At 32.4% G+C, this 57,671-nt stretch carries 55 protein-coding genes, 8 tRNA genes and 1 pseudogene (2 of these 64 only partly in view); 29 read left to right on the forward strand and 35 right to left on the reverse strand.

The genetic code is table 11. The features are described from left to right. Positions 1–92: the 3' portion of a CinA family protein gene (locus CVIC12175_RS05350; protein WP_086256893.1), read on the forward strand. 997 nt of this gene lie to the left of the window's left edge; only the last 92 of its 1,089 coding nucleotides appear in the window; its start codon lies off the left edge, out of view; its stop codon occupies positions 90–92. Here CVIC12175_RS05350 and hemH read toward each other — a convergent pair whose 3' ends face one another. Next, positions 93–1,025: a ferrochelatase gene (gene hemH, locus CVIC12175_RS05355; RefSeq protein WP_086256892.1), complete on the reverse strand. Its 933-nt coding sequence runs from the start codon at positions 1,023–1,025 to the stop codon at positions 93–95. A 54-nt stretch (positions 1,026–1,079) separates the two neighbouring features. Continuing rightward, positions 1,080–3,116 carry a hypothetical protein gene (locus CVIC12175_RS05360; RefSeq protein ID WP_086256891.1) on the reverse strand — a complete coding sequence of 679 codons (2,037 nt, stop codon included), beginning with the start codon at positions 3,114–3,116 and terminating at the stop codon, positions 1,080–1,082. Between the two features lie 137 nt (positions 3,117–3,253). Here CVIC12175_RS05360 and CVIC12175_RS05365 point away from each other — a divergent pair, with 137 nt between their 5' ends. Both CVIC12175_RS05365 and bamE read left to right on the forward strand, forming a co-directional pair. After that, on the forward strand, positions 3,254–3,448 hold the full coding sequence (locus CVIC12175_RS05365; RefSeq protein WP_086247120.1) for a YqaE/Pmp3 family membrane protein: 195 nt from the start codon (positions 3,254–3,256) through the stop codon (positions 3,446–3,448). Between the two features lie 9 nt (positions 3,449–3,457). Further along, positions 3,458–3,781: an outer membrane protein assembly factor BamE domain-containing protein gene (bamE, locus tag CVIC12175_RS05370; RefSeq protein WP_086256186.1), complete on the forward strand. Its 324-nt coding sequence runs from the start codon at positions 3,458–3,460 to the stop codon at positions 3,779–3,781. A 127-nt stretch (positions 3,782–3,908) separates the two neighbouring features. On the opposite strand, the gene CVIC12175_RS05375 is transcribed toward bamE, so the two are convergent. The 4 genes from CVIC12175_RS05375 to CVIC12175_RS05390 all read right to left on the reverse strand — a co-directional run bounded on the left by CVIC12175_RS05375 (position 3,909) and on the right by CVIC12175_RS05390 (position 7,224). Continuing rightward, positions 3,909–3,994: transfer RNA gene (locus CVIC12175_RS05375), tRNA-Leu, on the reverse strand. 42 nt (positions 3,995–4,036) lie between these two features. Further along, on the reverse strand, positions 4,037–4,339 hold the full coding sequence (locus CVIC12175_RS05380; protein ID WP_086247118.1) for a F0F1 ATP synthase subunit C: 303 nt from the start codon (positions 4,337–4,339) through the stop codon (positions 4,037–4,039). Between the two features lie 100 nt (positions 4,340–4,439). Next, on the reverse strand, positions 4,440–6,254 hold the full coding sequence (gene ciaB / locus CVIC12175_RS05385; protein WP_086302772.1) for an invasion protein CiaB: 1,815 nt from the start codon (positions 6,252–6,254) through the stop codon (positions 4,440–4,442). 673 nt (positions 6,255–6,927) lie between these two features. Further along, positions 6,928–7,224: a TFIIB-type zinc ribbon-containing protein gene (locus CVIC12175_RS05390; protein ID WP_086256889.1), complete on the reverse strand. Its 297-nt coding sequence runs from the start codon at positions 7,222–7,224 to the stop codon at positions 6,928–6,930. 175 nt (positions 7,225–7,399) lie between these two features. On the opposite strand from CVIC12175_RS05390, the gene CVIC12175_RS05395 reads away from it, so the two are divergent. The 4 genes from CVIC12175_RS05395 to argH all read left to right on the forward strand — a co-directional run bounded on the left by CVIC12175_RS05395 (position 7,400) and on the right by argH (position 13,766). After that, a complete protein-coding gene (locus CVIC12175_RS05395; protein WP_086256888.1) occupies positions 7,400–8,773 on the forward strand; it encodes a sodium-dependent transporter in 1,374 nt (457 codons plus the stop codon). A gap of 13 nt (positions 8,774–8,786) precedes the next feature. Further along, positions 8,787–10,592, forward strand: coding sequence for a biotin/lipoyl-containing protein (locus CVIC12175_RS05400; protein WP_086256887.1), 1,806 nt, complete (start codon positions 8,787–8,789; stop codon positions 10,590–10,592). Positions 10,593–10,733: 141 nt separating this feature from the next. Continuing rightward, positions 10,734–12,308 carry a phosphoenolpyruvate carboxykinase (ATP) gene (gene pckA / locus CVIC12175_RS05405; protein ID WP_086256912.1) on the forward strand — a complete coding sequence of 525 codons (1,575 nt, stop codon included), beginning with the start codon at positions 10,734–10,736 and terminating at the stop codon, positions 12,306–12,308. Between the two features lie 66 nt (positions 12,309–12,374). Further along, complete coding sequence (gene argH, locus CVIC12175_RS05410; protein WP_086256886.1) at positions 12,375–13,766, forward strand: argininosuccinate lyase; 1,392 nt, start codon at positions 12,375–12,377, stop codon at positions 13,764–13,766. A 68-nt stretch (positions 13,767–13,834) separates the two neighbouring features. Here the strand turns inward: argH and CVIC12175_RS05415 are convergent, their stop codons facing one another. Next, positions 13,835–14,044, reverse strand: coding sequence for a transcriptional regulator (locus tag CVIC12175_RS05415; protein WP_086256180.1), 210 nt, complete (start codon positions 14,042–14,044; stop codon positions 13,835–13,837). Positions 14,045–14,206: 162 nt separating this feature from the next. Between CVIC12175_RS05415 and CVIC12175_RS05420 the strand changes: the two genes are divergently transcribed. The 4 genes from CVIC12175_RS05420 to CVIC12175_RS05435 are packed head-to-tail and all read left to right on the forward strand — an operon-like array spanning position 14,207 to position 15,589. Next, positions 14,207–14,638: a hypothetical protein gene (locus tag CVIC12175_RS05420; protein WP_086256885.1), complete on the forward strand. Its 432-nt coding sequence runs from the start codon at positions 14,207–14,209 to the stop codon at positions 14,636–14,638. Positions 14,639–14,659: 21 nt separating this feature from the next. Further along, positions 14,660–14,917, forward strand: a complete 258-nt coding sequence (locus tag CVIC12175_RS05425; protein ID WP_086256884.1) for a hypothetical protein — start codon at positions 14,660–14,662, stop codon at positions 14,915–14,917. 6 nt (positions 14,918–14,923) lie between these two features. Then, entirely contained in the window at positions 14,924–15,217 is a 294-nt protein-coding gene (locus tag CVIC12175_RS05430; RefSeq protein ID WP_086256883.1) for a hypothetical protein, read from the forward strand. Between the two features lie 12 nt (positions 15,218–15,229). After that, the gene (locus tag CVIC12175_RS05435; protein ID WP_086302774.1) at positions 15,230–15,589 is read left to right on the forward strand and encodes a hypothetical protein; all 360 of its coding nucleotides are present in this window, start codon (positions 15,230–15,232) and stop codon (positions 15,587–15,589) included. 659 nt (positions 15,590–16,248) lie between these two features. Here the strand turns inward: CVIC12175_RS05435 and CVIC12175_RS05445 are convergent. From CVIC12175_RS05445 to CVIC12175_RS05485, 9 genes are all read right to left on the reverse strand, one after another. After that, a tRNA-Asp gene (locus tag CVIC12175_RS05445) sits at positions 16,249–16,325 on the reverse strand. A 20-nt stretch (positions 16,326–16,345) separates the two neighbouring features. Next, a tRNA-Val gene (locus tag CVIC12175_RS05450) sits at positions 16,346–16,421 on the reverse strand. Positions 16,422–16,426: 5 nt separating this feature from the next. Next, positions 16,427–16,503 (reverse strand) — tRNA-Glu (locus CVIC12175_RS05455). 10 nt (positions 16,504–16,513) lie between these two features. Further along, positions 16,514–16,589: transfer RNA gene (locus CVIC12175_RS05460), tRNA-Lys, on the reverse strand. A gap of 6 nt (positions 16,590–16,595) precedes the next feature. Next, positions 16,596–16,672, reverse strand: a tRNA-Asp gene (locus CVIC12175_RS05465). Positions 16,673–16,693: 21 nt separating this feature from the next. Then, positions 16,694–16,769, reverse strand: a tRNA-Val gene (locus CVIC12175_RS05470). 4 nt (positions 16,770–16,773) lie between these two features. Further along, positions 16,774–16,849 (reverse strand) — tRNA-Lys (locus CVIC12175_RS05475). A 156-nt stretch (positions 16,850–17,005) separates the two neighbouring features. After that, positions 17,006–17,332 (reverse strand): ComEA family DNA-binding protein, encoded by a 327-nt coding sequence (locus CVIC12175_RS05480; RefSeq protein ID WP_180380678.1) that lies wholly within the window; start codon positions 17,330–17,332, stop codon positions 17,006–17,008. A 142-nt stretch (positions 17,333–17,474) separates the two neighbouring features. Continuing rightward, positions 17,475–18,395 carry a hypothetical protein gene (locus CVIC12175_RS05485; protein ID WP_086254533.1) on the reverse strand — a complete coding sequence of 307 codons (921 nt, stop codon included), beginning with the start codon at positions 18,393–18,395 and terminating at the stop codon, positions 17,475–17,477. 243 nt (positions 18,396–18,638) lie between these two features. On the opposite strand from CVIC12175_RS05485, the pseudogene CVIC12175_RS05490 reads away from it, so the two are divergent. From CVIC12175_RS05490 to CVIC12175_RS05550, 13 genes and pseudogenes are all read left to right on the forward strand, one after another. After that, positions 18,639–20,545, forward strand: a pseudogene (locus CVIC12175_RS05490) (propionyl-CoA synthetase); the annotation flags it as partial. Then, positions 20,546–21,430 (forward strand): methylisocitrate lyase, encoded by an 885-nt coding sequence (prpB, locus tag CVIC12175_RS05495; RefSeq protein WP_086256944.1) that lies wholly within the window; start codon positions 20,546–20,548, stop codon positions 21,428–21,430. It abuts the pseudogene before it with no gap. Next, a complete protein-coding gene (locus tag CVIC12175_RS05500) occupies positions 21,427–22,554 on the forward strand; it encodes a citrate/2-methylcitrate synthase (RefSeq protein WP_086248832.1) in 1,128 nt (375 codons plus the stop codon). The genes prpB and CVIC12175_RS05500 overlap by 4 nt, the downstream gene beginning before the upstream one ends. 10 nt (positions 22,555–22,564) lie before the next feature. Then, entirely contained in the window at positions 22,565–24,019 is a 1,455-nt protein-coding gene (prpD, locus tag CVIC12175_RS05505) for a 2-methylcitrate dehydratase (RefSeq protein WP_086256286.1), read from the forward strand. Between the two features lie 219 nt (positions 24,020–24,238). Further along, positions 24,239–26,095 (forward strand): RNA polymerase sigma factor RpoD, encoded by a 1,857-nt coding sequence (rpoD, locus tag CVIC12175_RS05510; protein ID WP_086256943.1) that lies wholly within the window; start codon positions 24,239–24,241, stop codon positions 26,093–26,095. Positions 26,096–26,186: 91 nt separating this feature from the next. Further along, positions 26,187–27,659: an amino acid adenylation domain-containing protein gene (locus tag CVIC12175_RS05515; protein WP_086256942.1), complete on the forward strand. Its 1,473-nt coding sequence runs from the start codon at positions 26,187–26,189 to the stop codon at positions 27,657–27,659. After that, positions 27,652–27,879, forward strand: a complete 228-nt coding sequence (locus tag CVIC12175_RS05520) for a hypothetical protein (RefSeq protein ID WP_086247100.1) — start codon at positions 27,652–27,654, stop codon at positions 27,877–27,879. The genes CVIC12175_RS05515 and CVIC12175_RS05520 overlap by 8 nt, the downstream gene beginning before the upstream one ends. Position 27,880: 1 nt before the next feature. Next, positions 27,881–28,606: a hypothetical protein gene (locus CVIC12175_RS05525; RefSeq protein ID WP_086256941.1), complete on the forward strand. Its 726-nt coding sequence runs from the start codon at positions 27,881–27,883 to the stop codon at positions 28,604–28,606. Beyond that, positions 28,603–29,289 (forward strand): CDP-alcohol phosphatidyltransferase family protein, encoded by a 687-nt coding sequence (locus CVIC12175_RS05530; protein ID WP_086315899.1) that lies wholly within the window; start codon positions 28,603–28,605, stop codon positions 29,287–29,289. Before CVIC12175_RS05525 ends, CVIC12175_RS05530 begins: the two co-directional genes overlap by 4 nt. Then, positions 29,279–30,037, forward strand: a complete 759-nt coding sequence (locus tag CVIC12175_RS05535; protein ID WP_086302778.1) for an SDR family NAD(P)-dependent oxidoreductase — start codon at positions 29,279–29,281, stop codon at positions 30,035–30,037. The genes CVIC12175_RS05530 and CVIC12175_RS05535 overlap by 11 nt, the downstream gene beginning before the upstream one ends. Continuing rightward, positions 30,038–31,003, forward strand: coding sequence for a ketoacyl-ACP synthase III (locus tag CVIC12175_RS05540; RefSeq protein WP_086256938.1), 966 nt, complete (start codon positions 30,038–30,040; stop codon positions 31,001–31,003). A gap of 9 nt (positions 31,004–31,012) precedes the next feature. Then, on the forward strand, positions 31,013–31,225 hold the full coding sequence (locus CVIC12175_RS05545; RefSeq protein WP_086256937.1) for a hypothetical protein: 213 nt from the start codon (positions 31,013–31,015) through the stop codon (positions 31,223–31,225). Continuing rightward, positions 31,218–31,757 (forward strand): GNAT family N-acetyltransferase, encoded by a 540-nt coding sequence (locus CVIC12175_RS05550; RefSeq protein ID WP_086256278.1) that lies wholly within the window; start codon positions 31,218–31,220, stop codon positions 31,755–31,757. The genes CVIC12175_RS05545 and CVIC12175_RS05550 overlap by 8 nt, the downstream gene beginning before the upstream one ends. A 251-nt stretch (positions 31,758–32,008) precedes the next feature. Here the strand turns inward: CVIC12175_RS05550 and groL are convergent, their stop codons facing one another. Continuing rightward, positions 32,009–33,646, reverse strand: a complete 1,638-nt coding sequence (gene groL / locus CVIC12175_RS05555; protein WP_086315900.1) for a chaperonin GroEL — start codon at positions 33,644–33,646, stop codon at positions 32,009–32,011. A gap of 14 nt (positions 33,647–33,660) precedes the next feature. Further along, entirely contained in the window at positions 33,661–33,924 is a 264-nt protein-coding gene (gene groES, locus CVIC12175_RS05560; RefSeq protein ID WP_086247092.1) for a co-chaperone GroES, read from the reverse strand. Between the two features lie 241 nt (positions 33,925–34,165). Between groES and CVIC12175_RS05565 the strand changes: the two genes are divergently transcribed. After that, a complete protein-coding gene (locus CVIC12175_RS05565) occupies positions 34,166–36,733 on the forward strand; it encodes an AsmA family protein (protein WP_086315901.1) in 2,568 nt (855 codons plus the stop codon). 10 nt (positions 36,734–36,743) lie between these two features. On the opposite strand, the gene CVIC12175_RS05570 is transcribed toward CVIC12175_RS05565, so the two are convergent. From CVIC12175_RS05570 to CVIC12175_RS05605, 8 genes are all read right to left on the reverse strand, one after another. Next, the gene (locus CVIC12175_RS05570) at positions 36,744–38,018 is read right to left on the reverse strand and encodes an aminotransferase class V-fold PLP-dependent enzyme (RefSeq protein ID WP_086256275.1); all 1,275 of its coding nucleotides are present in this window, start codon (positions 38,016–38,018) and stop codon (positions 36,744–36,746) included. Between the two features lie 36 nt (positions 38,019–38,054). Further along, positions 38,055–39,854, reverse strand: coding sequence for an ATP-dependent DNA helicase RecG (gene recG, locus CVIC12175_RS05575; protein WP_086256274.1), 1,800 nt, complete (start codon positions 39,852–39,854; stop codon positions 38,055–38,057). Continuing rightward, positions 39,841–41,067, reverse strand: coding sequence for a M16 family metallopeptidase (locus CVIC12175_RS05580; protein WP_086256273.1), 1,227 nt, complete (start codon positions 41,065–41,067; stop codon positions 39,841–39,843). The genes recG and CVIC12175_RS05580 overlap by 14 nt, the downstream gene beginning before the upstream one ends. Beyond that, complete coding sequence (gene pyk / locus CVIC12175_RS05585) at positions 41,067–42,509, reverse strand: pyruvate kinase (protein ID WP_086256272.1); 1,443 nt, start codon at positions 42,507–42,509, stop codon at positions 41,067–41,069. Before pyk ends, CVIC12175_RS05580 begins: the two co-directional genes overlap by 1 nt. Positions 42,510–42,610: 101 nt before the next feature. Continuing rightward, positions 42,611–43,957, reverse strand: coding sequence for an FAD-dependent oxidoreductase (locus tag CVIC12175_RS05590; protein WP_086256271.1), 1,347 nt, complete (start codon positions 43,955–43,957; stop codon positions 42,611–42,613). 122 nt (positions 43,958–44,079) lie between these two features. Further along, positions 44,080–45,048 carry an asparaginase gene (locus CVIC12175_RS05595; protein WP_236861057.1) on the reverse strand — a complete coding sequence of 323 codons (969 nt, stop codon included), beginning with the start codon at positions 45,046–45,048 and terminating at the stop codon, positions 44,080–44,082. After that, the gene (locus tag CVIC12175_RS05600; RefSeq protein WP_086302784.1) at positions 45,045–46,349 is read right to left on the reverse strand and encodes a DNA recombination protein RmuC; all 1,305 of its coding nucleotides are present in this window, start codon (positions 46,347–46,349) and stop codon (positions 45,045–45,047) included. The genes CVIC12175_RS05595 and CVIC12175_RS05600 overlap by 4 nt, the downstream gene beginning before the upstream one ends. 59 nt (positions 46,350–46,408) lie before the next feature. Then, complete coding sequence (locus tag CVIC12175_RS05605; protein ID WP_086302786.1) at positions 46,409–46,618, reverse strand: alkylphosphonate utilization protein; 210 nt, start codon at positions 46,616–46,618, stop codon at positions 46,409–46,411. A 147-nt stretch (positions 46,619–46,765) separates the two neighbouring features. On the opposite strand from CVIC12175_RS05605, the gene alaS reads away from it, so the two are divergent. Genes alaS through CVIC12175_RS05625 form a run of 4 tightly spaced genes read left to right on the forward strand, consistent with a single transcriptional unit; the run spans position 46,766 to position 52,273 of the window. Continuing rightward, a complete protein-coding gene (alaS, locus tag CVIC12175_RS05610; protein ID WP_086302787.1) occupies positions 46,766–49,300 on the forward strand; it encodes an alanine--tRNA ligase in 2,535 nt (844 codons plus the stop codon). Then, positions 49,297–49,794 (forward strand): hypothetical protein, encoded by a 498-nt coding sequence (locus tag CVIC12175_RS05615; RefSeq protein WP_086247082.1) that lies wholly within the window; start codon positions 49,297–49,299, stop codon positions 49,792–49,794. The genes alaS and CVIC12175_RS05615 overlap by 4 nt, the downstream gene beginning before the upstream one ends. Beyond that, entirely contained in the window at positions 49,791–50,336 is a 546-nt protein-coding gene (gene maf / locus CVIC12175_RS05620) for a septum formation inhibitor Maf (protein ID WP_086315902.1), read from the forward strand. The genes CVIC12175_RS05615 and maf overlap by 4 nt, the downstream gene beginning before the upstream one ends. Then, on the forward strand, positions 50,333–52,273 hold the full coding sequence (locus CVIC12175_RS05625; RefSeq protein WP_086315903.1) for a transglycosylase domain-containing protein: 1,941 nt from the start codon (positions 50,333–50,335) through the stop codon (positions 52,271–52,273). The genes maf and CVIC12175_RS05625 overlap by 4 nt, the downstream gene beginning before the upstream one ends. Before the next feature lie 40 nt (positions 52,274–52,313). Here the strand turns inward: CVIC12175_RS05625 and CVIC12175_RS05630 are convergent, their stop codons facing one another. From CVIC12175_RS05630 to CVIC12175_RS05670, 9 genes are all read right to left on the reverse strand, one after another. Then, entirely contained in the window at positions 52,314–52,646 is a 333-nt protein-coding gene (locus CVIC12175_RS05630; protein ID WP_086256264.1) for a cupin domain-containing protein, read from the reverse strand. An 81-nt stretch (positions 52,647–52,727) separates the two neighbouring features. Beyond that, a complete protein-coding gene (rplS, locus tag CVIC12175_RS05635; protein WP_086224039.1) occupies positions 52,728–53,084 on the reverse strand; it encodes a 50S ribosomal protein L19 in 357 nt (118 codons plus the stop codon). A gap of 9 nt (positions 53,085–53,093) precedes the next feature. Then, a complete protein-coding gene (gene trmD / locus CVIC12175_RS05640) occupies positions 53,094–53,777 on the reverse strand; it encodes a tRNA (guanosine(37)-N1)-methyltransferase TrmD (protein ID WP_086302793.1) in 684 nt (227 codons plus the stop codon). A gap of 8 nt (positions 53,778–53,785) precedes the next feature. After that, positions 53,786–54,316 carry a ribosome maturation factor RimM gene (gene rimM / locus CVIC12175_RS05645; protein ID WP_086248806.1) on the reverse strand — a complete coding sequence of 177 codons (531 nt, stop codon included), beginning with the start codon at positions 54,314–54,316 and terminating at the stop codon, positions 53,786–53,788. Beyond that, the gene (locus CVIC12175_RS05650) at positions 54,306–54,551 is read right to left on the reverse strand and encodes a KH domain-containing protein (RefSeq protein ID WP_086247076.1); all 246 of its coding nucleotides are present in this window, start codon (positions 54,549–54,551) and stop codon (positions 54,306–54,308) included. Before CVIC12175_RS05650 ends, rimM begins: the two co-directional genes overlap by 11 nt. After that, complete coding sequence (rpsP, locus tag CVIC12175_RS05655) at positions 54,551–54,778, reverse strand: 30S ribosomal protein S16 (RefSeq protein ID WP_086247075.1); 228 nt, start codon at positions 54,776–54,778, stop codon at positions 54,551–54,553. Before rpsP ends, CVIC12175_RS05650 begins: the two co-directional genes overlap by 1 nt. 69 nt (positions 54,779–54,847) lie before the next feature. Further along, a complete protein-coding gene (locus CVIC12175_RS05660) occupies positions 54,848–56,194 on the reverse strand; it encodes a signal recognition particle protein (RefSeq protein ID WP_086302795.1) in 1,347 nt (448 codons plus the stop codon). A 67-nt stretch (positions 56,195–56,261) separates the two neighbouring features. Next, entirely contained in the window at positions 56,262–57,191 is a 930-nt protein-coding gene (locus CVIC12175_RS05665; RefSeq protein WP_236861058.1) for an SLAC1 anion channel family protein, read from the reverse strand. After that, positions 57,184–57,671, reverse strand: partial view of a cytochrome b/b6 domain-containing protein gene (locus CVIC12175_RS05670; protein ID WP_086302799.1) — the 3' portion only. Its footprint extends 190 nt past the window's final position; the window shows 488 of its 678 coding nt (coding positions 191–678); its start codon lies off the right edge, out of view; its stop codon occupies positions 57,184–57,186. The genes CVIC12175_RS05665 and CVIC12175_RS05670 overlap by 8 nt, the downstream gene beginning before the upstream one ends.

Consider the following 57,671-nt stretch of genomic DNA (forward strand, 5'->3'; position numbering starts at 1 on the left):
TATTAAGCGGAGATAGAGATTACATAAGAACCCAAAGTATTTTACACGCTTATACTTTACTACTTCGCAGCCATCCAGAACTGTGCAAGTAGCTATATATTTTGGGCGATGAATGAGATAAATTCATCGCTATCATTTAGTGCTTTAACTACCTTATAATAGCTAAATTTATTATCATCAGCAATATGCTTATACTCAATTGCAAGCTCAAAATCTGTCTCAGAATTATCAATACAAAAACTAATTGGATATATCATAGCTCTTTTACTACTCAAACTTGGCAAAACTTCACTTAAATTTGGCCCTAGCCATTTAACAGGTCCAAGACGCGATTGATAGGCTAAGCTTACGCTATTAAACCTCAAGCCGCAATTATTTAAATTTGATTTTAAAATCTCTAAATGTTCATTTAGATGCTTCTCATATAAATCACCGCTATCAATTACCTTTTGAGGCAATGAATGCGCTGAAAATATTAGATCAATTTTACTAGCGTCATCATCACCTAAACTCTTAGCGATATGACTAACTATAATATCATTAAATTTACTATTTTTATAAAAATAATCCACTACTTTTATCTTTGCCTTAATGTCAAGATTGCCAATAGCTCTTTTAGCTGAGTCTAAACTTGAAGTAATCGTAGTGACTGAGTGGTGCGGATATAGTGGAAATAAAACTATTTCATCAGCATCTTTATATTTTGCAAGAGTATCAGATGCAAATGGAGGTGTATAGTTCATAGCATAATCAAAGATTAAATTATCAAAACCGAATTTGGAATTTAGTTTCGCTACCAAAGAGCGTGTGATATCGCCTAGAGCTGACTTTCCTCCTAATTGGATATAGTTTTGCGTAGCTGGCTTTAACCTCATCATCGTTATCATCCACGCTACAAAAGCTCTTAAATGTCTATTTTTAATTCCTAAAATATATGGATCATTAAACATATTGGTTAAAAACACTCTAACTTGACTTAGATTATCTACTCCGCCCATATTTAGCAATATAACTACCCTTTTCATTATCTACCTTTTAGCTAAATTTGATTAATTATATTTAAAAAATCTTAATACTTTCTACCACTCAATAGTACGATTATAGCGAATATTTTGATTGCCCTCTACACCCATAACCTTACCATATTCACCTACTCCACTCCAAAACTCATCTTTAAACAATCTAACCCAAACAAAATCCCTACCAACAAAATGAGGATTTTTAATCTTAAACTCACCCTTTTGCTCACTATCTATCTTTATACTCATCACTCCATTTACTACACTACTTGGCAAATTTGATATATTTTCAAACTCAACTATATCATTTGAAGCATTAAAATCCTTAAATACGAAATAGTCTTTTAGCTCATCTACTGCACTCATATTTTTATCTAAAATAGGAGCAAATTCATCACTATTTTTAGCTATATCTTGGCATTTACTATCACAATATATAGCAAAGTAAATTTGTGCAAAATATGGAAAATTATCAGTTTGTGCTAGCTTTTGACCATATGCATTAGCATAGTATATATAGCTATAATTTGGCGTAGTATTTTGAGTTAAATTTGATCTTTGTGTAAGATTAATATCAAGATCATTTGTAGTGATTTTTAGTGGATTTTGTGGTTTATCTTTTGGCATTGAGAGCTTTACAAATGCCTTACCAATGCCATTTTTAAAACTATTTTGGCTCATAGTATATATATTTTGACCACTTTGATATATATAATTTTTATCATTTGGTTCTCCGATGGCATGTATGATTAGATTGCTAGTATTGCTAAAACTTACATCACTTGCATAACAATTAGCACTAAAAAGCTTAGCTACTGTATCATCAACCAATCTAGCCTCAAGTTCTATACTTGCTACAACTCCTATAAAATCATCATATGCTTTTTGGCTTAGATTGCCATCAATTGTGCCAAATAATCCAAATTTAGACTCAAATTTGCTTTTAGTATGTATGATTTTATCATAATCAAAGTATCCAATTTCAGTAACAATTCCAGCATCACAACCAATTCTACCCTGCTCGTCTGCGATATTTTCAAAACTATTTAAAATGCATAAATTTCTAATTTTATCACTATTTTGCCCATCTCTAAACTCAATTTTAGCTACTCCGATATCTGGGTAGATAAACCCTTTATTATCTGTGCTAATTACTCCAACTCCATTTTTAAATTCTATAATCTCATTAGAGATATTTGCTTGACAATCTAGCAAGGTATGCCTAATATAATCGCCATTAAAAACAGCATTATATCCAGCAACTACTACACCATTATAATCAAGTGCAATTAGCCTAATATCCTTATATCTTTCTCCGCCTTTTAAATTTTTGGGGATATTTTCTAGTTTAAACTCAGCTGGCCTAGCAGTAAAAATTTGCGATTTTATCTCTTTTTTTATACCTTTATTATCTTTAAATTTAGCTATAAAATATAAATTTTTATAATTCAAACTATCCAAATTTGGGATAATTGCACGAATTTTACCACCATTAAAACTAGTAGCTTTATAGATTTGATAATTATTGTTTAGAGTGATTTCAAGATCGCTTATTATCTGGTTAGTTATAAAATTTAACTCAAACTCTCGTCCGATAATCTGTGTATAAATCTTATCAAAACTTATATCTGAACTGATTTGATTATTATTTGATATTATATGTTCAATTACAATATCAGCTTCAAACTCATAATTATCAAGCCCAGCATTATCTACTCCAAAAATTATCAGTAAGTTTTGATTGCTTTTTAGCTTAATATCTCTAAATTTATATCCATTATCTAAATAGGTGTTATTGCAAATTAGCTCACTATTTTTAGCAGTATTGGATATTTTATAATCAAATTTGGCCATTGTAGCACCTACAAAATTAATACTAATAAGAGTATCAACTTTTGCATTTATGGATATAGCTAATTGCTTATTTGATTCTATTTTATTAGATTTTATTTTATAAATATCTTTTGGTTTTTTATTAGTAATTGGGTGAGTGATATTACTAGCTATACCCTCATTATATATAGTTGCAACGCTTGATATATCGCAATTTGCTAACGCAAAAACAGCACAAAAAATAAGTAAAAATATAATTTTCATAATTAGCCTAGTTTTTTAAAATTATATCTATAAAATACAAAAATCAACTTATATAATATATTAATTAAATTTTATAAGTTATTTATTATGATGGGGGGGGGTATAATAACAACTTTTATTTTATTAAAGGAGCATATATGCGTTTTTTACTATGTCTAATTATCCCGTGGCTTGGATTTTTTACCATCGGTAGGCCGATTGCTGGAGTTATATGCCTAATATTGCAATTTACACTTATTGGATGGCTTCCTGCTTCGATATGGGCTATTTACTCTCTTGGTCAATACAAAACAGACAAAAAAATTGAAAAAATGATGAAACAACAAAATTAAGGAGTAAAAATGTTAAAGTTATTTGCAACCATTATAACTGCACTTATTGTAAGTGGATGTGCATACACTACTGGAACAGAGGTAAAACCTCAAGCTATGGAACAAATTAGATTAAATAAAAGTACAAAATCTGATGTAGAAAGAGTTATTGGCTATCCACCTAGAAAACAAAACTTTGGTAAAGGTGAAATTTGGTATTACGATTATCAAGCTATTAGTTATATTCCATTTGCTGGAAATAAAAATGAGACAGCAGTATTTGAATTTAATTCAAAAGGTGTAGTAACTAAAAAATATAAAGCCAATAAAGCCGGCAATCCGCTAACAAATTAAATTAAAAATTAAAGTAGCAATATTGCTACTTTAATTGCTTCAATCTAAATTACTACTATTATTTTATTATAGTTTAAATATAAATCACATCTAATAATATTGATAAAATATAAAATTATCTACTAAGTGGTGCGATCAGCGAGACTTGAACTCGCACACCATAACGGCACTACCCCCTCAAGATAGCGTGTCTACCAATTCCACCATGATCGCAAAGATATATTAAAAGAAGAAGCCCCAAAAAGGGGCAAGAAATTATACTAAGAATGGGTTAGCATAAAGAGCGATAAGAGCAATAACAAGTGCATAGATAACTTGTGCTTCGATCATCGCAAGAGCAATAAACATAGTTGTAAGAAGTTTACCACCAAGACCTGGGTTTCTAGCTGTACCAAGAATAGTAGCAGCAGCAGTGTGACCCATACCGATAGCACCACCAAGAGCAGCTACACCAAGACCGATACCAGCAGCTACAACTGAAAATGCTTTGATTTGTTCGCCATCAGCACCAAATGCTAAGCCTGTTAAAGCTACAAGAAGAAAAAGAATCTTTTTCATATATATTTCCTTAAAAAATTATTGTTTGAATTAGTTCGGATAAATTCCCTACTTAGAATTCAAAACGCGAAATTATAGCTAAATTTGGTTTAATTTTTCATTAATTTTGCCAATTTTGCCACTCATTGCTATCATCAATCTCATTACCAATAGCCTCATATTTAGCATAATAAAATTTGACAAAATCTAATACTTTTAAATCTACTGGGAGATATATTTCTCCATCAAATTTAGCAAATTTGGATAGAAATTTACCTGCATCTAGCTTTTTACTATAATGTGTAGCTAATTCTATGTAATTTTGTATGGTTAATTGTTTAAAAGCTTCATAGCTATTTTTATCAAATTTAATACTCAACTTAGCACCATCAAAACTCAAAACTCCAGATTTAAATAATAATGCAAGATGAATAAGCCCTTCACAATAATACGCCCTAGTCTCTACAACCTTTTGCCAAGCTATAAGTCCTACGCTTCTTTTAATAAGTTCTGCAAAAACAGCCATTGTTAAGCTCTCATCTTCATGTAAAAAGAAATTAACTAATCCGCCAGTTGTAGCCTTATACTCCTCTATAAATTTAAACTCACCGCCAATATTCATTAAATTTTCACTATCATTATCGATAAATAAAATATGGCCAAATTCGTGACCTATGGTTGAAATTTCATAGACTTTTTTCCAAATTTTCTCTTGTTTAAATAAAATATTACGCCCAAAATCTAGAAATTCCTTATCAAAAATTTCACTAGCAAGCCTCATAAATGGCTTAGATTTACTACTTTGATATACAAAATCAACAAAAGCAAATATCTTTTTACCGCATTTAGCACTTACCATTTCATCATTTGGTACCACTTGAGCAGAAAATAATCCATTAAACTCAGCACCATAATAGAGCATAGGAGCGCATATATAAAGCTGAGTTTTATCTATATTTGAATGCACTAAAGATACCATATTGTCATTTTGAATTCCGATTTTATTATAAATTTGATTAAAGCTATTTTTAATATTTTGCTTTAAAATGCCTTCATCTACATCGCTACTATCACACAATCTTGCATCCCATTCTAATGCCACAGCGTGAGTGTAAGCATCTTCATAGTATTCTAAAGGGTGTCCAATTTGAATCACTCCACGACACTCCATCCACGCTATTTCAGCTTCTTGCCACCTATGTATAACATTATCATTATTTTTTTCTGCAAATGCCTCTTTTAATCTATTTAAATAGTTGATATAGTTTTTATCCTCTTTGCTATTTGCTAATGGATTTAAAATATCTATAGCTTTTATAAATTCATCTACTACAGCTTGACACTCACTAGAAAAAGCCTCCATATAAGGCACCATTTTATAACCATTTTCACCTTTAATTACAGCACCATAAACTCTATCACACTTATTTTTATAGGTATCATTTTGATATAGATAGTTATCATCTATAAATTTCATTGCATCACCAATGGTATCAAATTTAGATTCAAACTCTTTATTTATATCACATATTATATGTTTATGCCATATTTTTTGCATATTAGTAATAGCTATGCCTATATTGTGAATGCCTTCTAAAAGTGCCATTTCAAATGGCGTTAAAATATCTTCATCTTTTATCTGTTTTAAAAGATTAGAAAATCTATCTATATAAAATTTACTCACAAAATCATATAAATTTGACTCTACATTACTAATTTGTTCTTTGGTTTTGCCAAGTTTTTTTAGCTCATTTTCTACACTTGTAAATCTAAGAGATACTATTTTATCTGTTATAGCTATCTTTGCTTGACTGGTATTTGGTAGATTTGCTATATTTAAGCCTTGCAAAATTATTTGATGATCCATATCTTTATATAGCTGATTTAACTCATTTTTAAAAGATTTTGATATCTCATTTAATTTTTTATATCTCATATTTTGCCTTATAATTTTATTTTAAAAACCAATTATATCTACTTTAAAAAAACAAAACATCTACAAAGCAAAAATCCACTAATAGTATATATCATACCAGATAAACATTGAGTAGGCCTAAAAAGCACAATTTTCATAAAAATCCAAAGCAAAAATAGAACAAAAAGATAATAAAAAATTTATCTTTTAAAACCAATTTTTTATCATTAATAATATTAAAATAAATACTACACTAACACAGATATGTTTTGCAAAAATCATAGCAACGACAATAGATAAGATAGCTATAATCCAGTGATAAAACTTAAATTTATATCATTTTAAAAAATAGAAAAAAGATGAGAAAAATAACAAATATATCTGAATAATTAGGATTTAATGCTTGGTTAAAGTAGTGATTTTATCCAAAAATAATATATCAAAAAACTCCAATAAACTCGTAAAATCACTACAAAGTATCTAGCAAACAAAATTTCTTGAAAAATTTAAAATTTTAACTCTACTATCTTTTAATGCTAAAGTCTTTCAAATCTCTAAACTATTATCCTTACTACTTATCTAAATTTAAACTCTCATTGTAGCAAGGCACTACAAAAGATAGATCTACCCCCCCCCTTGATAATATTTTGCACAATTTTCTCCTAAATTTTAGATTTTATGCTTAATACAAACTCTAAAAATCAAAAAGTTCAGATAAAAAGCTCTCTTTTTTCTTTTTGCGATATCCATTATGATAGCCATCATCATAATATCTCTTATCTTCATATCTTCTATCATCTTTGCGTGGTTCATACTCTTTTTTGCTACCAAAATACTCATTTTGTCTTGAATTTGATGCTGATCTTTCTATAATCTTATCCAACTCTCCACGATCTAGCCAAACACCACGACAACTAGGACAGTAATCTATCTCAACTCCACTTCTTTCGCTCATTACCAAATCTACATCTTTACACACTGGACATCTCATATTGCACCTCTTTTTAATTAAATTTGACAAAATTCTAACCAAAAAAAATTAATACTAAATTTCAAAAAGTTACACAAACTAAAAAAAATCTAAGTTATTAAAAAAAATTATAAAATAAAAGTATAGAAAAAGAAAAAATTTGATAAACTTAGCGTATTTTGTTTTAAGGTGGAATATGGTAGAAAAATTTTCAAAAATTGGATTTATTCTAGCAATGGCTGGAAGTGCTGTAGGTCTAGGAAATGCATGGAAATTTCCTACAATGGTCGGCAATAACGGCGGTTCAGCCTTTATCTTATTATATATTATACTTACTCTTGGAGTAGCCATAGTGGTGTTTTTAGCAGAGCTTGCAATTGGTAGACTTGGCGGAACCGACATTGTAAATTCACTCAAAAATCTAGCACCAAAAAATAAACGCGCTTGGGGATTTGCTGGATTTTTTATGCTTACAGCAATTTTAATAGCCTCATTTTATATGATTGTCATTGGTTGGATTTTAAAATATATATTCTTATCATTTGGCACCCTGCCAAGCACAGCACAAGAAGCTGGAGCTATGTTTGGCGGTCTTGTTGAAGGGGATTTTTTAAGCGTATTTATCTGCTTTAGTATAGTCTTTTTAACTGTGTTTTATGTAGTTTCTAAAGGGATTAAAAGTGGAATCGAAAGACTAAATATATGGATGATGCCATCGCTATTTGTTCTTCTTATAGGGCTTTTATTATATGCAATATTTGCTAGTGGTAATTTTACTCAAGCTTTAAGCTTTATATTTATCCCTGATTTTAGCAAACTTTTAAATGCTGAATTAATTTTGCAAGCTTTAGGACTAGCATTCTTTTCTATGTCAATGGGTGTTGGTACAGTAGCTACTTATGCAGCCAGCCTTCCAGATGGAACAAATTTAGTCAAATCAACCTTTTCAATAGTATTTATCAATATATTAATCGGTATTATGATGGGTCTTGTAGTATTTTCATTTATACCAATTATAGATGGACAACCAGCTAGCGAAGGTGCTGGACTTATCTTTGTATCGCTTACATCTTTATTTGCTCAAATGGGAATTATAGGAAATATTCTTGCAATTGCATTTTTTATATCATTGCTTTTTGCTGGTATTACATCAGCTGTATCTATGATTGAGCCATTTGCTCTATATCTTATACATAAATTTCAACTTAGCAGAAATAGCGCTATAATGATAATTGGGGTATTTGTATATATTTTAGGAACTCTTTGTATTCTTTCATATTATGGAGTTACAAGTAGCTATTTCTCTATCCCAGCTACGGCTTTGGGTAATGAAAAACCAATAGCATTTTTTGATGTTTTAGATCTTCTTACATCAAATATTTTAATGCCTCTTGGTGCTTTAACATTTAGTATTTTTGTTGGTTATATTCTTAAAAAGGAGGGATTATTTACTCTATTTTCAGGCTTTATGTCTAGATTATGGTTTGAAATTTGGTATTTTGCACTCCGTTATGTTGCCCCGCTTGCAATTTTGTCTATTGGGGCTTATCAAATTATAAGTAAAATTTAATAAAAGGAAAAATATGGCAAAGAAATTTATAGATATAATGGATACCACTTTTAGAGACGGTTTCCAGTCTGTATTTGGTGCAAGAGTATTAATGAATGATTTTTTACCTGCTGTCAGTGCAGCTAAAGAAGCTGGAATTAATCACTTTGAATTTGGCGGTGGTGCTAGATTTCAAAGCCTATACTTCTACTTAAACGAAGATGCATTTACAATGATGGATAAATTCAGAGAAGCTGCTGGTAAAGATGCAAACTTACAAACTCTATCTCGCGGTGTAAATACTGTAACTTTAGATACTGGTAGTAGAGAATTAGTAGATATGCACGCAAAATTATTTGCAAAACATGGAACTACAACAATCCGCAACTTTGATGCTTTAAATGATGTTAAAAATTTAGAATATAGCGCCCAAAGAATCAAACATCACGGATTAAAACATGAAGTAGTAGTAACTATGATGGATCTACCGCCAAACTGCGTTGGCGCTCACGATGCTGAATTTTATGAAAAATGTTTAAGAGAAATTCTAGATAGTGGAATTGAATTTGATAGCGTTTGTTTTAAAGATGCAAGCGGTACAAGTAGCCCAGAAAAAGTCTATCAAACAATCAAAATGGCAAGACGCCTACTAGGTGATAATGTGCATCTAAGACTGCATACTCACGAAACAGCAGGCGTTAGTATAGCTTGTTATCTAGCGGCTCTTGAGGCTGGTGCAGATGGTATAGATCTAGCTGCTAGTCCAGTAAGTGGCGGAACTAGCCAGCCAGATATTCTTACAATGCTTCACGCTGTAAAAGGTAAAAATTATGATCTAGGTGGATTAGAAGTTGATAAAATTTTAAAATATGAAGATGTATTGCACGATTGCTTAAAAGACTATTTTATGCCACCTGAAGCTACTCAAGTAAGCCCACTAATTCCATTTTCACCAATGCCAGGTGGTGCATTAACAGCCAATACACAAATGATGAGAGATAATAATATCTTAGATAAATTCCCAGCTGTTATCAAAGCTATGAGAGAAGTAGTAGAAAAAGGTGGATATGGAACAAGCGTAACCCCAGTTAGTCAATTCTACTTCCAACAAGCATTTAATAATGTAATGTTTGGCCCATGGAAAAAGATAGCTGAAGGCTATGGTAAAATGGTTTTAGGCTATTTTGGCAAAACTCCTGTAGCTCCAAGCGCTGATATTGTAGAACTTGCTGCTAAACAGCTAAATTTAGAACCTACTACTGCACCAGCTATCGATATAGCTGATAAAGATGAAACAAAATCAATTGCCTACACAAAAGCACTGCTAGAAAAAGAAGAAATTGAAGCAACAGAAGAAAATATATTTATTGCAGCAGCTTGTAAAGAAAAAGGTATCGCATATCTAAAAGGTGAAGGTAAAGTTATGGTTCGCAAAAATAGCGATACTATAAAACCAGCTACAAAATCTAGCTCAAACCAATTTAGCGTTACAGTAAATGGCCATAATTATAATGTTGAAGTTGCAGATGGATTTGATAATTTCAAAGTAAAATCAATCACTCCAGCAAAACCTAGCCAATCTACAGAGACAAAAGAGGAAGTTAAAGCAGTAAGCTCTACTGGAGCATCAAATGAAATTACAGCTACAATGTCTGCTGGAGTATTTAAAATTTTAATAAATATTGGCGATAGTGTAAAAGCTGGTCAAACTGTAGTAATTCTTGAAGCTATGAAAATGGAGATTCCAATCGAGGCTGGATGCGATGGAGAAGTAGAAGAAATTTTAATCTCTCAAGGCCAAACAGTAGAAGATGGACAACTTCTAGTTAAGCTAAAATAATCTAAAAGCTGCTAAATTTTAGCAGCTTTTGCTAAATTATAAAATTTATTATTAAAATTCCTCAAATCAAACCAAAGATTAAGCTAAAAAATAATAAAATTGAACATCAAATTTAATTCTATAAAAAAAGGTAAAAATATGATAAAGGATTTAGATAAGCTAGGCTTAAGTGATATCAAAGAGATTTATCATAATCTAAGCTATGATGAGCTTTTTGCTCATGAGAAAGCAAATAATGAAGGTTATGTCACAAACAATGGAACCTTTAGTGTAGATACTGGAATTTTCACAGGTCGCAGTCCTAAAGATAAGTATTTTGTAAATCAAGATCCAAGTAATAAATATCTAGCTTGGGGTAAAGTCAATCAACCTATGACAAAAGAGACATTTGATAAACTCCTTGCTAAAGCAAAATCTCAACTAAGTGGTAAAAATATCTATATCCAAGATGCATATTGTGGCTCCAGCCTAGCAAGTCGCAAAAGCGTAAGATTTGTTACAGAAGTAGCGTGGCAAGCACACTTTGTAAAAAATATGTTTATCCGTCCAACTCAATCTGAACTAGCTGATTTTACTCCTGATTTTGTAGTATATAATGCTTGTAAATGCGTAAATGATGAGTATAAAAAAGATGGATTAAACTCAGAAGTATTCGTAATATTTAATATAGAAGAGAATATCGCAGTAATAGGTGGCACATGGTATGGTGGCGAGATGAAAAAGGGAATATTTTCTATGATGAACTACTGGCTACCACTAGAAAATAAACTATCTATGCACTGTAGTGCAAATGTAGGAAAAGATGGTGATACAGCCCTATTTTTTGGACTAAGTGGAACAGGTAAAACAACTCTATCAACTGATCCAAATAGAGCTTTAATCGGTGATGATGAGCATGGATGGGATGATGAAGGAGTATTTAACTTTGAAGGTGGATGCTATGCAAAATGTATCAACCTAGATCCTAAAAGCGAACCTGAAATTTATGCTGCTATCAAACGCAATGCACTATTAGAAAATGTCTGTATTGATCAAAATGGCATAGTAGATTATAGTGATGATTCAAAAACAGAAAATACTCGTGTAAGCTATCCAATAGAACATATTCCAAATCATGAACCAAGCCTAAAAGCTGGACACCCAAGAAATATTATATTCCTTACAGCTGATGCGTTTGGCGTACTTCCTCCAGTATCAAAACTTACAAAAGAACAAGCTATGTATTACTTCTTAAGTGGCTATACAGCAAAAGTTGCTGGTACTGAACGCGGTATTACAGAGCCTCAAGCTACATTTTCAGCATGCTTTGGAGAACCATTTATGCCGCTTCATCCAACAGTATATGCAAGACTATTAGGCGAAAAAATAGATAAACATGAAGTAAATGTATATCTAGTAAATACTGGCTGGAGCGGCGGTGCTTATGGCGTCGGTAAAAGAATGAGTATAAAAGCTACTAGAGCTTGTATAAATGCTATTTTAGATGGTAGTATTCAAAAATGTGAATTTGAAAATTTTGAAAAGTTCAATCTAGCTATACCAAAATCTCTTGATGGTGTTGAAACAAATTTATTAAATCCTATTAATACATGGGCTGATAAAAATGAATATATCGCTGCAAGAGACAACCTAGCTAATATGTTTATTAACAACTTCAAACGCTATGAAGATGTAGCTGAGGGAATACAATTTGCCAAAGCTGGTCCAATAAGCTAACAATCTACTCCGCTCTATTTGAGCGGATTCTTCTACCTATTTTTATTACTCTATTAAGGATTTTTAATGCAAAAAATGTGGCAAGGCAGATTTAGTGAAGCTAGTAGTGAGCTTTTAGAAGCTTTTAACGCCTCAATTGAATTTGACAAAAAGCTATATGCTCAAGATATTGCTGGTTCAAAAGCTCACGCAAAGATGTTAGGTAAATGTAAAATTATTGAAGATGAAGCTGTAAATAAGATTTTAGAAGGATTAGATCAAGTTAAATCTGAGATTGAAAATGGAGAATTTAAATTCAACATAGCCGATGAAGATATACATATGGCAGTCGAAAAGAGACTTAGTCAGATCATTGGAGCTGAATTTGGTGGAAAATTACACACAGCAAGAAGTAGAAATGATCAAGTAGCCCTTGATTTTAGGCTATTTGTTTTAGAGGCAAATTTAGATCTAGCTAAACTACTTTTAAATCTTATTAAAACACTTAGCACGATCGCCAAAAAGCATAAATCTACTCTAATGCCAGGTTTTACTCATCTTCAACACGCACAACCTGTTAGCCTTGCATACCATTTATTAGCTTATGCTTTTATGTTTAGTAGAGATTATGATAGATTAATGAGTAGCTACAAACGCAATAATTTAAGTCCGCTAGGTTCATGTGCTATGGCTGGAACCCCACATCCTATCGATCGCCAAATGGTAGCAAAAGAGCTTGGATTTAGCGGTATTACACCAAATGCTATGGATAGCGTAAGCGATAGAGATTTTGCTCTTGAACTTTTATTTAATCTTAGCGTGGTATTTACCCATACTTCTAGACTTTGTGAAGAATTAATATTATGGAGTAGTAGTGAGTTTGGCTACATTACAATCAGCGATAAATTTAGCACTGGATCAAGCATAATGCCACAGAAAAAAAACCCAGATGTAGCTGAGTTAATCAGAGGTAAAACTGGTAGAATCTATGGCAATTTAATCTCACTATTAACTACGATGAAATCTCTACCACTAGCATATAATAAAGATATGCAAGAGGATAAAGAGTGTGTATTTGATAGCGTTAAAAATGCAAAGAATTCTTTGATTATCCTAAATGCAATGATTGAAGAAATTACATTTAATAAAGAAAATATGCTAAAAACATGTAAAACAGGGCATTTAAGTGCTACAGATTTAGCTGATTATCTAGTCAAACAAAAGCAAATTCCATTTCGCCAAGCACATTTTATAACTGGCAAATGCGTAGCACTAGCTGAGAGTTTAGGTAAAGATTTAAGTGAATTAAATTTAGAAGAATTACAAAGCGTAGAGCCTATCATTGATTTTGATGCCTTGGGGCTACTAAAGCTAGAAAGTTCTAAAGAAGCTAGAAAAAGTCTAGGCGGCACAAGTGACTATAGCGTAGATATTCAACTTAATTTAATTAGTGATTTTTTAAATTCAAACGATAAATAATTTTGGGCGATAATTCGCTCAAAATTTTAAATTTAATTTTTAATAGCTTTTTTATATTAAAATTTACTCTATTTAAATTTATCAATCTCGTCTTGTATCATCTGGTTTAGTTCAAGCAACTCTTCATAATTTTTTCTATTTTTCTCTAAAAGTTCATCAAATTTAAACCCAAGCATAACAATGCGATATAAATTTGGTTTATACTTTCTCCAATTATACAAAGTGCTAACATCAATATCTAACTCATATGCCATATCGCGTTTGCTCTTTTTTGCCATTTTTTACCTTAAATTTTTAACTAAGTAAGGATTTTACAGCAAAAATTCTTTATTAAAAACACTAGAAATATTCAATTATTTACTAATAATATATTTAATATTTCAATATTATTTAAGTAATTATATGGAATAATTCAACATATTTTTATTAAAGGAGATCATATGGATTTTAATTCGGTTCTTTTAATCATTCAAGATAAGCTCCCAAAAGATGGTGCATCTTCTATAATATTAAAAGATAAATTTGAAAACTTAAGTCAAGATAAACAAAAAGATTTTATCTCTAAACTTTCTCAGATAAAATTAAAAAGTCCAGCTTTTGTATTTTGGGTGGGAAACTTTTTGTTTGGTAGTTTTGGTGTAGCACGCTTTATGATTGGCGATATGATGCTTGGTTTTATCCGCTTAGGATTGATGATTTTATATTATATTTTTATATCACTTTCATTATTTAACAATAATACAGAATATCCTGAATTTATATCTGTATTTATGTATCTTATTATTTCTATTTGGTGGATTGTGGATCTATTTCTAGTAGGGAAAAAGCTTCGCAAACAAAATTTAGAAAAGATTATAAATCTTATGCAGTGATTGCGATTTAAGGAGATAAAAATGAGTGAAAAATACGCACCTTTTGAAGTAGAGCCTACCTTACTTTATGAGAAAGATACCTATCAAATTGTTGCAGGAAAAGCATACACAAATAAAGATGAAAAATTTTGCATTGGTTTAAAATCAAATGGTTTTCCAACCAACTCTTATCTCATATTTCCCCCACAACTTAACCTAGATTTATTAAGAAATCTATTAGGTCAAAATGGGGCTAAAAATGATGAAATCATAAAATATATCAAAATAATAACGGAGTAAAGTAAAATGAAAAATATTCTATTTTTCCTAACTTTTTTAGCAAATATATGTTTTGCCGATATGGGAAGTGAGTCTTTTATAAAGTCATTTATACTAAGTTGCGAACAACAATCAAAAAATAGGGATTTTTGCTCTTGCATGGCAAATGAAGTTTTAGATAATCTAAATGATAAAGAAAGATTACTTCTTAATGCTTCATCTGTTACTGCTAATAATGCTCAAGATATACAGAATTTACAAATGAAAGTAATAAATCTTAGCATGGACGAAGAGTTAATTAAATATTGCTTAGGCGAATAAAAGGAGAAAACGATGAAATACTTAAATATAAAATTTATGCTTGTCGGTGCTGTAGCACTATTTTTCACTGCTTGTAGTGGCGGTATTCCAAAATGTGGCGACAAAGAGGTTCAAAATGTTTTAACTAATATAATTTCAGAAAATTATTTTGGTAGCTTGTCTGAAATCGATCGTAAAAAGTTAAATTTTACTTATAGTAGTTTTATGAGTGATTTAACTGATGAAAAGAGCAAAACCCAATTTTGCAAAGCTCAAGTAAAAGTAAATGGAGTTGTAAATTCTAAGCCATATAAATGGGACTCGTGGATTAACTATTCTGCTAGATACACTGATGATCGTATGGTATATGTAGAATTAGAATTAAACAACTGATTCTTAAGGCATTTTCGCCTTAAGAATGATACATTACAGGAGTTTATATGTGATTATAATATCTTTCTTTTAACATTCAAGATAAAGTAGATAAAGAAGATTTATCTACTTTAAAACTAAAATTTAAAAACCTACAAAACAAAAAAGTATTATCAGACTTCATTTTTTGTCACTTCCAAAGCCCATAAAATCTCTAATTGTTAATATTATATGTGGTTTTGTCTTATTGCTTTGGTAGCTAGCCATTAGTAGATTTATAATAAAAGATTATGCCTTGGAGTATTGCGTTTAATTTTTTCCATATTATCTTGCGTGTTGTTTTTTATCTCACTAGATCTATCTATTGATTATCATGATGATATTATCATTGATTTTTTACTAGTAACTACTACTATATTTTCACTTTTTTCTATTGCTTGGTAGATAGTTGATCTATTTTTAGTCTATAAGGTTAAAAAAACAAAAATTATAATAAAATTATGAAATTGATCTAATTATGCGTTTTATAAGTATTCTCATATCTATTTATTTTTTATTATCATAATAAGTGTAAATTTGCCTATCTTTTCAAAAATATATAGTTGAAATTGATATATTTTTAGCTTTTTAAACTTTTTACACTATTTATTAGGAGTATAAAATCAAATTTAAATCAAGAGTGGCGCGGCGGACGGGGCTCGAACCCGCGACCTCCGGCGTGACAGGCCGATATTCTAACCAGCTGAACTACCGCCGCACCTAAAAAATAAGAATAAATGGTGGTCGCTATAAGACTCGAACTTATGACATCCACCTTGTAAGGGTGGCGCTCTACCAACTGAGCTAAGCGACCTTGCATGGCGACCCTTGCAAGATTTGAACTGGCGTTTTTGCACAGAGAATGCAATGTCCTGGGCCGACTAGACGAAAGGGTCTAACAAAAAGTGGTGTCCTGTGTTGGATTCGAACCAACGGCCACCTCCTTAAAAGGGAGATGCTCTACCGGCTGAGCTAACAAGACACATGATGGCGCGGCGGACGGGGCTCGAACCCGCGACCTCCGGCGTGACAGGCCGATATTCTAACCAGCTGAACTACCGCCGCACCTAAAAAATTAAGAATAAATGGTGGTCGCTATAAGACTCGAACTTATGACATCCACCTTGTAAGGGTGGCGCTCTACCAACTGAGCTAAGCGACCGAAGTGGTGTCCTGTGTTGGATTCGAACCAACGGCCACCTCCTTAAAAGGGAGATGCTCTACCGGCTGAGCTAACAAGACACTTAAAAAATGAAGTTGAATTATACAAAAAATATCAACCTTTGTCAAGATAAAAATTAAATTTTAGCTCTAATTTTATTAATTTTTTGCTTTTTTCATTCTATTTGTAAAAAATATATCCAAAGAGCTTTAGATAAGCTCTTTGAAATTTGATTATTATTTTGTAGAATTATTATCTTTATTCTCTTTTTTAGTCTGTTTTTTCTTATTTTTATTTACACTTTTTAAATTTTTTGTATCGGTTATACCATTTACTATTAAATCAACCTTAATATCTTCATATATTTTATCACCAATTCCAGAGACACTTTTAATCTCATCTATGGTTTTAAATTTACTTTTAGTTCTATACTCGATAATAGCATCGGCCTTTTTATCTCCTATACCTGGAAGCTCCATCAATTCGCTTTTGCTAGCTGTATTGATATTTACAGCAGCCCACATCATACTAGCACTAAGTGCAACTATAGCTAATACTTTCATAACTCTCCTTTAAATTAAAATATTTTTATTATATACAAATATCTAAATTTTACATAATTTTTATCTAATTTTTCCTAAATTTAAGAGTTAAACTATTACTATAGGTAACATATTAGCTATTATTGCAATATTTGTACCACTTTTAAGACCTACTTATCACCTTTGTAAAAAGATTGCCATAGCTACTTAAATTATCTATTTTATTGCAAGTACTCTCTAAATCATCGCCATCTTTTATAGACTCCAAAATTAATTCCATTATCATTACAGCATCTTTTGGGTCTATATGCGCTGGACACTTTTTGGCATGCGTGTAGTGAGTATGAATTTTAGAAACAAGATCGCTATTTTTAATTTCAACTATAGTTGTCTCAAGAGGAAGCTTTAAAAACATCTTTTTTTCTTTAATATTTAGCGATAGATAAAACATATCAAGACCATAAATTTTCTTATCATATGAATCAAAAAAATAGATAGATTTATTAAGATTATCGCGAAAAGTAGCAATCATCAGTTCTAGAATTTGAATTTTTTGCTCTTTTGTATAAAAATTACCTATATTTGCAAAACAAAACTCCAAAAGCGACTTTATACTATACCACTCACTAGCACCAAATGAGTATGCTCTCATCTTTAAACCACGTTTTTTCCTATATTTAGCTGCTTCTTGACTATCAAAATCTTTATATACGCTTTGTATTACAAAATCCCTATAAGCAGGATTAGGAAAAGTTGGATGCAGTATCAAAGAGCCTTCATTTTCATTTTCATATATATACTTTAAAAGCATCTCATATCCATCATCTATTATCTTTAAGTTACTATCATCAATCTCATTTATATAGTGGTAAAACTCACTTTCATCACAATCCCATATCTCTTTGCTATAACGAAAATGGCTACAAATTATGGATTTAACCTCATCGCTTAGAGTTTTTTTATCTCTATTTTCTATCCATGTGAGCAATGTTCTTCTATCTTTACCAAGAATTGTCGCAAATTTACTCATTGATAGCTTGGATTTTTCAAATATTATTATAAATCTATCCATTACACCTAACATTTTTAACTCCCTTAATGTATAAAATGTTACTTAAAGTAACATAATTAAAAATTTAATCAAATTTTGCACAAATTTATAAACAAAATTCTTGTTAGATTATGCTACATTTTAGCTAAATTTTGTATAAATTTTATTCAATTTCTAAATTTTCTGCACAATAATTTACAAATTGTAACAAAATTTAACATTTTAATTTATTCCACAAAGTTTTATAATTTCCTCAACAAACAAGAAAGGATTACAATGAGTTCTAGCCCTTATCAAGAGTCTTACGAACTTTCTATCAATGAACCAGAAAATTTCTGGGCACAAGCTGCACAAAAAGTTCATTGGTACAATGAGTGGGATAAAGTTTTAGATGATAGTGGAGACCATTATAAATGGTTTGTAGGTGGATGTATGAATAGCTGCTACAACGCCCTAGATCTACATATACATAATAACCGTGGAGATCAGCTGGCTTTGATATATGATTCGCCAGTTACTGATACTAAGAAAAAATATACATATAGACAATTAAGAGATAGAGTAGCAAAAGTTGCTGGTATCTTAACAAATAAAGGCGTAGTAAAAGGTGATAGAGTTGTAATTTATATGCCTATGATTGCTGAAGCTGTTATTGCAATGTTAGCGTGTGCAAGAATTGGCGCTATTCATAGTGTTGTATTTGGCGGATTTGCTGCTCATGAGCTAGCCACTAGAATTGAAGATGCTAAACCAAGATTAGTTATAAGCGCAAGCTGTGGTATAGAAGTAAGCAATATCATACCATATAAACCAATATTAGATGAAGCTATTAAACAATCATCTCATAAACCAACAACCTGCCTAATCTGGCAAAGACCACAATATAAAGCAAATATGCTTCCATGGCGTGATGTTGATTGGGAAAGTGAAGAAGAAAAAACTAAAGGTGTAGATTGCGTACCAGTTTTAGCCACTGATCCTCTATACATACTATATACATCAGGAACAACTGGCTCACCAAAAGGAGTTATAAGATCAAATGGTGGCCATAGTGTTGCTATGAAATGGTCGATGGATAATATCTATAACGCTAAGCCTGGTGATGTATTTTTTGCAGCTAGTGATGTAGGTTGGGTTGTAGGTCACTCATATATCGTTTATGGACCTTTAATGAACGGCTGTACTACCATAGTATATGAAGGCAAACCAGTTCGCACACCAAATCCAGGTGCGTTTTGGAGAATTGTAGATGAATATAAGGTAAATGTACTATTCTCGGCTCCGACTGCATTTCGTGCTATTAGGCGAGAAGATGCCAAGGGTGAACTCATTAAAAACTATAATCTAGATAGTCTTAGAGCTATATTTGTAGCTGGTGAGAGATGTGATAGCGATACACTAAAATGGATAATGAAAGTAACTAAAAAAACAGTAGTAGACAACTGGTGGCAAACAGAGACCGGCTGGGCTATTGTAGCCAATCCATTAGGTCTAGAAGAGATGCCAATCAAACCAGGAAGCCCTACAAAACCTATGCCAGGATTTAACCTAAAAGTTCTTGACGAAGATGGCAAAGAGTTAGGACCAGGCAAAAAAGGAGCTTTATGTCTTAAACTTCCACTTCCACCTGCGTGTTTAATGGGAATTTGGGAAAATGATGAGAGATACAGAAAGGGTTATTTAGATCATTTTAAAGGATATTACTTAACAGGTGATACTGGTTATATAGATAAAGATGGATATGTATATGTCTTAGGCAGAATGGATGGTATCATCAATGTAGCAGGCCATAGATTATCTACTGGAGAAATGGAAGAGATAATAGCCAAACATCCTGATATTGCTGAGTGCGCAGTAATAGGTGTAAATGATGATCTAAAAGGCGAAGTTCCAATGGGCTTTATAGTATTAAAACAAGGAATTGAAAGAGATCACAGAGGAATTGTAGATGGTGCTATAGCTCTAATCCGTCAAGAGATTGGCGCTGTTGCTAGCTTTAAGCTTGCATGCGTAGTAAATGCCTTACCAAAAACAAGAAGTGGAAAAATTTTACGCAAAAATCTAAAAGAGTTAGCTGATGGCGTTGAGTGCAAAATTCCAGCAACTATAGAAGATGCTAGCGTACTTGATCATTGTAAAGAGGTTATTGCAACGCTAGGTTACCCAATAATAAAGGAGAAAAAATGAGTATAAAAAGTCCAGGTAAAAGCTTTAGAGAAGCTGTAAATTCAAATAATCCGCTTACTGTCTTAGGCGTAATAAACGCCTATAGCGCACTACAAGCTACAAAATTAGGTGCAAAAGCTATATATCTCTCAGGTAGCGGCGTAGCAAGTGCTAGCTATGGTCTTCCTGATCTTGGGATAGTTGGATTAGAAGATGTTTTAATAGATGTTAGACGCATCACATCAAGAGTTGATACGCCACTTTTAGTTGATGTTGATACTGGCTTTGGCGGTGCTTTTAATATTGCTAGAACTATTAAAGAGCTAATCAAAGCTGAAGCAGCAGCTTGCCATATAGAAGATCAAGTAGCTCAAAAACGCTGCGGACACAGACCAAATAAAGAGCTTGTAAGTATAACTGAGATGACTGATAGATTAAAAGCTGCATTAGATGCTAGAACTGATGAGAACTTTGTAATTATGGCAAGAACTGATGCACACGCTATGGAAGGACAAGAAAAAGCCCTTGAGCGTGCTTTGGCTTATGAGGCAACTGGTGCTGATATGATCTTTGCTGAGGCAGTGCATACATTACAAGAGTATCAAGAGTATACAAAAGCTCTTAAAGTGCCAGTATTAGCAAATATAACTGAATTTGGCAAAACTCCATACTTTACTCAAAGTGAGTTAGCAAGTGTAGGTATTAAACTAGTGCTTTATCCACTCTCAGCTAATAGAGCGATGAATAAAGCAGCAGTTGAAGTATTTAATAGCATTATTAAAAATGGCCATCAAAAAGATGTCTTAGATATCATGCAAACACGCGAAGAGTTATATCAAATGCTAGATTATTACGAATTTGAAAACAAACTAGACCAACTATTTGCAAAGGATAAAAAATGAGTATAAGCGAAGCAACAAAAAAACAAGGCGGACTAGCCGGAGTTGTAGCCGGTGAGAGTGCAATATGTACTTGTGGGACTGGCAATGGGTTGAATTATTATGGTTATGCTATTGAGGATTTAGCAGAGCATTGTGAATTTGAAGAGGTTGCATATTTATTACAATATGCTAAACTTCCAAACGCAAATGAACTAAAAGAGTATAAAAGCAAAATTATAGCATCTCGCCCTCTTAGCGTTGAACTTAAAGCTATGCTAAAGCTAATTCCAAAAGGCGTTCATCCAATGAATGTCTGCCAAAGTGCGGTTGCTCTTCTTGGTACTTTAGAAGCTGAAAAAGATGATTTTAGCGATCAAGATGAGAAAATTATAAGACTTCTTGGAGTTCTTCCTAGTGTAATTTGCTTTTGGCATAACTATATAAATGGTGGCAAAGAGATTGATTTTGAAAGCAAAGAAGATACAATAGCTGGATATTTCTTAGAAAAATTACACCAAAAAACGCCACCGGCTGAATTTGTAAAAGCTATGCACTGCTCACTAATTTTATATGCTGAGCATGAATTTAACGCTTCTACATTTACAGCTAGGATTTGTGCCTCTACAAAAAGCGATATTTTTTCGGCCGTTGCTGGAGCTATAGGCGCTCTTCGTGGGCCACTTCATGGTGGGGCTAATGAAGCTGCATTTGGGTTAATTTCTAGCTTTGATAATGTAGAAGATGCTATAGCTGGAGTAAATGATAAACTAGCAAATAAAGAGCTTTTAATGGGATTTGGACATAGAGTTTATGGACTTGGAGGAGATCCTAGAAATGCAGTTATTAAAAAATGGTCAAAAGCGCTAAGCAACGATCATAAACTATTTGCAATTAGTGAGGCAATTGAGAATGTAATGAAAGAAAAACGCCCTAGCCTACCGCCAAATGCGGACTTTTATAGTGCTTCAGCGTATCATTTTATGGGAATTCCAACTGAATACTTTACTCCGATATTTATTATGAGTAGAGTAAGTGGTTGGTGCGCTCACATCAAAGAACAAAGAGCAAATAATAAATTAATCCGCCCAAGTAGCAACTACATCGGGCCAGAACCAATGAAATTTATACAAATACACCAAAGATAAGGAGATAAAAATGAGTAATATGGGAATACTAGAGGCTAAACGCCCTGAATTTGATGAGTTGCTAAGCAAGATTGCAAAATATGCTGATGATTTTGAAATTAATAGCGAGCTAGCATATGAAACTGCTAAATATACTATGATTGATGCGCTTGGTTGTGGAATTTTAGCACTTAAATATCCAGCTTGTACTAAACTTTTAGGCCCTAGCGTTGAGGGTGCTGAATTTCGCCCACTAGGAAGTAAAATTCCTGGTACTTCATATCAGCTTGAACCTATCCGTGCAGCCTTTAATGTGGGCGCAATGGTTAGATGGCTAGACTATAATGATACCTGGCTAGCAGCTGAGTGGGGACACCCAAGCGATAATCTAGGTGCTATTTGGGCGGTAGCTGATTATGTAAGTCGTAAAAATTTATCACAAGGTAAAGCTCCACTAAAAGTTAAAACTGTTTTAGAAGCTATGATTAAAGCACACGAAATTCAAGGCGTTCTAGCACTTGAGAACTGCTTTAATAAAGTTGGCTTAGATCATGTTTTATTAGTTCGTATCGCTTCAACTGCAGTTGCTGCTAAGCTTCTTGGTTGCAATTATGATGAAATTCGCAATGCAGTATCAAATGCATTCATCGATGGTGGCGCACTAAGAACATATCGCCACGCACCAAATACAGGTAGCCGCAAAAGCTGGGCAGCAGGCGATGCATCTAGTCGTGGAGTTGATCTAGCACTTAAAGCAAAAAGTGGCGAAATGGGTTATCCATCAGCTCTAAGTGCGAAATTTTGGGGATTTGAAGATGTTAAAATGAAAGGCCAAAAACTAGTAATACCACAAGAATTTGGCTCATATGTAATGGAAAATGTATTATTTAAAATCAGCTTCCCAGCTGAATTCCACGCTCAAACTGCTGTTGAATGCGCTATGGCACTTCATAACGAAGTAAAAGATCGCCTAGATGATATCGAAAAAATCGTTATCACTACTCAAGAATCAGGCCATAGAATTATCAATAAAACTGGCGAGCTAGCAAACCCAGCAGATCGTGATCACTGCATTCAATATATGGTAGCTGTACCTTTAATTTTTGGCAGACTTGTAGCTGATGATTATGAAGATAGCGTAGCAAGCGACCCTCGCATAGATGCTCTAAGAGATAAAATGGAGGTTATAGTAGATCCAAGATATACAAAAGAGTATCTAGATAGCGATAAAAGAAGCATTGCTAACGCTGTTGAAATCTACTACAAAGATGGAACAAAATCTCAAAAAGTAGAAGTAGAATATCCAATAGGCCATAGAAGAAGAAGAGATGAAGGTATTCCACTATTAAAAGCTAAATTTAAAGCGAATCTAGCTACAAGATTTAGCCCAAAAACTTGCAAAATTATAGAAGATCTAGTCAATGATCAAAAAGCTTTAGAAAGTTATAACTTTAATGAATTTAGCGATCTATTCTGGCTAGGATAAGATATATAAGCTTGGGTAAATCCCAAGCTTATCCTAATTTATACATTTTATTATCTTAATTTTACTTACAATTTATAAAAATTAAATCAAATCCAAAATCCCTAAATTTAAAAATCTTATAGATAATTAATATATCAAAAACTTATAATTTCAAATTTATTTAATCAATTTTTAGGTATAATCCTTGACTTTAATTTTGCTTATACAAAGGATATTTTGATGAGTGCAGCTAAAGAGATATTTGCACAAATTGAGGAGCTATTTAGAGAAAATGCCAAGAGCTATGTCACATTTGAGCAGTTAGTAAGACTATTTGACAAGGCCCCTACTGCAGGACTTATCAAAAAGATAGAATCCCTAGCAGAGTTATACAAAATTCAGCTAACAAGTGCTGTTGAAGCTGCTAAGCAAAAGACAATCCAAGAAGCAAAAAAATCAGCTATCTCAGATCAACAAAAATCATCTGATACAAATTTAGAAGAGGAATTTGATCTAAGTAGCGAAACCGATTTATTAGAGTGGAGCCGTTCTGATAGCCCTGTTCGTATGTATCTGCGTGAGATGGGACAGATACCTCTTCTTAGCAAAGAAGAAGAGATAGAAATCAGCAAAAAGATAGAACTAGGCGAAGATATTATAATTGATGCATTTTGCTCTGTGCCATATCTTATAGATTTTATCTTAGATTATAAAGAGCCTTTGATCAACAGAGAACGCCGTGTAAAAGAGCTATTTAAAAGTTTTGATGAAGAAGATAATGAAGAAGAAGAGGATATCGAAGAGGAGTATAGCGAAGAAGAGGAGTCAGAAGAGAGAAAAAAACATCCTAAAAAGCTTGATAAAAGAGCTGAAAAGGTAATTGAAAGCTTTAAAGCATTAGAAAAAGCCAAAAAAGATTGGCTAAAAATCGCCTCTAAACAAAATATCTCAGTAGAAAACGAAGCAGATCTGCCATCTAAATTAAATTTAACATTTAAGAAAAAAGTTTTAAAAGATAAGCTTATGGATTTAGGCCCAACAAGTAAGCTTATAAATGAGATTGTAAAATCTATCGAAACTGCATTAAAAAGCGATACAGACTTTGATAAAGAGCTTAAAAGACTTGAGTATAGACTCCCTATGTTTAGCGCTGAATTAAGAAAAAACCACCAACAAATCCTAAAAGATATAACAAAACTAAGCAAAGAAGATGTAGTAGCTAGAGTTCCAGAAGCTACAATGGTATCTACATATATGGAGATTAAAAAGCTATTTCAAACTAAAGAGGCTAGTAAAACTGGATTTAATCTAGATCCAAAAGATCTAAAAAATATACTAGACCAGATCAAAAAAGGTAAAAATATTAGCGATGATGCTAAAGCCAAAATGGCTAAATCAAATTTACGCCTTGTTGTAAGTATAGCCAAAAAATACACCAATCGTGGCCTACCATTTTTGGATCTAATCCAAGAGGGAAATATAGGCTTGATGAAAGCTGTGGATAAATTTGAGTATAAAAAAGGGTTTAAATTCTCTACATATGCTACATGGTGGATTCGCCAAGCTATCAGCCGTGCTATTGCTGATCAAGCTCGTACGATTAGAATTCCAATCCATATGATAGAAACTATAAACCGTATAAACAAAATAAATAGAAAATATATACAAGAAGAAGGTAAAGAACCAGATGTCTCAATCATTGCCAAAGAGGTCGGCCTAAGCGTAGATAAGGTAAAACAAGTTATCAAAATCACAAAAGAACCAATAAGCCTAGAGGCTCCAATCGGTAGCGAAGATGATGGTAAATATGGCGATTTTGTCGAGGATAAAAACTCACTAAGCCCGATGGAGCAAATCCTAAAAGCTGATTTAAAAGAGCAAATTGATGAAGTTTTAGATCAGTTAAACGATAGAGAAAAAGCTGTAATTAGAATGAGATTTGGGCTATTAGATGATGAGAGCGATAGAACTCTTGAAGAGATTGGTAAAGAGCTAAATGTAACTAGAGAGCGTGTCAGACAGATTGAAAGCTCAGCAATCAAAAAGCTAAAACACCCAAAAGTTGGTCGCAAACTCAAAAACTATATAGAGGGATAAAATTGCTAGGGCTTTATAATTTTAGCAATATTTGCTATATTGGTTTTGCTCTTAAAGGCTCTAACCCCCCCCTAATTACTAAGGGCGATATATGTTAAATTCAGTTGATAAGCTACTAAAACATAGCGCCCTACTTTCTCCACAAAAAGTATCATTTGTAGATTCTAATGGCTCTATTACATACTCTAAACTTGATGAGCTTAGCGATATTTTAGCTAGTAAAATTTTGGATTTAAATATACAAAAATCTCCAATTTTAATAATCTTACCAAAGGGAATTAATGCTATTATAAGCTTTTTTGCTGTGTTAAAAAGTGGTAATTTTTATACAATAATTGATGAAAATATGCCACTTGAGAGAATTAACAAAATTATACAAAAGCTAAATCCAGCCCTATTAATCACAAATAAAGATTTAAATTCGAATTTAAATTTAAAAACCATATATATAGATGAATTATCAAGCTTTAAGATCGATACAAAGATTTTAAATTCAGTCAAAATCATAGATACAGATCTAGCGTATGTGCTATTTACTAGTGGAAGTACTGGCGAGCCAAAAGGCGTAAGTATCAGCCACAAAAGCCTTATAGATTTTATTATAGCTTGTACTAATGATTTAGCTATTGATGATACTCACATTATAGCCAATCAAGCTCCATTTTATTTTGATCTTAGTGTATTTGATATATATGTAAATATCTATGCTCGTGCTACTACGCATATTTTGCCTAGTTCTATTTTTGCTTTTCCTCTTAAAGCACTTGAGTATTTACGCATTAATAATATCACTACTATTATTTGGGTTCCTAGCGTCTTAGTCTATTTTGCAAATTCCAATGCACTAAATAATATAGATCTAAGCTTAAAAATGATTATAGCTTGTGGTGAGATGATGCCTACAAAACAGCTAAATATATGGATAAAAGCTCTTAAAAACTCAACTTTTTATAATCTATATGGTCCTACTGAAACCACGCTAGCTAGCTCATTTTATAAGGTTGATAAAAAGATTAGAGATGATGAAATTTTGCCAATTGGTAAAGCTTTTAGCAATAGCGAACTTTTGGTATTTGATGAGCAGATGAATCTTATAACCAAGCCAAATTTAAAAGGTCAATTATGCATTAGAGGAACTGGTCTAAGTAGTGGCTATTATAATGATTTAAATAAAACCAAAGAAGCATTTATCCAAAATCCACTCCAAAACGCATACACAGACCTAATTTACAAAACCGGAGATATTGTCGCATATAACCAAAATGGCGATCTATTATACTATGGCAGATTAGATTCACAAATCAAGCTAAATGGGTTTAGAATAGAGCTTGGTGAGATAGAGACTGCCCTTAGCTCACATCCTGATATTTATAGAGTTGCTTGTATATTTAAAAACTCTCAAATCATCGCCTTTTATCAAAGTAGCGAGCAGATTACAAATTTAAAAGAGTTTTTAAAATCAAAACTCCAAGAGTATATGATCCCGCGTAAATTTATCCATAAATCTAATTTTACACTAAACCAAAATGGCAAAATTGACAAAGAGGCGCTAAAAAATGAGTGAAGCACAAATTCTATTAAGCGATATTGGCAGAGATGATATCAGCGAACAAGAGTTAAATTTGCTTGATGATGGAATTATAGATAGTGTTGATATCATTGCACTTGTAGCAGCTATGCAATCTAGATATGGCAAGGATTTAGATGCTAAATTTTTAAGTGCTGAAAATTTTCAAAGCATTGCTGCACTAAATAATATGATAAAAAATGCTTATGGAGTTTAAGATGAATTACAAGCAAGAGTATATCTACACGCCAAAATGCTATGAGAGCTGTGCTGGATATTGTTGCGCTGGATTTACTAATCCTAATTTTAAACTCATTCGCTCAAATTTTATAGCTTTGCCACTTTTTGATATAGAGTATCAAGAGTATCTAAAAGCTGGCGCTATAAATGGTATGGAAGCAGCCAAAAAGAGTGAAAAATTTAAATTAAAAGGCGGACAAACAATAACCCTACACTGGCTTCACTGCGATAAAAAGGGGCTTTGCAATCCTCATTCTAATCGACCATTGGTTTGCAAGCTATATCCGATTTTGCCTAAAGTTAGTAGCAGTGGTGAAATTTTAGGATTTTTTAATGGGACGATTTTTGATCTATTTTTTGATGATAAAAGCCATCCTTGCACTCTTATTAAAGAAAAAAGGTCAGCCATAGAAGATATGTTAAAATCAAATTTAACAGATCTTTTAAAAGATCCAAATTATATATTTATATTTAAAGCTGCACAAATTGCAGTAGAACATCTACAAAATTATATAAAAGATATATTTGGCACATATATCATAGATGAGATTCCACAAGATAAAGTAGCTTTATTTTGGGGAGAAGTGGAGATGGCGATGATGCTTAGAAGAGCATGGAATACTCCTAAATTTATAGATGATATAAATGAAGCTTATGAAAACATAGCCAAAATTTGGGGAGAATTTTTACCGATTGAGCCATGAAATTAGAAGAAAAATTAAAAAAATCTGATCGTTTAGAAAAACAGCCGACCTACTATATAACTGAGTATATTTATAGAGTTTTAATAATCCAGAGATTTATTTTACTTCCATTATCACGAACAAATATAACGCCTAATCAAATTACATTTTTTGGTGGATTTTGTGTGATTTGTTCATTTATCTTACTCTACTTTGGACACAATATACTTAGCGGGGTTTGCTTTCTTATGTATAGTCTAGCAGATCATACAGATGGAATGTTAGCAAGATTGAAAAATCAAAGTACTAAGCTTGGTAATTTACTTGATTATATATGCGATTATGTGGCGTGGTTTGGGCTAATTATTTTAGCTAGTTATCTTTATAATATTAGTCTATTTTGCACTATTTTTCTTATATTTGCTCTACTTTTTCATCAGCAATTTTGTAAGAATTTTATTCACACAAGACTTAAAAAACTAAAAACAATACATAGGTTTGGTCTTAAAAAATATCTTTTAAATCATGGATTTTTACTTGGTATTGATGCTAGTCTTTTAGCTTTGATTTTGGCTTTTAGTATATTTAGTACTGAATTTGAGATATCTTTTTATATACTTGGAGTAATTTATATAATAGATGCAATATATAGATCAATTGAGTTATATTTAAATTTAAAATTAGGGGGGGTAGATGGACTTTAGCAATAAAAACTATGCCATCACAGGCTCTACATCAGGCATAGGTAAATCGATAGCCAAAACTCTAGCCAAAAAAGGTGCAAGACTTTTGCTACTTGGTAGAGATAATGATAGATTAAATAAGCTAAAAAATGAACTAAATTTAATAAGTCAAGTAAGCCACCATACGGCTCTATTTGACTCAAATAATCTTAATAGCATTGATATAGCCATAGATCAATTTGCTACTAAATTTAAATTCAACGGCTTAATTCATAGCGCTGGAGTATTGCACCCATCTTTGCTTAGAGATTTAAGCATAGATAAGATGCATGAGCTAATAAATATAAATCTCTTAAGCTTCTTTGCTCTAACAAAAGCAGTATTAAAACATGGAAGATATATTAAAGATGATACTAGCATAATTGCCATTAGCTCTATGGCGGCCTTTGGCGCTGAACCTGGCCTTAGCCTATATGGAGCTAGCAAAGCAGCTCTAAACTCAGCAGCACTAAGCCTAGCTAAAGAGTATGCTAAAAAAGGAGTGCGAATAAACACCATAGCTCCACTATATGTAAATACTCCTATGTATGAGAGTTTTGCTACTAATTTTATATCCAAAGAGACTCAAAACTATAAGCTAAAAGAGTTAATGCCATTTGGATTAATAGAAGCAAGCGATGTGGCTGAAGTAGCACTATTTTTGCTTAGTTCAAACTCTAAAAAGATTACCGGTGAATGTATTAAAATAAGCTCTGGGGGGGGGTTATAGATGAAAATTGCCTACTATTTGCCTAGCGATATTATAGATAATGAATATTTTGCTAATATCGCAAAAAGTGATGAATATACCACACAAGAGATTTATAAAAAATCAGGAATCCAAACTCGCCATAAAGCTAGTGATAATGAGCTAACTAGCGACCTAGCTGCTAAGGCTGTTTTGAATTTAAGTAAAGAGTATGATATAGACCTTGGCGATATAGATACGCTATTGCTTTGCACTCAATCTCCTGAGTATCTCCAGCCAGCAACTGTCTATCTGCTTCATCATAAGCTAAATTTACCTAAAACAACAAACGCTATGGAGATAAATATAGCGTGTAGTGGCTACATTCATGGTCTATTAGTGGCTAAATCATTAATACTATCTAATAGCGCTAAAAAAGTACTGCTATGTACAGCTGATATGTGTTTTAAAATGTTTGAGCATAGCGATATGGCTCAAAGGATACTCTTTGGTGATGGAGCTAGTGCTACGATAATTGATAAGAGTAACGCTCATAAAATTGCTCAGGTGATTAGCGGTACAGATGGGAGTGGGTTTTTTAGTATGTATAAACACCATGGAGGCTATGCTAGTCCATTTAACGGTCAGGATCCAAAAGATATAGCCCTAACAATGAATGGCCCTGAGGTTTTTTTATTCACTATTAGAGAGGTACCAAATTTAGTTAGGCAAACTCTAAAGGCAAATAATTTAAACAGTGATGATATTGACTTTTTTGTCTTTCATCAAGCAAATTTATTAATTTTAGAAGCCATTACTAAATCGCTTAAACTTGAGCGCTCAAAGGTAATTTTTGATATAGAAAATATAGGTAACACATCATCATCAAGTGTGCCAATTGCCCTAAAAAGAGCCATAGAAAATGGCACTATAAAACCAGGCCATAAAGTGCTAATAGCTGGATTTGGCATAGGACTTGCCTGGAGTGCTACAATCATAGATATCTAAAGGAATAAAATGGAAACAAAAATAGCAAAATTTAAAGATGTAATAGAATGTGATGAGACTCTAACACCGCAAACCCCGCTAGACTCCATAGCTGAGTGGGACTCAATGGGTAAGATTAGTACAATTGTAATGTTGGCTGATGATTATGGTTATACACTTACATTTGATGAGTTAAAAAACCTAAGTATTGTTGGTGATATTTTGGATTTGATGAATGAATAATTTTATCAAATATGGCATTAAGATATCAAAACTAGAGTTAAAAGATATAGAGACTCTGCGTCAATGGCGTAATGATCCTAAAATATCTAAAGTAATGCTAAGTCAAAATGGCCACCATATCACTAAAGAAGAGCAATTAAACTGGTTTAACTCACTTGCAGATAAAAGTGATGCTATTTATTATATGGCTTTTGTAGATGATTTAGCGATTGGGTATTTTTGCTTTCAACAAATCAACTGGCAAAATGGTCAGGCTATTCCTGGTGAAATTATGGTAATACCAGACCATTTAGATGAAGCTAGGATTACATTTGGAGCATACTGTGCTGTATATGATATAGCGTTTGATGTTTTAGGACTTAAAGAGCTTAAGGCGTATTCTAAGCTAGAAAATAAACGCGCTATTCGTATGGCTAAGCTATTAAATTTCAAAATTACTCACCAAGATGATGAGTGCATATATTTCAAACTTAATAAAAATGATTACTATCCAATGCGAGATAGTTTAATTAGTAAATTGGGATTAAATTGATTTTATAAATCTTAGCAATTTGTAATAATATTAAATTTAATCTCAAAAGCCTATTTTAAATTATCATTTTGCTACGATTTAAATAAGCCCCTTGATATAATATTTTAAATTAGATTGTAGCATTTTATAAAATAACAATGATAATTTTAATATAAAAATATTTTAAAAATAAGATAAGATAAAAATCGTAATAAAAATATAAATATAATAAAAAATTAAATTTGACAGTCTAAAGACTGTCAAATTTGGGCTTACATCATTCCGCCCATACCACCCATACCGCCCATATCAGGCATTGCTGGCATAGCTGGTTTATCCTCTTTAATTTCGCTTACAGTAGCCTCTGTAGTTAGTAGCAAGCTTGCTACGCTTACAGCATTTTGCAGTGCTACACGCTCTACTTTAACTGGGTCTATAATTCCAGCTTCAAACATATCTACATATTCGCCACTAGCTGCGTTAAATCCATAATTAGCCTCTTTAGCAGTGCTTACAGCATTAGCTACTACACCAGCATCAAAGCCTGCATTTTCAGCAATTTGGCGAAGTGGAGCAAATAAAGCGCGTTTTACAATTTGTGCGCCGATTAACTCATCACCGCTTAGATTTAGATTTACTTTATTACCTGCTTTAATTAAAGCAGCGCCGCCACCTACTACGATGCCTTCTTCTACTGCTGCTTTTGTAGCATTTAAAGCATCATCTACACGATCTTTTTTCTCTTTCATCTCTGTTTCTGTTGCAGCGCCAACTTTAATAACTGCTACACCGCCACTTAGTTTAGCTAGACGCTCTTGAAGTTTTTCTCTATCATAATCACTTGTTGTCTCAATAATTTGAGCTTTGATTTGATTGATTCTAGCGCCGATAGAATCTTTTGAGCCTGCACCATTTACGATTGTAGTATTATCTTTATCTATTACTACTCTATCAGCTTGACCAAGATCGCTAAGAGTTGCACTCTCAAGTGTTCTGCCTAACTCTTCGCTAATTACTTCACCACCTGTTAAGATAGCGATATCTTCTAACATAGCTTTTCTTCTATCGCCAAAGCCTGGAGCTTTAACTGCTGAAATATTTAGCACGCCACGAAGTTTATTAACAACTAAAGTTGCTAAAGCTTCACCTTCTATATCTTCAGCGATGATTAATAGTGGTTTGCCAGTTTTTTGAATTTGCTCTAGCACCGGAAGTAGATCTTTTAAATTTGAGATTTTTTTATCAAATAACAAGATAAATGGGCTGCTTAATTCTACTTGCATTTTTTCTGGGTTTGTGATGAAGTATGGACTTAGGTATCCTCTATCAAACTGCATACCTTCAACTACATTTAGTTCATCATTAATTGATTTAGCCTCTTCAACTGTGATAACTCCATCTTTGCCTACTTTTTCCATAGCTTCAGCAATTAGATCACCTACGCTTGTATCGCTATTTGCAGAGATTGTAGCTACTTGAGCAATCTCTTTTTTGCCTTCTACTTTTTTAGCTACACTTTTTAACTCTTCTATAACTGCAGCTGCGAATTTATCCATACCACGTTTTACTTCGATTGGATTTGCGCCTGCTGTGATATTTCTTAGACCCTCTTTGAAAATCGCATGAGCTAAAACTGTAGCTGTAGTTGTACCATCACCTGCTTCGTCATTTGTCTTGCTAGCTACTTCTCTTACAAGACCTGCGCCCATATTTTCAATCGTATCAGCTAATTCAATCTCTTTAGCTACGCTTACGCCATCTTTTGTTATTGTAGGCGCACCAAAGCTTTTTTGAAGAAGTACATTACGACCTCTTGGTCCCATCGTTACTTTTACCGCATCGCTTAGTTTTTTAACACCAGTATATAATCTATTTCTAGCGTCATCTGCAAATATAATCTCTTTTGCCATATTTTATTCCTTTATTATTTTATAATTCCTAAGATATCTTCTGTATTTAGTACCAGATATTTTTTATCATCAAGTGTAATCTCACTACCGCTATATTTAGCAAATACAACTGTATCACCTACACTTAATCCTTCTGCTTCTTTGCTAACTGCTATAACTTTGCCTTGGCTTGGTTTTTCTTTAGATGCATTATCTGGGATAATAATGCCTGAAGCCGTAGTTTTAAGCTCTTCTTCTCTTTCTACAAGCACACGCTTGCCTAATGGCTCAAAATTCATCTCTATCCTTTCAATTTATTTGATTTTTTCTTAAAAATTAGCACTCTATATATTTGAGTGATGAAAATATATCATAATTTTATATATATGTCAAGAAATTAGAGCCAAATTTAAATAAAAATTATCAAAAACATTTAGTCAAATTCACTCAAGCTTTAAAAAATTAAGAGTTAAAATAGATAAATTTAATTTTATTAAGCTATATTTGAGTATAATTAAGCAAAATTATTAAGGAATTTACATGAGAGTTTTATACTGGATTTTAGGCGGTTTGGCCCTATTTGTGGCTATTGTTTATGCTCTACTTTTTAGTAGTGTTGGAAATAGCATATTAAAGCCCTATATAGAAAAGATTGCCTCGCAAAAAAGCTCAATGAATATCAAACTTGATGAGTTTAGATTGGCAATTAGTCATCTTGATATCACTGTGAGTGTAAATGATGCTCTAAAGGCTAGAGTTTATGGAAATTATAGCCTATTTACTCAAGAGCTTGATTTTAACTACACAGCTAGCTCAAATGATCTAAGCAGTTTTGGCGTAGATATCAAAGATGATATAAATTTAAAAGGCAAGATAGTTGGTAAGCTTAAGAATTTTATTGCTGATGGTAGTGGTAAAATAGTTGGCTCAAATTTACGCTTTGCAACTAGAATTGCCAACTTTACTCCATTAGAGTTAAAGCTAGATGCTAAATCGCTAGAACTAGCACAAATTAGTGCCATAGCTACTGGCAAATCATACATAAAAGGTAAAATGAACATAATAGCTGATATCACCAGCAAAGACTTAAGCTATAATGGAAATGCTACTTTAAATATCCCAAATGCTATAGTAAATAATGAGTTAGTTACGGCTGATTATGGGGTAGCTTTACCACAAAACTTTACAATCAAAGCAAATTCTAATCTAAATTTAAATGGTCGCACAGCTAAAGCCAAAAGTGTAATTACTACACCTGTTGGAGTTATTGCTGCTTTAAATTCAATATATAATATAGATGAAAAGACATTAAATAGCGATCTAAATTTAAATATTCCAAATTTAACTAAACTTGAGCCAATAATTGGCCAAAAATTATATGGAGAGATTACAGCTAAGGCTAATGCTAAACTAGTTGGTTCAAATTTGGAGTTTTTAGATGCTGATATTAGCGGATTAGGTGGTATGATAACAGCCAAAATGGCTAATAATGAGATAAAAGCCCAGATCAAAAAAATCAAACTAAATGAGCTTTTAAAACTTGTAGCAATGCCAGCAATTGCTAATGGTAATATCAATGGAAATGCTACAATTACGTCATTAAATGATTCTAGCAAAAGAGTTGGGGATATAAATATAGATATAAATGGTGGAGTATTTAACGCTAATGAGTTAAATAAGATGATTGGTTCAAATCTTACTAAAAATCTTACCTTTAATTCTGATATAAAAGCGAATTTAAAAGGTGATAATGCCAAATTAGATGCCAATCTAAAATCTGAAATTTTAAATATAGATAACTTAAATGCCAACTATAATCTAACTCAAAAAACTGCAAATGCCAAAGCATATGCGCTAGTGCCAGATCTTGCTAAATTAGGTGCTATCTCAGGAACTAAAATAAATGGTCAAATTGCTCTAAATGCAGATATAGCAGCTGATCTAAATAATCAAAAAATGCCACTAAAAAATGCAAATATAGATATAAAAGCTATGGATGGGATAATTAGTGCAAATATAGATAGCGGCAAATTAAAAGCTAAAATTCAAAATATCCTAGCCCAAAATCTATTTTTGATGATAGGACAAAAACCACTACTAAGTGGCAAACTAAATGGTGAGTTAAATCTAGACAGTATCGATATAGCAAATCTAAATGGCAAAGGCCAAATCAAACTAGAAAATGGCGTGCTTAATTCAGCTAATTTAAAAGAATTAACTGGTAAAAATTTTCCACAAAATACTACGCTAAATGCACATATCAAACCGACATTTACTAATTCTACTGTACATTTTGCTACTACAATTGATTCAAATTTAGCTACTGTGGATAAATTTGATGGGAGTTATGATATTAATAAAAATAGCCTTGAAGCCATATATAGTGCCAATGTACCAGATCTAAATAGGCTTGAGTTTTTAACTGGAATGAAGCTAAATGGTAGCCTAAATCCAAGTGGAAAAATCTCTATAAATGAGAATATAAATGCTACATTAAATAGCGATTTCATCGGTTCAAAGCTAAAAATAGATATAGTAGATAATAAAACAAATTTGACTTTACCATCATTTGAGATTACAAATCTTTTAGAATTTTTAGATTTTGAGCCATTTTATGAAGGCAAAGCTACACTTAATGCTAACTACAATCTAAATAATTCAAAAGGTGATTTTAAAGCTGATATTGCCAATGGCCAATTAAGCAAAAATGGACTAACAAATCTAATTAGCGCTACAATCCAAAAAGATATAACAAATGAGGTCTATAAAGATGGATATCTAAAAGGGATAATAGATAAAAATTTAATTAATTTCGATGCCCAACTAAGCTCACAAAGATCTGATATCAACATCACATCAGCGAGCCTAGATACCGCCACAAAAGCTATAAATATCCCAATTAAAGCCAATATAGAAAAAACTGATATAGATGTAGTAATTGGCGGTACAAGCAGCGATCCAAAATATACAATTAGCTCGAACTACCTAAAAGATAAGCTCTCAAAAGAGATTGATCGTGGGCTAAATAAACTATTTAAAGGCGATGAGAACAAAAGCAAAGATACAAAAGAGTTAATAAACGGCCTTCAAAATTTATTTACCCGTTAAGGCTCTTAGATCAGGTTAGAGATTTTCTAGCCTGATCAATTGCACTTAATAGATAATCTACATCATCATCGCTATGAGACCAATGAAGGCTAACTCTTAGCCAACCTGGCTTAAAGCTTAATGGCTCATCATCATTAAGGCCAAGCAGATCATGTCCATACGGTCCAGCACACGAACATCCAGCACGGCTTTGAATTCCAAATTTATTACTTAGAGTTTGAGCCAAATCAAATGGAGAGATACCTTTAATATTAAAAGCAAAAATAGCAAGTCTTTGCATATTTTTTGGAGCGTAATTTATCACACCTTTTATATTTGCTAGACCTAATTCAAATTTATTCATTAGATTTATCTTTTGCTCATTTATAAACTCTAATCCAATCTTATTTCTAAGCTCAAAAGCCAAATATGCACGAATCAACTGAGTAATAGCAGGAGTACCAGCATCTTCTAGCTGCTCAATATCATCTAGATAATGCACACTTTTTTTACTCACATAGCTTACTGTTCCACCAGCAGAAAATGTAGGTAAATTTGAGCTAAATAGAGATTTTCTAATAGCCAAAAGCCCACAACTTCCTACTCCACCAAGTAGTTTATGTGGTGAGATAAATATCGCATCACATAAACTACTATTTACATTTTCATATGCTATCAAACTTGAAGCATCAATAGCAATCACAGCTTTATATCTTCTTGCTACACGGTGTAATGCGTTAATATCAGTTTTTATTCCAGTTACGTTTGAAGCTGCACTTATACTAATTATAATCTTTCTATTTGCATTGATTTTTAAAATTTTATCTAGTTCTCCCCAGTGCAAACCGCCATCTTTTGCTAAAGGGATTCTTACTACTTCGCACAATCCTGCTCTATAACTAATCTCATTACTATGGTGTTCATACGGCCCTACAATTACAAGTGGCAAGGATTTTTTAATAGTATCAAAATCAATATTTAAAGCCATTTTAGTTGCTGGTGGAATATAAATCCCCATTATCTCTTGAAATTTCTTAATAGCCGCACTACTGCCCTGCCCGCATGGCAAAAGAACAAAATCACTTTGTAAATTTAAAAATTTTTTTATTCCAGCTCTTGCATTTTCGTAGTAGTTTGTAGTAATATTTGAACACTCGCTACACTCACTATGAGTATTAGCGTAAGTTTGCAAAATACGCTTTATCTCATCTTCAATAGGTAAATATCCAAGCCCACTAGCTGTCCAGTCAAAATAGTAAATTCCATCTTTTAATATTATATTTTGGCGAATTTTATCTATATTCAATAGTTTTTCCTAGATTTTTATATAATTATACTAAATTTAGCTCAAACCTGCTTTAAAAGCTGCTAGTCTATCTTTGGCTTTTTGCGTTATATCTTCATCCATATCATAGTATTCAAATGTCGCACCATGCTGTATCGTACCATCTAAAATATCTCCAGCTTGGCGGTTTTTTAAATCTATTTGAGCTACTATAAAACCATCAAGAGTTTGAGCAAATTCCTTAAGCCTACTTGGAATTGTAGCAAGCTTAGTGTATAGATAGCACCAGCCTTGCCCGCCATGCCTGCCAACTCTACCACGAAGCTGATGTAAAGAAGCAAGCCCTAACTTCTCAGCACCTACAATTACAATAGTAGATAGCTTTGGCAAGGAGATTCCAACCTCTACAATTGTAGTAGCAAGCAATATATTGCCATCATTTGCAAACTGCTCTAAAACCTCATCTTTTTGCTTATCTTTACCATGAGTTACATAAACTTTTTCAAATTTATTTAACCAAAATGGCGCAGCTGCGCTTAGGCTTTGATAATTGCTTACTTGACTATCTTCTACAAGCGGATAGACAATTATAGTCTGCTTATTTTGCTTAATTTGCGATTTTATATGCTCTAAAAGAGCGTTAAATCCGCTATTTTGAATTATTAATGTTTTAATATGTTTAGTAAATGGAATTTGTTTTAAAAAGCTAAAACTAACCAGTTCAGACTCAATAAGACAAAGCGTTCTAGGAATTGGAGTTGCACTAAATTGCAAAAAGTGCGCCCGAAAATTCTCATTACGAGTTAATTCATCTATCTTTTGGCGTTGTATTGAACCAAACCTATGCTGCTCATCAATCATTATTAAAGTACTTTTTGGTAACTCTTGATATAAAAGAGCGTGTGTGCCAATTATCAAATTTGCCTCTTCTAGTTTAGCATTTTTTAAGCCTTTTTTGAGATACTCTATCTTCATAAAGCTTGGCAAAAGTTTAAGTGCTTGATTATAAAGCTGAGTAGCTAAAACAGTAGTAGGTGCCATTAATATAGATCTATTTGGGTAATTTAGCAACGCAGCACCTAAAATCACCAAGGTCTTACCACTACCTACATCACCCATTATAACACGCTTTGCTGCTATGCTTTTGCCCAAATCCAATCTAATATCATCAATAGCTTTTAGCTGATCATCTGTAGGAGTAAATGGCAAAGTCTCTATCCAAGATGTAATATCATAAGGCTTAATAGCACTAGCTTTAAAAAGAACCTTTTTAGCACTTAACTTTTTAAAATAGTTAAAAATTTCAACAAATTTTAAAAGCTCTAATCTTTTACTATCTAAATTTAAAACTCTATAAATTGCCTCATCGCTAAGCTCATGCAAAGCTAAAATTTCTCTAGCTTCATCATCATTAAGACCTTGAGATTTTAAAGATTCAATATTTAGATATTTTTTGATTAAATTTTGAATTTGATTATCTTTTAAATCTCTTTTATAGTGTGGGATAATCTCTCCGACTTTGGTTATAATTTTTGGATTGCTAAATTGCCAAACTCCATTATATATCGTGCTTTTACCATGAATATATAAGGTTTTTCCGCGTTTAAATGATGAATAATGCCACGACCTAGCATTAAAAATTACGATACTAACATCGCATTTCCATGAAATACAATAGGCTAATATATTAAGTGTAGTTGGACGAGTAACTAATGATTTTACCTCAATCTCAACGCTATTTTCGCCTATATTTGGCTCATTTTTGACTCTTTGGTCATCATAGCTTTTAGGCAAGATTAAAGCTAGGTCCAGCAAACTTGCAATACCTAGCTCTTTTAATTGGCTATTTTGACTCATTATACAAACAAGCGATGCTAAGCCTATTTATATCTTTTAGGCTAGATATAAACTCATTTAATATATTTAATTCTAAACTCTTAATACGCTCTAAATTCAAATCAAACTCACCAAGTTCATAACCATAATAGTACTCTTTTTGTGCTATTGATAGTCGCTTAAATAGCGTCTCTTTACTAAGAGGTTCGCTGCCAAGCAAGAAATTTCTAGCAGCTTCAAGCTCTTTTTGCGTTGCGCCATTTTGAACAAATTTAGATATTTCATCTTTTATTAAAAATATCGCCTCATCTTTATTCTCATTTTTAGTTTGCAAGTAGCCATTTAAAGCGTTATAGCTAAGATTTAAATTTGCTGAGCAATATACGCTATATGCTAGTCCTCGCTTTACACGGATTTCCTCCATTAATCTAGAACCAAAACCACTACTACCTAAGATAAACATCGCTACACTAAGCTTATATTTATCTTCTATATTATAGTTTAATGGTGAGCCAAAATATATATATGCTTGTTGGCTTGGTTTATCGATTATCTTTAAGCTCTCACTATCACTTACTGTGATTTTATTTAGCTCTTTTTTCTTACCGCTATTTAATACCTCACAAAGTTTATCAAATTTAATATTTATTGGATCTATATCTCCGCCTAAGACAATAAACATATTTTCAAGATTTAAATTTGATCTTATAAACTCTTTAATATCATCGAGCTCAATCTCTTCTATACTTTGTGGAGTTCCAATACTTGGTATAGCTAGGCGTGAGTTTGGATACAATATCTCTTTTAAAGCGTTGCTAGATTGATAGTCATAATCGCTGCTATTAGAGGCAATTATGCCTAAAGCTTGTGTTTTTAGCTTTTTTAAGATATTTTTATCATAGTTTGGATCAGCAAGCAAATCCAAAAGCATATTAAAACCATATTCAAAATGCTCACTTAAGCTCTCTAGCCCAATCTCAAATGTCTCAAATCCAGCATTTGCGCTAAGCATAATAGCTCTCATATCAAGAGCTTTATTAAACTCATTACTACCAAGCTTTTTTGTTCCTTCGCTTAGTAGCTCTGCAGCTAGTTTGGCTACTCCATATCTCTTTTCAACGCAAGTTCCAGCTGTTTTAAATACTAGCTTTAAGCCAACAATAGGCAATTCACGGCTATGTTCGTAGATTAAAGTTACATCATTATTGGCTATTTTTAAATTTAATTTTTCCACTATTTTACCTCATTTAGATAATACTCTATTTGATCTTTTCTTAAAATTCTTATATAGTTTGTGCTTCCTATCTTTCCAGCTGGATAGCCTGCTGTAAGCGTATAAGTAGATTGATAATCTATCAATCCAGCATCTTTTAACCCTTTTATTGTATTAGCTAGAAGTAAATTTAACTGATTTTGCGGGATAACTAAACTTGGAGTAACGCCCCAGACAATAGTAAGACTTCTAGCCACATTTTCATCATGTGTTACAGCTATAATTGGCATTTGAGGACGATTTCTTGCCATTTTAATTGCACTTGAACCACTACTAGTAATAGAGATAATAGCATTTGCTCCAATTCTTTGAGCTAGATGTGAGCTAGCACTTGCTACCATATCAGTCTCATCGGTAAATTCAAACTCATCAAATTTACCATATGGATAAATAGATTCACTTTGCGATATTGTCGCACTCATAGCCTTAACCACTGCTACTGGATTTATACCCACTGCACTCTCTTCACTTAGCATAACTGCATCTGTTCCATCTAAAACAGCATTTGCTACATCGCTAATCTCAGCTCTAGTGGCACTTTGGCTCTTAGCCATAGAAAGCATCATTTGAGTAGCTGTAATAACTGGGCGGTTTGCGGCATTGGCTTTTTTGATTATTAGCTTTTGAATACTTGGAACCTTATAGTATGGCACTTCAATTCCTAAATCTCCACGCGCTACCATAATACCATCGCTTGCTTCTATAATATGATCAATATTTTCTACTGCATCAAATTTCTCTATTTTAGCAAATACCTTAGCACTTGAGCCAAACTCTTTTAATATAGCCTTAGCATTTATAATATCATTTGCATTTTGCACAAAACTTATAGCGACAAAATCTACTCCATTTTGCGCACCCCAAAGCATATCATCTCTATCTTTTTGAGTAATAACATCAATATTTAGTTTAGTATTTGGGAAATTTACCCCTTTATTTGAGCTTAGTATGCCATCATTTTCTATTACAGTTTCAATCATATCTGGCAGACATTTTACTACCTTTGCCTTAATCATTCCATCATATAAATATATATATTCACCCTCTTTTAACAAGGATAAAATTTGAGGCTGATTTATGCTAAGTTCATAAATTTCTCCATTTTTATGGCCAATTATGCTATCTTTTAATACATTTAATCTATCTCCAGCTTTTAACTCAAATGGCTCTTTTAAAGCTCCAACTCTAATCTTTGGCCCACAAATATCTTGCAAGATTCCAACTCTTATACCAAGAGAATTTGAAGCCTCTTTTATCTTATCAATTGTGGATTTATGATATTCATGTGAGCCATGTGAGAAATTTAGCCTAAATACATTTACACCCTCTTGGATTAGTGATTTTATAACATCTATGGAGTCGCTAGATGGACCTATGGTTGCTACTATTTTAGTTCTTTTCATATTTGCTCCTAATTTTTGCAAATTATATCAAATTTAAGAATAAATTTTAAAAATTTTTAAAGCGTGGAGTTTAGGAATTAGGCGGATTTCTCCGCCTAGTATTAGTCAAATAGCTCTTCGTTTAGCTTAGCTTCATTAAAGTTTTTACCTAGATATTCACATATTTCACGTACATCTCTTAAGGCATTGCCAAGACAGCTTGTCGCACCTGGACTTGGAGTCATATTAAAGATAATACCGGTTTTTGGATTGATACTTGCCTCGCCTAGCATTAGCTTTTTCTCAGTTTTATTTAAAACTTGAGGACGAACGCCACCAAAACCTTTAGCATATACTATATCGCTAGTTTGAAGGCTTGGTACGATTTTTCTAGCATCTTTTACAAATAATTTTTTATTTATATATGGCACCTCAAAGGCAAAATTACGCAAGATATAATTGCGAATTTCACTATCTTTGAATAGATCAAACAAGATACCTGCTATAGTTAAATCAAAATTTAGAGTCTTACAAAAGTCAAGGAAGCTACCCCAATTATCATGATATCTTTCTAGTTTTGGTAACGCTAAAGCCGTAGGGCCAAATCTTGTACAACCATCGGCTAAGATATCTGGATCTCCATGTAGTGCTGCAAATGGTAGCTTAGGATTTTGAACCATATAAACCTTACCATTTAATAATTTTTTCTTAGTCAAATAGAAACTTCCAGCTACAGGCAGACAGCCAAAGTCTAGACCATAACCCATCTTATGAGCTAGATATAATGAGTGAGCACCAGCATTTACCACTACAAAGTCAGCGCTAATTGATAGACCATTTGCTGTTTGAATATAATATTTATCTCCATTATGAATAATCTCATCTACTCTTGAATTTAGATATACATCACACTCGCCGCCCTCTTTTTTAGCATTTTCTACAAATGTAGTTGTAAATGCACCATAATCTACTGTGGTATATTCGCCACTTTTTACACCCATACCAACTACATTTTCAGCTCTATGAGTACCATCACTATTTAATATAATTTTTGGTTCGATTTTAGCTAGTTCAGCCTTATCATAAAACTCTAAATATGGATAAAGCTCTTTAAATTCCTCATATCTATTTTTAATATACTCTACCTCAACATCGCCAACGCCAATTGCCATTTTTTGGCCATCAAACATATATTTACCTTGATAGCCGTGTTGCAAACCATATTTTACTACCATTCTAGCAGTTTTGCTTACTTTTTGAGCTTTTTCAAATGTATAGTTTGTCTCTATATCACCACAATGTACAGTCTGCGAATTAGCAGTTCCTTTTGAATTTAGCGTAGCAAGACCACCATATTTTTCTACTAACGCAATGCTTTTAATATCTGTATATCTTGCCAATTCATATAGTAGCGCACCGCCACTGATACCGCCACCGACTATCACCACCTCGTAGTGTTTTTCTTTCATCCTTTAACTCCTAAGACATTTTTTGAATTCTGTAGTATATATTAATAAAACTTAAAGATAACAAAAGAAAAATAGTAAATTACAATATTTATAAATTTATCAGTTTAAAAAATCAAATTTATCTAATAAATATCAAAATTATCTCTAATTTTCTCAATATCTTCTTTGCTGCTAAGACTAAGCATTAAAAGCACTCTAGATTTTTGTGGATTTAGTGAATCACTAGCTATAAATCCAAGCTCAGCAAAATCCAACTCGCTACCATTTATTACTCCACCATTTACACGACTTGATATTACTACAACTACTTCATTATCTCTAGCACTTTTTAAAAATTTTAGCATTTGAGGGCTTAGATTACCATTACCTAAGGCTGCACACACTATGCCTTTTATAGCATTAGATTTATAAAGCGTTTCAATTTTAGCCCCAGCATAATCATAAAGTATATCAACTCTTGGTAAGATATCTGGGTTAAATTTGCTTTGTAATGTGTGTTGTCTTAAGCTTTTGGTATAGAATTTAACTTTGCCATAATGTACTATTCCACATTTACCACAATTTGGCGAACTAAATGCATTTAGTGCTATTGTATCCATCTTGCTAACTTCTCTAGCAAGATGAATCTCATCATTTATCACCACTAATACGCCCATACCAGCACTCTCATCAGCAGCAGCCACACTAATAGCATTATATAAATTCATAGCCCCATCGCTACTAAGCGAATTATGACTTCTCATAGCAGCACTCATCACCACTGGCTTATGACTTTTAATAGTTAAGTTTAAAAAATATGCACTCTCTTCAAGCGTATCAGTGCCATGTGTTATTACTATAGCATCTACTTCATTGCTGCTTAAAAGCTCATTACATTTGCGTACAAGCTCTAGCCAAATATTTTCATTCATATTTTGTGAGCCGATATTGCAAATATCAATCCCACAAACTTTGGCTATATCTTTAATCTCATCAAAACTATCTAAAATATCATTAATATCTATTTTACCACTCTCATATTTACCGCTTAATGAGCTTGTGCTACTCCCTGCTATTGTGCCACCAGTGGCTAAAACTACTATTTTTTTCACGATCTATATTCTATCTCATCATCATTTGTAGCATATGGCAAACTCTTAGTGGTTTTGGCTCCGAGTTTTTTTAGATTTTCAAATTTGCTTATTAAATTTCCACGCCCTTGATATAGAGTGGTTTTACCATCTTCTATTATCTTATTCATAGCTATTATTTGATTTTCTAATCTCTCATAGTTTTTAATAAATACATCAAATTTATCATATATCTTACCAGCTTCATTAAATATCTTCATTGCATTTTCATCGCTTTTTAGATTTTGCCAGCAGATATAGACAGTTTTTAACGCCATAAGTAGCGTAAGAGGAGTAGTGATGAATATACCTCTTTCATAAGCATATTCATAAAGGCTACTTTGAGCACTAAGAGCTACAAAAAGCATATTATCATTTGGTATAAACATAAAGACATACTCATAATTTTTATTATCCAAAAATGCATAATTTTTTGAGCTTAGATTATCTATATGATTTTTAATATCCTTAGCTAATGCTTTAGCATAGTTCTCTTTAGACTCCTCATCTTTAGCATTATGATACTCATTATAGTTAATCAATGAGCATTTAGCATCTATTATTGCTCTTTTATTCTCATCAAATTTAACCACAGCATCTAGATATTTTTGGTTACCATTTTCATCTTTGCAAGATACTTGCTTTTCATAATTTACACCTAAAATAAGGCCACTGCTTTGCAATACGCTATCAAGCTGAATCTCACCCCAATTTCCTAATATTTTTTTATTACTTTTTAGTGCATCGGCTAAATTTTGTGCTTGTAACATTACCCCTTTTGTTTCGCTTTTTAGATTTTCAAAATTTACTTTAAAAGCACTATTTATCTCTAAATTAGACTTTTGGTATTTGCTTATTTCATCTTTTAATGGAGAGATTAGACTCTCTAAAATCTTAGCTGAACTTTCAGTTAGCTCTTTGCTATTTAAATTTAGCAAATTCTCACTCATCTGCTTAGTTTTTAATTCAAAATACTCTCTAGTTTTATTATCAAGCTCATCTTGACGCTCTTTTAGCTCAATATTTGCCTCATTTGCACTCTTTAGCTTTGTTGATAACTCTGCGATCTTTTGAATATTTTCAATATTTTTTTCTTGCAATATCTTATTTTCATCTTTTATGCTATTTAATTCTTGTTCTTTTGTGCTTAGATTTAGACTTGTATCATTAAGTTTTTGCCCCAAAGTAGCCAACTGACTCTGCTTTTTAAATAGTATAATACTAAGCCAAATACAAATAGCAGCCACAACTGCAAAAAGAGCGCTTAAAATTTCAATTATCATAATAGAGCCTTAATTAAGAATAAAGCCTAGATTTCTAGGCTTATTTAGAATAAATTTAATTAGATTTTCTTTAAAAATTCACACTTTAGCACTACTGTGCCAACGCCATTCATCTTGCACTCCACCTCGCTATCTTTGCTTGTTAATTTTATATTTTTAATTGTTGTACCACGCTTAATTGTGCTACTAGCACCTTTTACCTTTAAATCTTTAATAACTGTAACGCTATCACCTGCATTTAGCTCTGTTCCGTTTGAATCTTTTGCCATTAGATATCCTTTAGTTAAATTAATCCAAAAATTATAGCTAGTTATTGCTTAAATTTCATAATTTAAATATAAAAATTTATATAAAATTTAGTAAATTTAGTAAATTTATGATACAATCTAGCCATTTTTTTAAAATAGGGAAAATCTATGGATATTAGAAAAGAGTATTTAGAATTTTTTAAAAGTAAAGGACATGAGGTTATAGCCTCATCTGCACTAGTACCAGATGATGCAACTTTATTATTTACAAATGCCGGAATGGTTCCATTTAAAAGCATATTTACTGGAGATGTACCACGCCCTACCCCGCCAATCCGCACAAGTTGCCAAACTTGCATTAGAGCTGGAGGCAAACACAATGATTTAGATAATGTAGGCTATACAGCTAGACACCATACATTTTTTGAAATGCTTGGTAATTTTAGCTTTGGTGAGTATTTTAAAACTGAAGCAATTGCCTATGCTTGGGAATTTGTTACTGAAGTTTTAAAACTACCAAAAGATAGATTATATGTAACTGTGCATGAAAATGATGATGAAGCTTATGAAATTTGGCAAAAACACATCCAAAAAGAGAGAATCTATAAATTTGGTGATAAGGATAACTTCTGGGCGATGGGTGATACTGGCCCATGTGGTCCATGTAGTGAGATATTTTATGACCAAGGTGCTGAGCATTTTAATAGTGATGAAGACTATATGGGTGGCGATGGTGATAGATTTTTAGAGATTTGGAATTTAGTATTTATGCAATTTGAAAGAAGTAGCGATGGGACTATGACTCCTTTGCCAAAACCTAGCATTGATACAGGTATGGGGCTTGAGAGAGTTACAGCTATTAAAGAGGGTAAATTTAGCAACTATGATAGTTCGTTATTTATGCCACTTATCAACGAAGTAGCTAAGATTGCAAATTTAACCTATGAATATGAAAGTGGTGCAAGCTTTAGAGTTATTAGCGATCATATTAGATCGGTTGTATTCTTGCTAGCTCAAGGTGTAAATTTTGATAAAGAAGGTCGTGGATATGTCTTAAGAAGAATCCTAAGACGAGCTTTAAGACATGGCTACTTACTTGGAATTAAAGAACCATTTATGTATAAACTCGTAGATAAAGTAGTAGAGTTAATGGGTGGCCACTATGAATATCTAAATGAGAAAAAAGAGTATGTAAAAGAGCTAATCAAACTTGAAGAAGAGAGATTTTTAGCTACTATTGCTGCTGGATTAGATCTATTTAATCAAGAGCTTGCTAAAACTAAAGATATCTTTAGTGGCGAAGTAGCGTTTAAGCTTTATGATACTTATGGCTTTCCATTAGATCTAACTGCAGATATGTTAAGAGAAAAAGGCTTAAGTGTAGATGCTATTAAATTTGATGCTTTAATGAATGAACAAAAAGCAAGAGCAAAAGCTAGCTGGAAAGGAAGTGGCGATGCTGCTAAAGAGAGTGGTGATTTTAAAGTTTTACTTGAAAAATTTGGTGAAAATGAATTTATCGGATATAGTAGCTTAAACTCTACTAGCAAGGTTTTGGCTCTACTTGATAGCGAATTTAAAATTACTAATGAGTTAAAAAGTGGTCAAGATGGCTATATAATGCTAGATCGCACTCCATTTTATGCACAAAGTGGTGGGCAATGTGGAGATAGTGGAGAGATAAATAGCAATCCAGTATTAGATACTAAAAAATATTTTGGTCTAAACTTAAGTCAAATTCACACAATATCTCAAATAAAAACAGGTGAAATGGTGGAGTGCAAAGTAAGTCCAAATAGATTAGAAATCCGTCGTCACCACTCAGCCACACACCTACTTCACGCAGCGCTTAGAAGCATTTTAGGCTCACATATATCTCAAGCTGGAAGTAGCGTAGAGGCTGATAAATTAAGATTTGACTTTAGCCATCCAAAACCTGTAAGTAGTGATGAGTTAGCCCAAATTGAAAAATTTGTAAATGACCAAATTCAAGCTGGTGCAGCTGCAAAAGTAGAGATAATGGATATAAACTCAGCCAAAAATAGTGGTGCTATAGCACTCTTTGGTGAAAAATATGGCGATAAAGTTCGAGTACTCACCCTAGGTTGTTCAAAAGAGCTATGCGGTGGTACTCACGTAGAAAACATCAATGAGATTGGAAGTTTCTTTATCATCAAAGAAAGTGGCGTAAGTGCTGGTGTAAGACGCATTGAAGCAGTTTGTTCAAGAGCGGCACTAAATTATGCAAATGAATTAAGAAATGAGCTAGAAGAGATTAAAACTAGCCTAAAAGGTGCAAACCCAATTGCTGCTATTGCTAAATTAAAAGATGAGATAAAATCTCTTCAAAATGAGATAAAAAATGCTACTTCATCAGTAGAGCTAAGCTCTAAGCTTATAAATGGAGTAAATGTAGTTGTAGGTGAGTTTAATGGCGATATAAAGGCAAAAATTGATGAGATAAAAAATAAATTTGATAGCGTTGTAATATTTTTAGCTAGTGCTAAAGATGATAAGGTAATGCTAGCAGCAGGAGCTAAAAACTGCAATATAAAAGCTGGAGAATTAGTAAAAGCGATCGCTCCAATTGTAGGCGGAGGCGGAGGCGGTAGAGATGATTTTGCTACTGCTGGGGGAAAAGATATAAGCAAAATATCAAACGCCCTAAAAGAGGCTAATCAATTAATAGAGAATAAACTTTGAACACACTAAATAGTGCCTTTGCAAGGCTTGATCAAATAGCACCTTTTATGCATATTAGCATAGCGGTGCTATTTATTGCTTTAGAGATTACGGTTGTAGTTTGCGGACATTACTGCTTTAGAGATATTGAACAAAATCCCCATCGTTATAAACTAATCTTAAAAGAATTTAATAAGTTTTTATTTATTGCTTTAGCAATGGTTGGATTTTTATTATTTAGTGGGATATATATGTCTTATAGTAATTATTTTCCTATAGGCGATCCGATGGTTGAGGCTATTGTCAAAACCAAAATTGCAATACTTATTTTTATCTGTGCAAATATTGCTTATATTTGGTATAAATATCATCAAGCTAAAGGGGCGTTTATAAAAGATGATATGCTAATGAGTCATGAAAATTTAATTCTTATAATATATTATTTTACCCCTTTAAATATTGTATTATCGTTTATTAATATATATCTTGGTGTAACATTTAGAGGATTTTTATGATAGTTTTAGCATCAAGTTCTGCTAGTAGAGCTTTGATTTTACAAGAGTATAAGATAGAGTTTATTCAAGTTTGTATGGAATATGATGAAGATTTTGATCCAAATTTGCCACCGGCTAAATATGCTATGAGCGTTACAAACCATAAGGCTAAGCAATTTTTTGATAATTTTAAAGATAAATATGATCGAGTGCTATTTGCCGATAGCAGCGTAGCGTGTCAAGGAATAATTTTAGGTAAAGCAAAAGATCAAGAGCATGCTAGATATATGCTAGAACTTCAAAGCAACACTCTAACAAGCGTATATACAGCTATGAAATTTGTCAGTCGTAAAATTACAATTGATATGCTTAGTGTCGCAAGTTATAAATTTAGCAAATTTGATAAAAATGATTTAGATAGTTATATCGTAAGCAATTTATGGAAAGATAAGGCTGGAGCAATGATGATAGAGGGATTTAACAAAAAATATATCGAGCAAGAAACTGGCAACAAACCCACAGCTATGGGTCTAGATATTATAAATTTAAAGGCATTTTTATGAAATATATTTTTAATCTACTTATACTTATAGCTCTAGGCGGTATAGCTGGAATTATATATTTTTATTCACAAATCAAAATAGATATATCAAAAATTGTAGATTATAATCCAAAACTTACAACACATATATATGATAGAAATGGGGATTTAATTGCCTATATCTTTGATGAAGAAAATAGACAATACGCTAAATTTAACCAAATTCCGCCACGCATTATAGAAGCACTCATTGCTATAGAAGATACTGCATTTTTCGAACATGGCGGTATCAATTATGAGGCTATTTTTAGAGCAGCTATTAAAGATATTCAAGCTATGGCACTAGTTGAAGGTGCCTCAACTCTAACCCAACAACTAGTTAAAAATATGCTATTAACAAGAGAGAAGAAATTTACTAGAAAACTAAAAGAGGTGATAATTTCTTATGAGGTTGAACATAAGCTAACAAAAGAGCAGATAATTGAACGCTATTTAAATCAAGTCTATTTTGGCCATGGATATTATGGGATTAAGACTGCTGCGCTTGGATATTTTAAAAAAAATCTTGATGAGCTTAGCTTAAAAGAGATATCTATACTAGTGGGCCTACCAAAAGCACCTAGCAGCTATGACCCTACAAGGCACCTAGATCTATCGCTATCAAGGGCAAACAGCGTACTTCTAAGAATGCATAATATCGGCTGGATAACTACTAAAGAGTATCAAGCTGCTATAAAAGAGACGCCAAAAATCTATGATCAAACCCTAACCCAAAACAAAGCTCCATATCTAGTAGATGAGACCATAAAGCAGTTAGCTCCACTCTATCCTGATATACGATATGGTGGATATAAAATCACTTTAAATGCTGATTTAAAAGTACAAGAGATAGCACAAAATGCACTTAAATTTGGCTATAACGAAATCCTAAAACGAAATAAAGACGCAAATACCACAGTATTAAATGGCGCAATGATTGTTACTAATCCTACAAATGGAGATATACTAGCTTTAGTAGGTGGTGTAGATTATGCTAAAAGCAACTTTAACCGTGCTACACAAAGCTCTCGCCAGCCTGGTTCTAGTTTTAAACCATTTATATATCAAATTGCTTTAAACCAAGGATTATCCCCACAAAGCAAAATAGCTGATATATCTAGAATTTATGAAGGAGTAAATAAAAATAATAAAGAAGATCAAGACTGGAAGCCTAAAAACTTTAGTGGTAATTTTAAAGGCTTAATCACTTTAAATGATGCATTAAAACAATCGCGTAATCTTGCTACAATAAATCTTTTAAATTCTATTGGGCTTGATGTAGTTCAAAGGGATTTAGAGGATTTTGGTTTTAAAGATATTCCTAATAACCTATCAATTGCACTTGGAAGCTTTGGAGTTAGTCTTATGGATTATAGCGAACAATACTCGATATTCCCAGGACTTGGCACTAAACATGAGACTAGACTAATTAATTTAGTGGAAGACAAAAATGGTGAAGTATTTACATTTGAACCAAAAAGTAGCCAAATCATAAAGCCAGAACAGGCCTATTTGATGGTTAAAATGCTTCAAGATGTTGTAAATAATGGAACTGGTCGTTCAGCAAAAGTTGAAGGGATTGAACTAGCAGGAAAAACCGGAACTACAAATGAGAGTGTAGATGCTTGGTTTTGTGGATTTGCACCAGAAATTCAAGTCTTAATTTGGTATGGAAACGATAATAATACTCCAATGAGATATGTAGAAGGCGGATCTAGGACAGCTGCACCAGTATTTAAGCAATTTATGCAAGAGTATATAAATGAATACCCACAAACTAAAAGAGAATTTGATATGCCTCCTGGTGTATATCGTAAAGTTTATAACGGAGTAGATGCATTATATACTACTACCTCGCCTTTACCAAAAGAACAAAATAATATCCTAGAAAAGCAAGATAGAGAAGGGATAATATTCTAATTTAGAGAAAAACTCTAAATTAGAATAAAATGCGACAAAATTAACTATTTGCTACTTTAAATACTCTTGTATGGCTATCTGATTTTGATAAACTTAGTCTTATTATAGAATCTTCTAAAGCCTTTAAAGAGTGCGACACAAGAGATGGAAGTGTAATCATATCAAATTCATTCATAACAATAATGTTACCACTCATCTCAAATTCAATCTGCCCACGAAGTACTTGAACAATTATAGCATTTGGCGCTCTATGCTCTTTCATAATAGCGTCTTTAGACATTGTAATACGAATCTCTTTGCTAAATTCGCTCTCACAAAGCATAGCAGTTTTAACGCCATCAAATATATTAAAATTAAAAACAACTTTTTCCATAATAGATTCCAAAAATATTGATAATATAAATAATAAATAGAAGAAAAGCCCCAAAAAAGGGGCAAAGAAAATTGTAATTGATTACTTTTTAAGCTCTTTAATTCTAGCAGCTTTACCGCGTCTATCACGTAGATAGAATAGTTTCGAGCGTCTTACACGACCTCTACGTAAAACTGTAATACTCTCTAAGCTATCGCTATAAATAGGGAAAATTCTCTCTACACCAACACTATTGGCACCAATTTTGCGAATAATGAAAGTCTCACCAGTTCCACTACCACGACGAGCTATACATACACCTTCAAAATTTTGGATTCTGCTTTTGTCGCCTTCTTTGATGTGGATAGCAATTCTCAAAGTATCACCAGCACGAAAGTCAGGCACAGACTTAGTCGCGATTTGAGCATTTTCAAATGCTTCAATATATTTATTTCTCATCTTTTTTCCTTAAAGTTTTGGCGATTTAAGAGTTTGATACAAATCAGGGCGAAAAAACCGAGTTTTGCAAAGCGCCATATGATTTTTTAGAGCGATGATTATACTATGATTACCCTTTAAAAAAGCTGAAGGTACAGGTGAACCATTAAAAATATTTGGCTTTGTAAAGCTTGGAGCCTCCAAAATTCCATTTTCAAAACTCTCAATATCTAAAGAATTTGCATTGCCTAACACTCCAGAAATATTGCGACTAACAGCATCACAAATACTCATAGCAGCAAGCTCACCACCTGTTAAAATAAAATCTCCGATACAAAAAACCTCATTTACCTTACTTTCAACCACTCGCTCATCTATACCTTCATATCTGCCACAAATAAAAGTAATATTGTTAAATTTTGCAAGTCTTTTAGCATCATTTTGATTAAATTTCTTTCCAGCTGGAGTAAGATATATTACATGTGTCTGCCCTATGCTATCAATTGCATCACAAAGAGGCTGTGCATACATCAAAAGACCAGCACCACCGCCAATCATATACTCATCAACTTTATCATGTTTTTGCTTTGTATAATTTCTAGGATTAATACAATTAATCTCTATAATGCCATTTTGGCAAGCTCTACCTAGTATAGAATCAGTAAAATATGGAGTTACTAAATTTGGAAATAGTGTAATAAAATTAAATTTCATAGCCAAATTTAAGAATTAAGCAGTATATTCATGGAATTTTTAACATCTATTCTCTTATTAGATATATCAACTTTTATAATAAAATTATCCTGATAAGGGATATAGAATTGCTTAGATAGATTATTTTTAACTAAATCTTGATCTGTCTCAATACTAAATAAAAATCCAGCACCAACTTCTAAAATATCATTAATTTTACCAAGCAAGGTTCCATCTTCATAAACCATTGAGTCTATAATATCAAAATAAAAATACTCATCTTTTTTAAGCTTACAGCTCTTTTTAGTATCTTCTAAAGTACGATATAATACTTTATTTACAAGGCCTTTTGCCTCTTCTATACTTTCATAACCATCAAAAATTACAAGTGAATTTGAAGGTTCATAGCTTTTAATAGAAAAAAGATTGCCAAATTTATCATAAAATTTAGCACCTTTTTTATACTGCTCTATAAAATCACTACGATTATGAAGCTTTAAAGCCCCCTTTAGCCCTACAGTTTTGCCAAGTATGCAAACCTCTACTAGATCACTCTTCAATAGCTTTTACCGTAATTCTATATGAGGTTGGATCTTTTGCTTTATAGCCTATAACTACTGTTTTGATAGCATTAATCATCTTGCCATCTTTGCCAATTAATTTTCCAGTATCAGCCTTACTAGCATAGATAATTATCTCATCAAAATTCTCGCCAAGATTTATCCGTTCAGTACGAATAATCTCAGGAGAATCGCTTATAAGTTTAGCATACTCTTTTAAAAAATCTTCAACCATTATTTTGTAATTTGAGCGACTCTATCGCTTAATTTAGCGCCAACACTTTTCCAGTATGCTAATCTCTCAGCATCAAATTTAACTACTTCTGGTTCTACCATTGGGTTATAATAACCGATGCTTTCAATCCATCCGCTATCACGTCTTTTTCTACTATCAGTTACTACAATACGATAAAATGGTCTTTTTTTGCGTCCCATTCTTGTTAGTCTTACTACTGTTGCCATTTCTTTCTCCTAAAATATTTTTTATAAGGCTTAGTTATAGCTAAATTTATAGCCATAAATAAACCCTAATTATCTAGGGCGGTTAGCATTTGCTAGCATATTTGCAAAACCTTTCATACTATCTTTATTTGAGAATTTTTTAGCCAGTTTTGCAGCACTATTAAATTGCTTTAAAAATCTATTTACAGTCATCTGATCAAGCCCAGCACCAGCAGCGATTCTACGCTTTCTAGCGTTATTTAATAGATCTGGATTTTCTCTTTCTTTTGGAGTCATTGAGCTTATCATTGCTTTTATATGTTTAATCTGTTCTGAATTGTCTAGATCAATATCTTTTAGCTGATTTGCCATTGAGCTCATACCAGGAATCATTCCTAAGATCCCTTTCATACTTCCAAGCTTTTTAACACTCTCAAGCTGAGCTATAAAATCATTAAAATTAAACTCGCCCTTTTTAATCTTTTTATTTAATTTTTTAGCCTCTTTTTCATCTATGATAGTAGAAGCTTTTTCAGCTAAAGTTGCTAAATCTCCCTCTCCTAAAATTCTACCTACAATTCTATCAGGAATAAAACTTTCAAGATCAGCTACCTTCTCACCTACACCAATAAATCTAAGAGGAATTCCAACTTGATGTGCTATACCTATAGCTACACCGCCTTTTGTATCAGCATCAAATTTACTTAAAATAACCCCAGTAATGCCAAGCGCTTCATTAAAACTAGTAGCAGTGCGAACGCCATCTTGACCACTCATTGCATCAGCGACATAGAATATCTCATCTGGATTTAATGCAAATTTAACCTCTTTTAATTCACTCATTAATGCTTCATCGATTGCTAGACGACCAGCAGTATCTACTAAAAGCACATCATAAAGACCATCTTTTGCTTTTTTTAATGCTTCTTTAGCTACATTTACTGAATTACTCTCACCATCTATACTAAAAAGCTCAATCTCATTTGCACTACAAAGTTGTCTAAGTTGTTCTACTGCTGCTAAACGCTGTAAGTCGGCTGCAGCTACTAAAACACGCTTTTTGCGTGCTTTTAGATAACTTGCTAGCTTTATAGTTGTTGTGGTTTTACCACCACCTTGCAATCCAGCCATTAATACAACTGTTGGAGGATTTGGAGCAAATACAAACCCACTACCTTTATTGCCATCATTTGGAGCGGTTAATATATTGGTTAAATTTGCTTTTATGCTATCTAAAAACTGCTTTTGGCCTATAGCACCCTTTTTCATATCGGCTTCTACAAGTCCTACAAGCTCTTTTGTTACCTTGTGATAGACATCAGCCTTTAAAAGCGACTTTTTAAGTGTTTCTAATGCGTTTTTTAAAGCCTTTTCATCATCAACAAATTTAAGTTTATTTACAGCTGATTTTAATGATTCGCCAATAAGTTCAAACACTATATACCTTTTGAAATTTTGATTAAAAAGTGCTAATTATACCTTAAATTTCTTTAAAATTCTTTAATCATTCCATTACGCATATATTTTTTGCTATAATATTTTTTACAGTATGATAAGATACATATATAACCATCACACAAAGCAAGATAAAAATAGTCATTCCTATGTAGAGAAAAGCTATGTTGTTATTAATATTATAACCCTCTAAAATCGCTATAGAAGCTGCAGCACTAGGAAAAATAAATGCCCACCATGATAAGAAAAATTTAAGTTTTAAAAAATTTTTATACATATAAATCACCATAAAACTAAAAAATATAGTAAGATTAAGCATAATATTAGCAGCAACATCAAATCCTACAAGCTTACAATATCCCAAAAATCCAACAGCTGGAGGAGCTATCATAATAAATAGTGTAGGCATAAATTTTTGTGCTAGCTGCTCATGAAATAATATTCTATAAAACATTATAGAAAATAAAATAATCCAAAAAAATACCCCTATGCTAAAATAATACCATAACCATTCATAGTTTTTATCTGATGATATAACAACTATTAAATTGCCTACTACTGGTATAAACCAAGCTGGATTGGAGTGCTTGATCTCTAAATTCTTATTAATCCAAAATGCAATAACCCTAAAAGTTATATAGGTTTGCAATATTAAACCACTATAAAACAACCACTCATATACAATACTTTTTTGCCATAGATTGGCTAAAATTAAAAAAGATATAGGTATCGCACCAAAGAAATTTAATCTTATTTGGTGATTAAATTCACTTTTTACCTCATCGATATTTATAAATATTTTAATAGCATACAATAATACAACCAATAAAAAAATAGCAGATGTAATAATTTTAAATATATCAAAATATAAACTATTAATTTCAAATACTACACTGACTTTTCTTATAGCCATACTAAATCCGCCAAATCCCATTATAATAGCAAAAAACATAATAGGGAAATTGCTTATTCTACTCATTTTTACTCTTACCATTTTTTAATATTTTATTAGCCTCTTTTATACCCTCTTTCCACAATTGATGACGCTTTAATGTGTATTTTGCATCTACCTTGCCACTAAACATTGAAATAAGCAAAAAGCGATTAATTTTAGGTATAAAGGCTGCTAAATGGGCAATAATTAATATTATGATAAGTATCATACCCAAATTATGCAATTGTGCTGCCCAAAAATATGCCCAATTTGCTATATCAAATCCTAATAAATTCTTATATGTTTTTATTAATCCTGTAAATACTAGTATAAAAAGCGTAAAAGCAATTGCTATATATGCTAAGCGTTGTTCTGGTAGATATTTTTGGTTTGGTGGTTCTTGATCTTTTGTTATCATAGATTTTATAACTAAATAACTATTTTTTATATCTCCCTTTTTAGGTATGATATCAAACTCTTTTTTTAAACTATGATAAACTATATGATAAACTCCAAAAAATATAA

It is taken from the genome of Campylobacter vicugnae, assembly GCF_002139875.1.
Lineage (GTDB): Bacteria > Campylobacterota > Campylobacteria > Campylobacterales > Campylobacteraceae > Campylobacter > Campylobacter vicugnae.

What these genes read in the sequence shown, in the direction of transcription:
- hemH (WP_086256892.1), bottom strand. Translation starts at nt 1,025, where the DNA reads ATGAAAAGGGTAGTTATATTGCTAAATATGGGCGGAGTAGATAATCTA.
- CVIC12175_RS05360 (WP_086256891.1), bottom strand. Translation starts at nt 3,116, where the DNA reads ATGAAAATTATATTTTTACTTATTTTTTGTGCTGTTTTTGCGTTAGCA.
- CVIC12175_RS05365 (WP_086247120.1), top strand. Translation starts at nt 3,254, where the DNA reads ATGCGTTTTTTACTATGTCTAATTATCCCGTGGCTTGGATTTTTTACC.
- bamE (WP_086256186.1), top strand. Translation starts at nt 3,458, where the DNA reads ATGTTAAAGTTATTTGCAACCATTATAACTGCACTTATTGTAAGTGGA.
- CVIC12175_RS05380 (WP_086247118.1), bottom strand. Translation starts at nt 4,339, where the DNA reads ATGAAAAAGATTCTTTTTCTTCTTGTAGCTTTAACAGGCTTAGCATTT.
- ciaB (WP_086302772.1), bottom strand. Translation starts at nt 6,254, where the DNA reads ATGAGATATAAAAAATTAAATGAGATATCAAAATCTTTTAAAAATGAG.
- CVIC12175_RS05390 (WP_086256889.1), bottom strand. Translation starts at nt 7,224, where the DNA reads ATGAGATGTCCAGTGTGTAAAGATGTAGATTTGGTAATGAGCGAAAGA.
- CVIC12175_RS05395 (WP_086256888.1), top strand. Translation starts at nt 7,400, where the DNA reads ATGGTAGAAAAATTTTCAAAAATTGGATTTATTCTAGCAATGGCTGGA.
- CVIC12175_RS05400 (WP_086256887.1), top strand. Translation starts at nt 8,787, where the DNA reads ATGGCAAAGAAATTTATAGATATAATGGATACCACTTTTAGAGACGGT.
- argH (WP_086256886.1), top strand. Translation starts at nt 12,375, where the DNA reads ATGCAAAAAATGTGGCAAGGCAGATTTAGTGAAGCTAGTAGTGAGCTT.
- CVIC12175_RS05415 (WP_086256180.1), bottom strand. Translation starts at nt 14,044, where the DNA reads ATGGCAAAAAAGAGCAAACGCGATATGGCATATGAGTTAGATATTGAT.
- CVIC12175_RS05420 (WP_086256885.1), top strand. Translation starts at nt 14,207, where the DNA reads ATGGATTTTAATTCGGTTCTTTTAATCATTCAAGATAAGCTCCCAAAA.
- CVIC12175_RS05425 (WP_086256884.1), top strand. Translation starts at nt 14,660, where the DNA reads ATGAGTGAAAAATACGCACCTTTTGAAGTAGAGCCTACCTTACTTTAT.
- CVIC12175_RS05430 (WP_086256883.1), top strand. Translation starts at nt 14,924, where the DNA reads ATGAAAAATATTCTATTTTTCCTAACTTTTTTAGCAAATATATGTTTT.
- CVIC12175_RS05435 (WP_086302774.1), top strand. Translation starts at nt 15,230, where the DNA reads ATGAAATACTTAAATATAAAATTTATGCTTGTCGGTGCTGTAGCACTA.
- CVIC12175_RS05480 (WP_180380678.1), bottom strand. Translation starts at nt 17,332, where the DNA reads ATGAAAGTATTAGCTATAGTTGCACTTAGTGCTAGTATGATGTGGGCT.
- CVIC12175_RS05485 (WP_086254533.1), bottom strand. Translation starts at nt 18,395, where the DNA reads ATGTTAGGTGTAATGGATAGATTTATAATAATATTTGAAAAATCCAAG.
- prpB (WP_086256944.1), top strand. Translation starts at nt 20,546, where the DNA reads ATGAGTATAAAAAGTCCAGGTAAAAGCTTTAGAGAAGCTGTAAATTCA.
- CVIC12175_RS05500 (WP_086248832.1), top strand. Translation starts at nt 21,427, where the DNA reads ATGAGTATAAGCGAAGCAACAAAAAAACAAGGCGGACTAGCCGGAGTT.
- prpD (WP_086256286.1), top strand. Translation starts at nt 22,565, where the DNA reads ATGAGTAATATGGGAATACTAGAGGCTAAACGCCCTGAATTTGATGAG.
- rpoD (WP_086256943.1), top strand. Translation starts at nt 24,239, where the DNA reads ATGAGTGCAGCTAAAGAGATATTTGCACAAATTGAGGAGCTATTTAGA.
- CVIC12175_RS05515 (WP_086256942.1), top strand. Translation starts at nt 26,187, where the DNA reads ATGTTAAATTCAGTTGATAAGCTACTAAAACATAGCGCCCTACTTTCT.
- CVIC12175_RS05520 (WP_086247100.1), top strand. Translation starts at nt 27,652, where the DNA reads ATGAGTGAAGCACAAATTCTATTAAGCGATATTGGCAGAGATGATATC.
- CVIC12175_RS05525 (WP_086256941.1), top strand. Translation starts at nt 27,881, where the DNA reads ATGAATTACAAGCAAGAGTATATCTACACGCCAAAATGCTATGAGAGC.
- CVIC12175_RS05530 (WP_086315899.1), top strand. Translation starts at nt 28,603, where the DNA reads ATGAAATTAGAAGAAAAATTAAAAAAATCTGATCGTTTAGAAAAACAG.
- CVIC12175_RS05535 (WP_086302778.1), top strand. Translation starts at nt 29,279, where the DNA reads ATGGACTTTAGCAATAAAAACTATGCCATCACAGGCTCTACATCAGGC.
- CVIC12175_RS05540 (WP_086256938.1), top strand. Translation starts at nt 30,038, where the DNA reads ATGAAAATTGCCTACTATTTGCCTAGCGATATTATAGATAATGAATAT.
- CVIC12175_RS05545 (WP_086256937.1), top strand. Translation starts at nt 31,013, where the DNA reads ATGGAAACAAAAATAGCAAAATTTAAAGATGTAATAGAATGTGATGAG.
- CVIC12175_RS05550 (WP_086256278.1), top strand. Translation starts at nt 31,218, where the DNA reads ATGAATAATTTTATCAAATATGGCATTAAGATATCAAAACTAGAGTTA.
- groL (WP_086315900.1), bottom strand. Translation starts at nt 33,646, where the DNA reads ATGGCAAAAGAGATTATATTTGCAGATGACGCTAGAAATAGATTATAT.
- groES (WP_086247092.1), bottom strand. Translation starts at nt 33,924, where the DNA reads ATGAATTTTGAGCCATTAGGCAAGCGTGTGCTTGTAGAAAGAGAAGAA.
- CVIC12175_RS05565 (WP_086315901.1), top strand. Translation starts at nt 34,166, where the DNA reads ATGAGAGTTTTATACTGGATTTTAGGCGGTTTGGCCCTATTTGTGGCT.
- recG (WP_086256274.1), bottom strand. Translation starts at nt 39,854, where the DNA reads ATGAGTCAAAATAGCCAATTAAAAGAGCTAGGTATTGCAAGTTTGCTG.
- pyk (WP_086256272.1), bottom strand. Translation starts at nt 42,509, where the DNA reads ATGAAAAGAACTAAAATAGTAGCAACCATAGGTCCATCTAGCGACTCC.
- CVIC12175_RS05590 (WP_086256271.1), bottom strand. Translation starts at nt 43,957, where the DNA reads ATGAAAGAAAAACACTACGAGGTGGTGATAGTCGGTGGCGGTATCAGT.
- CVIC12175_RS05600 (WP_086302784.1), bottom strand. Translation starts at nt 46,349, where the DNA reads ATGATAATTGAAATTTTAAGCGCTCTTTTTGCAGTTGTGGCTGCTATT.
- CVIC12175_RS05605 (WP_086302786.1), bottom strand. Translation starts at nt 46,618, where the DNA reads ATGGCAAAAGATTCAAACGGAACAGAGCTAAATGCAGGTGATAGCGTT.
- alaS (WP_086302787.1), top strand. Translation starts at nt 46,766, where the DNA reads ATGGATATTAGAAAAGAGTATTTAGAATTTTTTAAAAGTAAAGGACAT.
- maf (WP_086315902.1), top strand. Translation starts at nt 49,791, where the DNA reads ATGATAGTTTTAGCATCAAGTTCTGCTAGTAGAGCTTTGATTTTACAA.
- CVIC12175_RS05625 (WP_086315903.1), top strand. Translation starts at nt 50,333, where the DNA reads ATGAAATATATTTTTAATCTACTTATACTTATAGCTCTAGGCGGTATA.
- CVIC12175_RS05630 (WP_086256264.1), bottom strand. Translation starts at nt 52,646, where the DNA reads ATGGAAAAAGTTGTTTTTAATTTTAATATATTTGATGGCGTTAAAACT.
- rplS (WP_086224039.1), bottom strand. Translation starts at nt 53,084, where the DNA reads ATGAGAAATAAATATATTGAAGCATTTGAAAATGCTCAAATCGCGACT.
- trmD (WP_086302793.1), bottom strand. Translation starts at nt 53,777, where the DNA reads ATGAAATTTAATTTTATTACACTATTTCCAAATTTAGTAACTCCATAT.
- CVIC12175_RS05650 (WP_086247076.1), bottom strand. Translation starts at nt 54,551, where the DNA reads ATGGTTGAAGATTTTTTAAAAGAGTATGCTAAACTTATAAGCGATTCT.
- rpsP (WP_086247075.1), bottom strand. Translation starts at nt 54,778, where the DNA reads ATGGCAACAGTAGTAAGACTAACAAGAATGGGACGCAAAAAAAGACCA.
- CVIC12175_RS05665 (WP_236861058.1), bottom strand. Translation starts at nt 57,191, where the DNA reads ATGAGTAGAATAAGCAATTTCCCTATTATGTTTTTTGCTATTATAATG.